At 53.6% G+C, this 55287-nt stretch carries 46 protein-coding genes (1 of these 46 cut by a window edge); 20 read left to right on the top strand and 26 right to left on the bottom strand.

Features of this window, described 5'->3' with window-relative positions:
• Positions 1-202: 202 nt before the first annotated feature.
• The 17 genes from AAH450_RS19390 to acuI form a co-directional block, all read right to left on the bottom strand.
• Positions 203-964 (bottom strand): amino acid ABC transporter ATP-binding protein, encoded by a 762-nt coding sequence (locus tag AAH450_RS19390; protein ID WP_342911676.1) that lies wholly within the window; start codon positions 962-964, stop codon positions 203-205.
• Positions 965-972: 8 nt separating this feature from the next.
• Positions 973-2073 carry an amino acid ABC transporter permease gene (locus AAH450_RS19385; protein WP_342911675.1) on the bottom strand — a complete coding sequence of 367 codons (1101 nt, stop codon included), beginning with the start codon at positions 2071-2073 and terminating at the stop codon, positions 973-975.
• A 15-nt stretch (positions 2074-2088) separates the two neighbouring features.
• Complete coding sequence (locus AAH450_RS19380) at positions 2089-3267, bottom strand: amino acid ABC transporter permease (RefSeq protein WP_342911674.1); 1179 nt, start codon at positions 3265-3267, stop codon at positions 2089-2091.
• A 68-nt stretch (positions 3268-3335) separates the two neighbouring features.
• Positions 3336-4361 (bottom strand): amino acid ABC transporter substrate-binding protein, encoded by a 1026-nt coding sequence (locus tag AAH450_RS19375; RefSeq protein WP_342911673.1) that lies wholly within the window; start codon positions 4359-4361, stop codon positions 3336-3338.
• 346 nt (positions 4362-4707) lie between these two features.
• On the bottom strand, positions 4708-5628 hold the full coding sequence (gene lpxP / locus AAH450_RS19370; protein ID WP_342911672.1) for a kdo(2)-lipid IV(A) palmitoleoyltransferase: 921 nt from the start codon (positions 5626-5628) through the stop codon (positions 4708-4710).
• A 188-nt stretch (positions 5629-5816) separates the two neighbouring features.
• Entirely contained in the window at positions 5817-6113 is a 297-nt protein-coding gene (gene fis, locus AAH450_RS19365) for a DNA-binding transcriptional regulator Fis (RefSeq protein ID WP_000462905.1), read from the bottom strand.
• Positions 6114-6137: 24 nt separating this feature from the next.
• Positions 6138-7103, bottom strand: a complete 966-nt coding sequence (gene dusB / locus AAH450_RS19360; protein ID WP_412916697.1) for a tRNA dihydrouridine synthase DusB — start codon at positions 7101-7103, stop codon at positions 6138-6140.
• A gap of 382 nt (positions 7104-7485) precedes the next feature.
• On the bottom strand, positions 7486-7638 hold the full coding sequence (locus AAH450_RS19355; RefSeq protein ID WP_342911671.1) for a hypothetical protein: 153 nt from the start codon (positions 7636-7638) through the stop codon (positions 7486-7488).
• 122 nt (positions 7639-7760) lie between these two features.
• The gene (gene prmA / locus AAH450_RS19350; protein WP_342911670.1) at positions 7761-8642 is read right to left on the bottom strand and encodes a 50S ribosomal protein L11 methyltransferase; all 882 of its coding nucleotides are present in this window, start codon (positions 8640-8642) and stop codon (positions 7761-7763) included.
• Positions 8643-8653: 11 nt separating this feature from the next.
• Positions 8654-10108, bottom strand: coding sequence for a sodium/pantothenate symporter (panF, locus tag AAH450_RS19345; protein WP_342911669.1), 1455 nt, complete (start codon positions 10106-10108; stop codon positions 8654-8656).
• Entirely contained in the window at positions 10105-10341 is a 237-nt protein-coding gene (locus AAH450_RS19340) for a YhdT family protein (RefSeq protein WP_342911668.1), read from the bottom strand. The genes panF and AAH450_RS19340 overlap by 4 nt, the downstream gene beginning before the upstream one ends.
• A gap of 71 nt (positions 10342-10412) precedes the next feature.
• Positions 10413-11762: an acetyl-CoA carboxylase biotin carboxylase subunit gene (gene accC, locus AAH450_RS19335; protein ID WP_342911667.1), complete on the bottom strand. Its 1350-nt coding sequence runs from the start codon at positions 11760-11762 to the stop codon at positions 10413-10415.
• A gap of 11 nt (positions 11763-11773) precedes the next feature.
• Positions 11774-12241 (bottom strand): acetyl-CoA carboxylase biotin carboxyl carrier protein, encoded by a 468-nt coding sequence (accB, locus tag AAH450_RS19330; RefSeq protein WP_318791512.1) that lies wholly within the window; start codon positions 12239-12241, stop codon positions 11774-11776.
• A gap of 21 nt (positions 12242-12262) precedes the next feature.
• Positions 12263-12715: a type II 3-dehydroquinate dehydratase gene (gene aroQ, locus AAH450_RS19325; RefSeq protein WP_318791513.1), complete on the bottom strand. Its 453-nt coding sequence runs from the start codon at positions 12713-12715 to the stop codon at positions 12263-12265.
• Positions 12716-12954: 239 nt separating this feature from the next.
• On the bottom strand, positions 12955-13557 hold the full coding sequence (gene msrQ / locus AAH450_RS19320; protein ID WP_342911666.1) for a protein-methionine-sulfoxide reductase heme-binding subunit MsrQ: 603 nt from the start codon (positions 13555-13557) through the stop codon (positions 12955-12957).
• The gene (gene msrP, locus AAH450_RS19315) at positions 13557-14561 is read right to left on the bottom strand and encodes a protein-methionine-sulfoxide reductase catalytic subunit MsrP (protein ID WP_342911665.1); all 1005 of its coding nucleotides are present in this window, start codon (positions 14559-14561) and stop codon (positions 13557-13559) included. The genes msrQ and msrP overlap by 1 nt, the downstream gene beginning before the upstream one ends.
• Before the next feature lie 139 nt (positions 14562-14700).
• Complete coding sequence (acuI, locus tag AAH450_RS19310; protein WP_342911664.1) at positions 14701-15678, bottom strand: acrylyl-CoA reductase (NADPH); 978 nt, start codon at positions 15676-15678, stop codon at positions 14701-14703.
• A gap of 212 nt (positions 15679-15890) precedes the next feature.
• On the opposite strand from acuI, the gene csrD reads away from it, so the two are divergent.
• From csrD to tldD, 8 genes are all read left to right on the top strand, one after another.
• Entirely contained in the window at positions 15891-17840 is a 1950-nt protein-coding gene (csrD, locus tag AAH450_RS19305; RefSeq protein ID WP_342911678.1) for an RNase E specificity factor CsrD, read from the top strand.
• A gap of 311 nt (positions 17841-18151) precedes the next feature.
• Positions 18152-19195 (top strand): rod shape-determining protein MreB, encoded by a 1044-nt coding sequence (gene mreB, locus AAH450_RS19300; protein ID WP_004385136.1) that lies wholly within the window; start codon positions 18152-18154, stop codon positions 19193-19195.
• 72 nt (positions 19196-19267) lie between these two features.
• Positions 19268-20311, top strand: coding sequence for a rod shape-determining protein MreC (gene mreC / locus AAH450_RS19295; RefSeq protein WP_342911663.1), 1044 nt, complete (start codon positions 19268-19270; stop codon positions 20309-20311).
• Entirely contained in the window at positions 20308-20796 is a 489-nt protein-coding gene (gene mreD / locus AAH450_RS19290) for a rod shape-determining protein MreD (RefSeq protein WP_342911662.1), read from the top strand. The genes mreC and mreD overlap by 4 nt, the downstream gene beginning before the upstream one ends.
• 8 nt (positions 20797-20804) lie before the next feature.
• Positions 20805-21398 carry a Maf family protein gene (locus AAH450_RS19285; RefSeq protein ID WP_342911661.1) on the top strand — a complete coding sequence of 198 codons (594 nt, stop codon included), beginning with the start codon at positions 20805-20807 and terminating at the stop codon, positions 21396-21398.
• The gene (gene rng / locus AAH450_RS19280) at positions 21388-22857 is read left to right on the top strand and encodes a ribonuclease G (protein WP_342911660.1); all 1470 of its coding nucleotides are present in this window, start codon (positions 21388-21390) and stop codon (positions 22855-22857) included. The genes AAH450_RS19285 and rng overlap by 11 nt, the downstream gene beginning before the upstream one ends.
• A 19-nt stretch (positions 22858-22876) precedes the next feature.
• On the top strand, positions 22877-26698 hold the full coding sequence (gene yhdP / locus AAH450_RS19275) for an AsmA2 domain-containing protein YhdP (protein ID WP_342911659.1): 3822 nt from the start codon (positions 22877-22879) through the stop codon (positions 26696-26698).
• 83 nt (positions 26699-26781) lie between these two features.
• Positions 26782-28227, top strand: coding sequence for a metalloprotease TldD (tldD, locus tag AAH450_RS19270; RefSeq protein ID WP_318791523.1), 1446 nt, complete (start codon positions 26782-26784; stop codon positions 28225-28227).
• Positions 28228-28346: 119 nt separating this feature from the next.
• Here tldD and aaeR read toward each other — a convergent pair whose 3' ends face one another.
• On the bottom strand, positions 28347-29264 hold the full coding sequence (aaeR, locus tag AAH450_RS19265) for an HTH-type transcriptional activator AaeR (protein WP_342911658.1): 918 nt from the start codon (positions 29262-29264) through the stop codon (positions 28347-28349).
• A gap of 272 nt (positions 29265-29536) precedes the next feature.
• Between aaeR and aaeX the strand changes: the two genes are divergently transcribed.
• The 5 genes from aaeX (at position 29537) to AAH450_RS19240 (ending at position 34541) form a co-directional block, all read left to right on the top strand.
• Positions 29537-29740: a p-hydroxybenzoic acid efflux pump operon protein AaeX gene (gene aaeX, locus AAH450_RS19260; protein WP_034890367.1), complete on the top strand. Its 204-nt coding sequence runs from the start codon at positions 29537-29539 to the stop codon at positions 29738-29740.
• Between the two features lie 7 nt (positions 29741-29747).
• Entirely contained in the window at positions 29748-30680 is a 933-nt protein-coding gene (gene aaeA / locus AAH450_RS19255; RefSeq protein WP_342911657.1) for a p-hydroxybenzoic acid efflux pump subunit AaeA, read from the top strand.
• Positions 30681-30693: 13 nt separating this feature from the next.
• Entirely contained in the window at positions 30694-32652 is a 1959-nt protein-coding gene (gene aaeB, locus AAH450_RS19250; RefSeq protein WP_342911656.1) for a p-hydroxybenzoic acid efflux pump subunit AaeB, read from the top strand.
• Positions 32653-32765: 113 nt separating this feature from the next.
• Positions 32766-34220 carry an NAD-dependent succinate-semialdehyde dehydrogenase gene (locus AAH450_RS19245; RefSeq protein WP_342911655.1) on the top strand — a complete coding sequence of 485 codons (1455 nt, stop codon included), beginning with the start codon at positions 32766-32768 and terminating at the stop codon, positions 34218-34220.
• Between the two features lie 51 nt (positions 34221-34271).
• A complete protein-coding gene (locus AAH450_RS19240; protein ID WP_342911654.1) occupies positions 34272-34541 on the top strand; it encodes a barstar family protein in 270 nt (89 codons plus the stop codon).
• A 133-nt stretch (positions 34542-34674) separates the two neighbouring features.
• Here the strand turns inward: AAH450_RS19240 and yhcN (AAH450_RS19235) are convergent, their stop codons facing one another.
• The 3 genes from yhcN (AAH450_RS19235) to argR form a co-directional block, all read right to left on the bottom strand.
• A complete protein-coding gene (gene yhcN / locus AAH450_RS19235) occupies positions 34675-34944 on the bottom strand; it encodes a peroxide/acid stress response protein YhcN (RefSeq protein WP_342911653.1) in 270 nt (89 codons plus the stop codon).
• Positions 34945-35050: 106 nt separating this feature from the next.
• Positions 35051-35314, bottom strand: a complete 264-nt coding sequence (yhcN, locus tag AAH450_RS19230) for a peroxide/acid stress response protein YhcN (protein WP_342911652.1) — start codon at positions 35312-35314, stop codon at positions 35051-35053.
• A gap of 418 nt (positions 35315-35732) precedes the next feature.
• The gene (gene argR, locus AAH450_RS19225) at positions 35733-36203 is read right to left on the bottom strand and encodes a transcriptional regulator ArgR (RefSeq protein ID WP_342911651.1); all 471 of its coding nucleotides are present in this window, start codon (positions 36201-36203) and stop codon (positions 35733-35735) included.
• A gap of 435 nt (positions 36204-36638) precedes the next feature.
• Here argR and mdh point away from each other — a divergent pair, with 435 nt between their 5' ends.
• On the top strand, positions 36639-37574 hold the full coding sequence (gene mdh / locus AAH450_RS19220; RefSeq protein WP_342911650.1) for a malate dehydrogenase: 936 nt from the start codon (positions 36639-36641) through the stop codon (positions 37572-37574).
• 53 nt (positions 37575-37627) lie between these two features.
• On the opposite strand, the gene degS is transcribed toward mdh, so the two are convergent.
• From degS to zapG, 3 genes are all read right to left on the bottom strand, one after another.
• Positions 37628-38686: an outer membrane-stress sensor serine endopeptidase DegS gene (degS, locus tag AAH450_RS19215; RefSeq protein ID WP_342911649.1), complete on the bottom strand. Its 1059-nt coding sequence runs from the start codon at positions 38684-38686 to the stop codon at positions 37628-37630.
• Between the two features lie 76 nt (positions 38687-38762).
• Positions 38763-40133, bottom strand: a complete 1371-nt coding sequence (degQ, locus tag AAH450_RS19210) for a serine endoprotease DegQ (protein ID WP_342911648.1) — start codon at positions 40131-40133, stop codon at positions 38763-38765.
• A gap of 98 nt (positions 40134-40231) precedes the next feature.
• On the bottom strand, positions 40232-40633 hold the full coding sequence (gene zapG / locus AAH450_RS19205; protein WP_306210136.1) for a Z-ring associated protein ZapG: 402 nt from the start codon (positions 40631-40633) through the stop codon (positions 40232-40234).
• A 187-nt stretch (positions 40634-40820) separates the two neighbouring features.
• Here zapG and zapE point away from each other — a divergent pair, with 187 nt between their 5' ends.
• The 5 genes from zapE to sspB all read left to right on the top strand — a co-directional run bounded on the left by zapE (position 40821) and on the right by sspB (position 44496).
• Complete coding sequence (gene zapE / locus AAH450_RS19200; RefSeq protein WP_342911647.1) at positions 40821-41948, top strand: cell division protein ZapE; 1128 nt, start codon at positions 40821-40823, stop codon at positions 41946-41948.
• Between the two features lie 244 nt (positions 41949-42192).
• On the top strand, positions 42193-42621 hold the full coding sequence (rplM, locus tag AAH450_RS19195; protein ID WP_306210140.1) for a 50S ribosomal protein L13: 429 nt from the start codon (positions 42193-42195) through the stop codon (positions 42619-42621).
• Positions 42622-42636: 15 nt separating this feature from the next.
• Positions 42637-43029, top strand: coding sequence for a 30S ribosomal protein S9 (gene rpsI, locus AAH450_RS19190; protein WP_306210142.1), 393 nt, complete (start codon positions 42637-42639; stop codon positions 43027-43029).
• 319 nt (positions 43030-43348) lie between these two features.
• On the top strand, positions 43349-43990 hold the full coding sequence (sspA, locus tag AAH450_RS19185; RefSeq protein ID WP_342911646.1) for a stringent starvation protein SspA: 642 nt from the start codon (positions 43349-43351) through the stop codon (positions 43988-43990).
• Between the two features lie 5 nt (positions 43991-43995).
• Positions 43996-44496, top strand: a complete 501-nt coding sequence (gene sspB, locus AAH450_RS19180; RefSeq protein WP_318791536.1) for a ClpXP protease specificity-enhancing factor — start codon at positions 43996-43998, stop codon at positions 44494-44496.
• 72 nt (positions 44497-44568) lie between these two features.
• Here sspB and AAH450_RS19175 read toward each other — a convergent pair whose 3' ends face one another.
• Both AAH450_RS19175 and AAH450_RS19170 read right to left on the bottom strand, forming a co-directional pair.
• Complete coding sequence (locus tag AAH450_RS19175; protein WP_342911645.1) at positions 44569-46323, bottom strand: sulfite reductase subunit alpha; 1755 nt, start codon at positions 46321-46323, stop codon at positions 44569-44571.
• A 54-nt stretch (positions 46324-46377) separates the two neighbouring features.
• Positions 46378-51909, bottom strand: a complete 5532-nt coding sequence (locus AAH450_RS19170) for a glutamate synthase-related protein (protein ID WP_342911644.1) — start codon at positions 51907-51909, stop codon at positions 46378-46380.
• A gap of 1140 nt (positions 51910-53049) precedes the next feature.
• Here AAH450_RS19170 and arcB point away from each other — a divergent pair.
• Positions 53050-55287, top strand: partial view of an aerobic respiration two-component sensor histidine kinase ArcB gene (arcB, locus tag AAH450_RS19165; RefSeq protein WP_342911643.1) — the 5' portion only. It continues 93 nt past the right edge of the window; the window shows 2238 of its 2331 coding nt (coding positions 1-2238); the start codon lies at positions 53050-53052; the stop codon falls past the right edge of the window.

The following is a 55287-nucleotide window of genomic DNA, read 5'->3' as shown; positions in this document are numbered from 1 at the left end:
GCGGGTACGGGACGGCGGCGTGGCCGCCAGTCGGGCCGGAGAGCCTCCGGCAGGCGCGGCGTGATGCCCCGCCGGTGCAGAAGAATAAACAAAAAGGCCCCGCGCTGACGCACGGAGCCTTTTTTATTACATCTTGTATGTAAAAAAGCCCCGGCAATATCTCGGGGCTGGTTTTACGAGGCGCTTTGGTAAGGTATCTCCCTTAATGAATAACCTGGGAGAGGAAAGCGCGGGTACGTTCAGATTTCGGATTGGAGAAGAACTCCTGCGGCGGAGCTTGCTCGACGATCTCGCCCCGATCCATAAAGATCACCCGATCTGCAACAGTACGGGCAAAGCCCATCTCATGCGTTACGCAAAGCATGGTCATACCGTCTTCTGCCAGGCCAATCATGGTATCAAGCACCTCTTTCACCATTTCAGGATCCAGAGCTGATGTCGGCTCATCAAACAGCATGATTTTTGGTTTCATACACAGAGAGCGGGCAATCGCCACACGCTGCTGCTGACCACCCGACAATTGACCGGGGAATTTGTGCGCATGCTCAGCGATACGCACACGCTCCAGGTAATGCATGGCCAGAGCCTCAGCTTCTTTCTTCGGCGTTTTGCGTACCCATATAGGTGCCAGCGTGCAGTTTTGCAGCACGCTTAAGTGAGGGAACAGGTTAAAGTGCTGAAATACCATGCCAACTTCAGTACGCACCCGCTCAATATTTCGCAAATCGTCGTTCAGATGAATGCCGTCTACCACAATACGGCCTTGTTGATGCTCTTCCAGATGATTGATGCAGCGAATGGTCGTGGACTTTCCTGAGCCGGAAGGGCCACAGAGGACGATGCGCTCACGCGGTTTAACATGTAAATTGATATCTTTCAGCACGTGAAACTGTCCGTACCACTTGTTAACGTTCTCGAGTGTAATCATCATCGCGTCGTCAGATTGGGTCATAATTTTTGTCATTTTAAGCCTCAGTGCGGTGCACGTCCGGTGTGGAAACGCTTCTCCAGATACTGGCTATAGCGCGACATGCTAAAACAGAAAATCCAGTAAACCAGTGCGGCAAATACGTAGCCTTCTGTAGACATTCCCAGCCATGCAGGGTCCACGGTGGCTTGCTGCACACTGCTGAACAGGTCAAACAGGCCGATGATGATCACCAGGCTGGTATCTTTAAACAGCGCAATAATGGTGTTAACTAAACCAGGGATAACCATTTTCAGCGCCTGTGGCAGGATAACCAGTCCCTGGGTCTTCCAGTACCCCAGCGCCAGTGACTCCGCCGCCTCATACTGGCCTTTCGGCAAAGCTTGCAGGCCACCACGTACCACTTCCGCCACATAGGCAGACTGGAACAGGATGACGCCAACCAGCGCGCGGATCAGTTTGTCGATACTGCTTCCTTCAGACATAAACAGCGGCAGCATCACCGAGGACATAAAGAGCACGGTAATCAGCGGCACGCCACGCCAGAATTCAATAAAGATGATGCAGAGAGAGCGAACCACCGGCATTGTCGAACGTCGGCCTAAAGCCAGTAAAATCCCAAGCGGCAGCGCGCCTGCAATACCTACCGAAGCAATAATCAGCGTCAGCGTTAATCCGCCCCACTGGCGCGTCTCAACGCGTTCCAGACCGAAGAAACCCCCGTACAGCAAAAACCAGACTATTATCGGGTAGGCCACAACCCAGACGGCAATATAGAGCCCCCGGCGGGGCAGGCTTTTCAGGAACATGGGAACAATCGAAGCGAGGCCAATAATCAATGCCAGATTGATGCGCCAGCGCAGCTCATGTGGATAAAGCCCGTACATAAACTGGCCAAAGCGTGCATGGATAAACACCCAACATGCACCCTCCTTTGTACAGTCTGCACGCGTGGTACCGAACCAGTTAGCCTGGAAAATCAGCCAGTTGAGGGCCGGTGGGATCACCGTCCAGATCACCCACAGACAGAACAGTGTTAGCAGGGTATTACCCCAGCTTGAGAACAGATTTTTTCTTGCCCAGCGGACGGTGCGGGAAACCGCGTTGGTCGGCACCGGCGGGGTTTCATGCGTAGCTAAAGTCATAATGATCCCCTTCCCTTAACGCTCAATCAGACGGATTTTGCGGTTATAAATATTCATTAACAGCGAAATCAACAGGCTGATGATCAGATAGACACCCATGGTAATAGCGATAGTCTCGATTGCCTGACCGGTCTGGTTCAGTACCGTTCCCGCAAACAGCGAGACCATATCGGGATAGCCAATTGCTGCGGCTAGCGAGGAGTTCTTCACAATGTTCAGGTACTGGCTGGTCAGCGGCGGAATAATCACCCGCATAGCCTGCGGAATGATCACCTGGCGCAGCGTAACGGGATTAGGCAAGCCTAACGAACGCGCGGCTTCATGCTGACCATAGGGCACTGACTGGATACCGGAGCGGATCACTTCAGCAATAAATGACGAGGTATAGATTGAGAGCGCCAGCGTCAGAGCCGCCAGCTCAGGGATCAGGGCAAACCCTCCGCGGAAGTTAAAGCCGCGCAGCTGTGGCACATCCCAATGCATGGCTGCGCCAAAGGTAAAGTGCGCAATCAGCGGGAAGAGGATCAGCATCATAACGGTCGCTGGCCAGGTACGGCGCAGTTGTCCCGTTTTCAACTGATATGCCCGGTTATACCGAAACAGGGCCAGGGTTCCTGCTATCGCTAACAGCAAGGCAATCACAAATGGCCAGGTGCCTGGAGCATACTCAGGCCATGGAATATAGAGTCCCCGGTTACTGACGAAAGCTAAATCAAAGGCATTTACGGCCTGACGCGGCCCCGGCAAATTGCGCAATACCGCAAAGTACCAGAAGAAAATCTGTAGCAATGGCGGGATGTTGCGGAAGGTTTCAATGTAGATATTAGAGATTTTGCGCAGCAGCCAGTTGTCTGACAAACGTGCAAGACCAATAAAGAAGCCCAGAAAGGAGGCAAAAACGATACAAAGTGCAGAAACCAGCAGCGTATTAGTTAAACCGACGAGGAATACCCGGGCGTAAGTGTCACCCTCTGTATACTCGATTAAGTGCTGAACAATACCAAAGCCAGCGCTACGTTCAAGGAAGCCAAAACCGGAAGTTATGCCGCGGTTTGCCAGGTTGAGCACGGTATTATGAACCAGATACCCCGCCACACCTAAAACAACGACAATCGCAATGATCTGGTACAGCCAGGCGCGCACCGCAGGATTGCTGAATGAAAAATCCCTTTTTACGGTTGGGCGTTGAGACATGTTAAAACCTCAGTGACGACAATTCTGACGAAGGCGCCAGCGAACCGGCGCCCTGTTAACGGAAGGAATTAACGCACTGGCGGAGCGTACTGAATGCCGCCTTTGTTCCAGAGGGCGTTCTGGCCACGGGCAATTTTCAGCTGGCTGTCTTTGCCGACGTTACGGTCAAAGACTTCCTGATAGTTACCCACCTGTTTAACGATGTTATAGGCCCATTTGTTGTCCAGCTTCAGATCTTTACCGAAGTCCCCTTCAGAACCTAACAGGTGAGCCATATCAGGCGTGGTAGGTTTAGCTGCCATCTGATCAACATTTTTTGAGGTAATCCCCATCTCTTCTGCGTTCAGCATAGCGAACAGAGACCATTTCACGATGGTGAACCAGTCATCATCACCACGACGCACCACAGGCCCCAGCGGTTCTTTAGAAATCACTTCTGGCAGAACGATAAATTCGTTTGGCTTGCCGAGTTTGATACGCAGTGCGTAGAGCTGCGACTGGTCAGAGGCCAGCGTATCGCAGCGGCCGGTATCCAGCGCTTTAGCGGATTCGTCAGAGCGATCGAAGGTGACCGGGGTGTACTGCATATTATTGGCTTTAAAGTAGTCCGCCACGTTCAGCTCTGTATCCGTACCGGCCTGAATGCAAACGGTTGCGCCATCAAGCTCTTTGGCGCTTTTAAGGCCTGCTTTCTGGTGAGTCAGGAAACCGATGCCGTCATAGTAATTTACGCCAGCAAAAATGAAGCCCATGCCGCCATCGCGGGCAGAAGTCCAGGTGGTGTTACGGGAAAGAATGTCCACTTCGCCAGACTGTAGGGCGGTGAAACGCTCTTTTGCCGTCAGAGGGGTATATTTCACTTTATTCGCATCACCAAACACGGCTGCTGCTGCCGCCCGACAAACATCCACGTCGATGCCGCTGAATTTGCCGCTGGCGTCCGCAAAGGAGAAGCCAGGAAGACCATCACTGATACCGCACTGAACAAAGCCTTTCTTTTTAATGGCATCCAGGGTGGTGCCGGCGTGAGCCTGATTCGCAACTGCAAACAGCGAGGCAGCGGCAACCAAAGTGGAGAGCATCATTTTTTTCATAAAGCATCCTGTGTGGCGAAATCGTTTTTATGTTTTACGCACGTTGTGGTGCACTTTTCCTGTCTGTGGCAAGAAGCCATCCACGACACTGCAAAGGTAATGCCAAAATTGCAGAGCCCTGAATTTATTGGAAAGGTTTGCTAATAATTCGAAGCTTCTGGAAAGTTTGCTTAATATCGCGCACTACAGGGGGGCAAAAACAGGTGGGACGGTCACAAATGGTGCAACTTGTTTCACTATATGAAAGCAATGTGAGCGAGAGCGTGGTTTATGTTTCATAATTGTTAAAATTGACCGGGAGGTCCCGCTCAGTAGCGAGCAGGACCACAACGATAACCAGCAGGGATCAATAAAGAGAATTTGCCCCATCCGGGCGGGTTTTAAAGCGGCGATGGAGCCACATGTATTGATTGGGTGCACGCATGATTTCGCGCTCAATGACCTTATTCATATAGGCCGCTGCCTGCTGCTCATCCCCAATAGGGTAATCCTTAAGCTCGGGTTGGATAACCAACTCGTAACCGCTGCCATCCTCATTACGGATCAGGACTACGGTAATCATTGCCGGTTTGGCCATACGGGCAATCATCCACGTTCCGCTGGTGGTAGCGGCTTGTGGAACAGCAAACAGGGGAGCGAAAACGCTGCCCTTAGGGCCATAGTCCTGGTCCGGAGCAAACCAGACGGCTTCGCCCTGTTTCAGCGCCTGAACCATTCCACGCAGATCGCGACGGTTGATCATCGCTTTGTTAGAACGCATACGGCCTTTAGTCTGCACCCACTCCATCAATTTATTATTGTGCGGGCGGTACATCGCCATCATTGGCTGGCAAAGCCCCATCACCCGTCCACCCAGTTCGAGGGACATAAAATGGACGCCAATGATCAGGGCGCCACGGCCTTCTTTCTGCGCCTCTGTAAGGTTATGCAGACCATTGACCGTAAACCAGCGTTTAACCCGGCTGTCCGACCAGAACCAGGCCATGCCTGTTTCTAACAGTCCCATACCCAGAGATTCGAAATTTTTCACAATCCGGGCTTCAAGCTGATCGGCAGGCATATCAGGGAAGCAGAGTTCAAGATTACGGCGAGTAATGCGGATCCGGCGTTTCAGAAAACGCATTGAAGTGCGGCCCATCCAGGTTCCGAGCTTTTGCAGCAGCGGAAAAGGCAGTTGAACCAGCAGATAAAGAAATCCCACTCCTGCCCAGGTTACCCAGTAACGTGGATGCAGTAAGCTGCGGGTGAAACTCGGGGAAGACTTCATAGTTCTCTCTTTTGGCATACTTAGGATATGTAGCGCTGCAAGACGCAGTACATAACTCTGACAACTTTATTGGCAGGAAGTTGAACCTGATGCTTCTGATTTACACATTCAAGACAATTCTGATCGTGCAGAGGATATAAAAAAGGCGCTAACAGTATGGTAGCGCCTCCATCACAATGAACCGAAACTTAGTTCATGCCGTATTTTTTCAGTTTCTTACGCAGTGTACCACGGTTGATGCCCATCATCAGGGCCGCACGGGTCTGGTTGCCACGGGTGTATTGCATCACCATGTCCAACAAAGGCTGTTCTACTTCAGCCAGTACCAGCTCATACAGGTCATTCACATCCTGACCATTCAGTTGAGCAAAATAGTTCTTCAGTGCCTGTTTGACCGAATCACGCAATGGCTTTTGAGTCACCTGATCCTGTGAGTTTACGGTAGATACGGTCAGTACGTCAGAATTTACGCGTTGTTCGAACATAGTTCTGTCAGCTCTTTATTTCTATTAGGCAAGTTTTTCGAAGTATGCTTCCAACGCCTCCAGCTGTTCGCTGGCATCCTCTATGGCGTTGAATGTGCGCCGAAACTGGTCGTTTGGGGCGTGCTCCTGTAGATACCAGGAGACGTGCTTCCGGGCAATACGGTATCCCTTGCGATGACCATAAAAGTCGTGCAGTTCCCGTAGGTGCCCGATGAGCAAGTGCTTAACCTCAGCCAGTGGCATCGGCGCCAGCAGCTCCCCAGTGTCCAGATAATACTGGATTTCCCGGAAGATCCACGGTCTTCCCTGAGCCGCACGTCCTATCATCAGGGCATCTGCCCCCGTATAGTCGAGTACGGCTCTGGCTTTATGCGGGTCAGTGATGTCACCATTCGCGATAACGGGAATAGAGACATTCTGCTTAACTGTCCGAATGCTGTCATATTCAGCTTCACCGTTGAACAAACACGCGCGAGTGCGTCCGTGAATGGTCAGGGCCTGAATACCACAGCGTTCAGCCAATTGGGCAATCTCAACACAATTACGGTTTTCCGGATCCCAGCCGGTACGAATCTTCAGCGTAACGGGGACGTCAACTGCATTCACTACCGCAGAGAGGATAGATTTCACCAACTCTGGGTGTTGCAACAGGGCAGACCCCGCCAGTTTGCGATTCACCTTTTTCGCCGGGCATCCCATATTGATGTCAATAACCTGCGCGCCAGATGCAGCATTAATGCGCGCGGCTTCCGCCATCTCATGAGGGTCACAGCCGGCAATTTGCACGGTACGAATACCGGGCTCATCACTGTGAACCATACGCAACCGGGATTTGTCCGTGGCCCAAACTTCAGGGTTTGATGACAACATCTCAGATACGGTCATACCAGCGCCCATTGCATAACAAAGCGTCCGGAAAGGCCTGTCGGTGATCCCGGCCATTGGTGCTGCAATCAGACGATTACGAAGCTGGTGGTTTCCTATGCGCATGAAAAAAAAGTGACCATAGTGTGTCCGCAAGGCGGCGTATATTACGCATTTTTTAGCGAAGATGAAAGGCCAAACTTTGAACAATCGGGAAGAAAAAGGATGAGAAGAGTATCGTTAAAGAGGGGACAGGATGAAAAGTTATAATTATCATAACTTTAGCGTAAAACGATAAATCTGTGAGCAAGTTTTTCTTTTTTTTGTGACTCACTTAACAACATAAATACCATCACTTAACCCCTTAAACGGAACAACTTATCGCCGGTTGATCAACAAAAGAGAGGGCAGCAGAGCACGTTCTGTCTTGTCGGCGTGAGATTCCGACGACGAAAGGACTATGTAAAGGTGCAGCAGAGGATGAGTGCCTGCTTTTAAACTGCTGGAACTACTCCTGAGCAGGAGCAGCTGATTCTTTCATTACCTGCCAGCGAATACCTTCCGTGCAAGGCGGCATAATCAACGAACCGCTGAAAAGGTCGGAATGCTTGTCTGATGGGGTGAATTCCAGCGGAGCGTCTGGCTGCGATAAGATTTTCATTCTTCCTTGAAATGGCCAGCCCTGTGAGGCTGGCACGGAGATAACTGGCTGAGCAGCAAAGCTATGCTGAATTGAACAGAGACTACTTTTCAGTGGTACTAAAGCAAAAGTGAAATCAGCTCTTAATTTCTGATCCCGGTAATGCGGCACCACTCCTCTTTTTCGGCTACGGCGTCTAAAGTAAAAAGCTCCTGATAGGCTTCACAAACGCTTTCAGCCTGACTGGCCAGTACACCGGAAAGCCCTAAATGGCCCCCTTTCACAGGCAGCACGCTAATCAGCGGAGCCAGTTCACGCAGTGGGCCAGCCAGAATGTTTGCCACTACCACGTCGGCAGTGAGATTTTCAGGCTGCTCATGGGGCAGATAGAGAGAAAGGCGCTCCGAAACGCCGTTGCGCTGGGCGTTATCCCTGCTCGCCTGGATCGCTTGCGGATCGATATCGATCCCGATAGCGCTGGCGGCACCAAGCTTAAGGGCGGCAATGGCAAGGATGCCTGAACCACAACCAAAATCGATCACGGTCTTTCCAGCCAGATCCAGGCCATCAAGCCAGGTGAGGCAGAGTGAAGTTGTGGGATGTGTCCCGGTACCAAAAGCCAGGCCCGGATCCAGCATCACGTTGACCGCATCGGGGTCCGGCACATCACGCCAGCTTGGACAGATCCATAAACGCTGCCCGAAACGCATGGGGTGGAAGTTATCCATCCACTCGCGCTCCCAGTCCTTATCCTCTATCTGCTCAATTTTATGAGCAAAGCCGCTACCCAGCAGCGGGCAAGCCTCAAGGCCAGCGATGACCATTTCCATATCCGTTTCGGCATCAAACAAGCCTATCGCGTCGGTATCGCCCCACAGCAGCGTTTCGCCAGGAAGAGGCTCGAATACCGGGTTATCGTGCGTGTCCTGAAACGTGACCGAGACAGCCCCGTTCTCGATTAGCGCATCGCCCAGCTCTTCTGCCTGGGCGCCGGTGGTGTTAATTTTCATTTGTATCCAGGGCATGGCAATTCTCTTTATCTGACAAAGGTGGAAGTCTGCGCTGAAGGGAGAGACGCAGGACCAAAACGGTTTCCGATGAGGAAGGCGATCAGGCTGATGACCAACGACGGAACGATAGGGTGGAAGCCCCAAAGCTGCAACGAGAAGCTGGCCAGCAGGGTATAGCAGCCGGCGCCAAAGAGCATGCTGCTTAGCGCACCGGATGCATTGGCTTTTTCCCAGTATAACCCCAGCACCAGCGGCCAGAGGAACACGGCTTCAAGGCCGCCGAACGCCAGCAGGTTTAGCCAGATAAGCATCTGCGGCGGATTCCAGGCGGCCAGCAGCAGCAGCAGGCCCAGCACAAGGGTGACAATACCGGACAGGCGTTTCAGCAGAGGCTCGTTATCCATCTGCTGTGGCCGCACCCGCAAATAGAGATCCTTTACGATCGTGGCGGAGGATTGCAGCAGCTGAGCATTGATGGTCGACATAATGGCGGCCATCGGTGCCGCAAGAAAGATCCCGGCAGCTATCGGCGGCAGCACGCGGATCATCAGCGTGGGGATGACCTGGTCAGGGATCGCCAGATCGGGCATCACCGCACGGCCAAGCGCACCAGCGAGATGCATACCAAACATCAGCAGCGTGACGACAATCGTACCGATGATAATTCCGCGATGGACCGCTTTGCTGTCTTTATAGGAGATGCAGCGCACGGCGGTGTGTGGCAGGCCAATCACACCGAAACAGACCAGTACGGAAAAAGAGGCCAGGAAAGTGGGGCTGAGGATATTATCAACGCCGCTGGAAGAGACCAGTTGAGGATCGATCTGCTGGAGTTTTTCTACCGCGCTGTGTACGCCACCGGCGGCATGAATAACGGCAAACAGCAGCAGAAACGTGCCTGCCAGCATTACCATTCCCTGCATGGCATCATTCAGCACGCTGGCTCTGAAGCCGCCAAAGGCGGTATAGAGCGCAATGCTGCCGCCAAAAATAAGCAGGCCCTGATTGTAAGGGATCCCTGCGGCGGTTTCTAACAAACGCGCGCCACCGATAAACTGCACGGTCATTGCGCCAATAAAGGCAATCAGCAGGCTGAGACTGGCAATCCATACCAGCAACGGGCTGTGATAACGCGCGTAAAGCATGTCGTTAAGCGTAACGGCGTTATAACGCCTTGCCAGGATGGCGAACTTCTTCCCCAGGATCCCTAAGGAGAGCCAGACCGCGGGCACCTGCACCATCGAAAGCAGCACCCAGCCAAGACCATATTTGTAAGCCGCACCAGGCCCGCCGATAAAGGAGCTGGCGCTGATATAGGTCGTGGCCAGCGTCATCGCCAGCACAAAGCCCCCCATTGACCGGCTCCCCAGGAAATATTCATTCAGGAAGTTGCCTTCGCGGCGTTTGCGCATGGCAAAAACAGAGAGGCCGGCAACCAGCAGCAGATAAGCAATCAGAGGCAGGATGATTTCAAGTTTCACTTTTCATCTTCCAGAGGAATGTCACGAAATACCAGCCTGATCATCAGCCAGCAGAGCAGAATAAACAGTATGGGAACCAGCAGGCAGGCCATTTCAAACCAGTGCGGTAAGCCGGTAATGCCGGGAAGATCGTCCGACAGCCAGCTCGACGCGGCCCAGGCCGCAAGATAAGCCACGGCGAGCCAGAATGACCAGCGAGCCTCACGATGAGCCTGAACGAAACGCTTGTCCATGTTTCACCTCACCTTACAAACGCAAAGAAAAAGGCCGGTCAGACCGGCCTTTATTCAGAACATCAGGCTAATCAGGTTTCCTGAAGGCCGAGTTTTTTCTCCAGATAGTGGATGTTGGTGCCACCCTGCTGGAAATTCTCGTCATTCATGATCTTCATCTGCAGCTCAACGTTCACTTTGATGCCATCAATGATCAGCTCCGCCAGCGCATTTTTCATGCGGGCGATAGCCACATCACGGTTTTCACCGTAAGTGATCAGTTTACCAATCATGGAGTCATAATACGGCGGCACGGTATAACCAGCGTAGATATGAGACTCCCAGCGCACGCCAAAACCACCTGGCGCATGGAAGCGCGTGATTTTGCCAGGGCTTGGCAGGAAAGTGTTTGGATCTTCGGCATTGATACGGCATTCCACCGCATGGCCGCGGATCACCACATCTTCCTGCTTGATGGAGAGAGGCTGACCGGCAGCAATACGCAGCTGCTCTTTGATCAGATCAACGCCGGTGATCATCTCGGTAACCGGATGCTCAACCTGAATACGGGTGTTCATCTCAATAAAGTAGAACTCGCCGTTTTCGTACAGGAACTCAAAAGTCCCTGCACCGCGGTAGCCGATCTCGATACAGGCTTTAGAGCAGCGTTCGCCAATAAAGCGGCGCATCTCTTCAGTGATGCCTGGCGCAGGCGCTTCTTCCACAACCTTCTGGTGGCGGCGCTGCATAGAGCAGTCACGTTCAGCCAGATAGATGGCGTTGCCCTGACCGTCAGCCAGTACCTGAATCTCAATGTGGCGCGGATTCTCCAGGTACTTCTCCATATAGACCATATCGTTGTTGAAAGCCGCTTTGGCTTCCGCACGGGTCATATTGATGGATTGTTCCAGGTCTTTATCGTTGCGCACAACGCGCATACCACGACCGCCGCCGCCGCCCGACGCCTTAATGATTACCGGATAGCCGATACGCTTGGCGAAGGCACGGTTTTTTTCCATGTCATCCGTCAGCGAACCATCAGAGCCGGGTACGGTTGGTACGCCCGCTTTTTTCATGGCGTTGATGGCAGAGACTTTGTCTCCCATCAGGCGAATGGTTTCCGCTTTAGGGCCAATGAAAATAAAACCAGAACGCTCAACCTGCTCGGCAAAGTCCGCATTTTCGGACAGGAAGCCATAACCCGGGTGGATAGCCACCGCACCAGTTATCTCGGCTGCGGAGATAAGAGCAGGGATGTTAAGATAGCTTTTCACTGACTGGGCAGGACCAATACAAACGGTTTCATCTGCCAGCAGCACATGTTTCAGATCGCGGTCCGCGCTTGAATGCACGGCAACAGTTTTAATGCCCAGCTCTTTGCAGGCACGCAAAATGCGCAGCGCGATTTCACCGCGGTTAGCTATTACAATTTTATCCAGCATGGTTCGCCTCGTTATTCGATGACTACCAGCGGCTCGTCAAATTCAACGGGTTGGCCGCTTTCAACCAGGATCGCTTTCACAACGCCGGATTTATCGGCTTCGATCTGGTTCATCATTTTCATCGCTTCTACGATGCACAGAGTGTCACCAGCGTTGACTTTCTGACCCACTTCCACAAACGCTTTAGCGTCCGGGCTGGGGGTGCGGTAGAAAGTGCCAACCATTGGGGAACGTACGATGTGGCCACTGATCTCTGCAGCTGCCGGAGCTTCCATAACAGGTGCAGTTGCCGGTGCAACGGCGTTAGCCAGCGCAGGCTGCTGCATCATTGGCGCAGCATAGTGCTGCATCATTGGGTAGCCAGGATTTGCCGGTGAACGACTGATACGAACAGACTCTTCGCCTTCAGAAATTTCCAGTTCAGAGATGCCTGATTCTTCAACCAGTTCAATCAGTTTTTTTATCTTACGAATATCCATGAGTGTGGTTCCGTACTCTGTTTAATTAGATTGTGACAGACGTTTTACCGCCGTCTGTAAAGCCCAGGAATAACCGTCGACACCAAGTCCACAGATTACACCGGCAGCAATATCAGAAAGATAAGAATGATGGCGAAACGGCTCGCGAGCATGCACATTCGACAGGTGAACTTCAATGAATGGAATGCTAACGGCCAGCAGGGCATCCCGCAGCGCTACGCTGGTATGGGTAAATGCCGCCGGGTTAATGACGATATAATCGACATTGCCTTTTGCCTCATGAATGCGGTCAATTAACGCATATTCCGCATTGGACTGGAGATGACTCAGCTTCACGTTGAGCGCGTCAGCTTGCGATGACATATCACTGACGATCTCTGCCAGGGTCGTTTTCCCATACTTTTCTGGCTCACGCGTGCCGAGAAGGTTAAGGTTGGGACCGTTTAAGAGCAGTATGTGAAACTTATCAGCCATTGTGCTGCTATCTCCCGCGATAATTGAGGCATCGCACAAAATACATGGGGAAACGCCGTTTGTCACCTTTCATGGTGAAAATCGGGCCTCATGCAGGTGTAAAGTCGGGCATTATAACGATTTCGTGGCAATTCGCAGCTAAATACTGGTCGTATCAGCGAAGATTATCAACCGCCTGTCGCACAGGAGAGGCGGTTGACTACAGGATTTGCGGAGCGGCACACACTCTTACGGGAACCTTAACGCAGCCACTGGCGGAATTTTTTGTACCGACATGCCAGCAGGATGGCCGCAATAAGCGCATAAATCCACGGTTGCGGCGAGAATGTCTTAACCGACCAGAGATAGTGAATGGGCGCCAGGATCAGCACCAGATAGACGCCATTATGCAGAGTTTGCCAGCGTTTACCTAGCTTGCGCTGTGCTTTCTGGAAGGAGGTGAGCGCCAGAGCCAGCAGCACCAGCCAGCTGATAATGCCTAATGTCAGGTAAGGCCGGGAGATCAGCTCCGAACCTAACAGCCCTAAATTACTGATCCCCAACTCCAGTACCGAGTAGCTCACCAGATGCAGCGTGGCCCAGGCAAAGCACCACAACCCCAGCAGCCGACGCACACGAATCAGCAAAGGCTGCTTTCCATAGCGGGCCAGAGGCGCGATCAACAAGCTGCCGAGCAGAAATTTCAACGCCATCCGCCCGGTAAAATGCTGAATATCTTTTGCTGGATCGGCGCTGAACCACCCCTGGTCGATCGATAACAGTAACCACAGCAGCGGCAAAAAGCCGGCAAGATGCAGTGCCACCTTCAGGCCAGTAATCTGTTTAGCTGTCAGACGAACCACTAGAAATTCTCCCGCAGATCCAGCCCACGATATAACGAGGCTACCTGCTCGCCATAACCATTAAAGAGTAAGGTTTGCTGGCGTTGTACATCCAGAATGCCGCCAGATCCGATAAAGCGCTCGGTGGCCTGTGACCAGCGTGGGTGATCGACATGCGGGTTAACATTGCCGTAAAACCCATATTCATTTGAAGCGAGCTGATTCCAGGTCGTTGGCGGCATATCCCTGACCAGAGTAATTTTCACAATGGATTTGATGCCTTTAAAGCCATACTTCCAGGGCACAGTCAGGCGAATCGGTGCGCCGTTTTGCGGCGGTAACGCTTTACCATAGACGCCGGTAGAAAGCAGAGTCAGCGGATGCATAGCCTCATCCAGCCGCAGCCCTTCCACATAGGGATAATCGATCCCGCCGCCGATAAACCTGTCCTTCTGGCCTGGCATCTGATCGGGCGCATAAATGGTCTGGAAAGCCACATAGCGGGCATTACTGTTTGGTTCGGCTGCTTTCAGCAGTTTTCCCAGCTCGAAACCAACCCACGGGATAACCATTGACCAGGCTTCTACGCAGCGCATGCGGTAGATGCGCTGTTCAAGAGGGAAGCGCTTGTAGATATCCTCCATTGACAGGGTCATGGGTTTGGCCACTTCGCCACCAATTTCGATCTTCCAGTCATCGGTTTTCAACGTCCCGGCATTAGCTGCCGGATCGGCTTTATCCAAACCAAATTCATAGAAATTATTGTAACCCGAGACTTTATCTGCGGGCGTCAGCGCCAGGTCAGCCTGATACTGTGCAGGTTTGGTAAAATCAAGGGGCTTACCGGCTGGGGCAGCAGGACGGTCGTTACCTTTAAACCAGGAAAGGACGTCAGCGCGGGCAGTCGCAGGCAGGGACAACGCTGCGGCACTGATGCCCAACGTTTTCAGCAGCTCACGCCGGCGCGTGTTAAAAATGCCTTCCGGCGTGACATCGCTTTCAGTGAGTTTATCAACAGGTTTCATCGGGCGGCCTCCAAAGGCGCGGTCTTATCTTACCTTGAGCATGACGAAAGAGCCGGATTTGCGCGAATTCAGAACAAAAAATGTGAAATTTCCTGGAAGGCCCTCCTTCCCTTTCTTACTGCGGAAGGAGGAGAGGGGACTAACGGATTTTCACCAGCGTGCGGCCGGTAATCGCATTGTTTAACAGTTTAGCGGCGTATTCCGGCACTTCGGCAAGGGCGATTTCCCGCGAGGCCTGCTGATAGAAGGTGTCCGGCAGCGTTTTCACCAGACGTTTCCAGGCTTCTTTTCTGCGGGCCGCAGGCGTGCTGACGGAATCAACCCCCTGAAGGCGAACGTTACGCAGAATAAAAGGCATCACTGTGGTGGGTAAAGCAAAGCCACCAGCCAGTCCACAAGCCGCTACCACACCGGAATAGTGCATTTGTGCCAGCACGGTAGCCAGTATGCCGCCGCCGGCTGTATCTATCGCCCCTGCCCAGCGTTGCTTATCCAGCGGTCGGGCTTCTCCACTGAAGGCGCTACGCGGAAGTATTTCAGTGGCGCCCAGCGATTTCAGATACTCATGCGTTGTTTCGCGTCCGCTCACCGCGACCACGCGATAGCCCAGCGCGCTTAACAAGGCGACGGCGGTGCTGCCAACGCCTCCGCTTGCGCCGGTGACTAACACTTCACCACTTTCAGGCGTAATGCCACCCTCTTCGAGCGCCATTACGCAAAGCATAGCGGTGAAGCCGGCGGTGCCGACAATCATCGCTTTGCGGCCATCCAGCCCTTCCGGCAGGGGAACCAGCCAGTCAGCTTTAACCCGCGCCTGGTCGGCAAGCCCGCCCCAGTGATTTTCGCCCACGCCCCAACCCGTCAGTAAAACGGCCTGGCCTGAATGAAAACGCGGATCTTCGCTGTGGTGCACTTTTCCGGCAAAATCTATGCCGGGTACCATCGGAAACTCGCGGATAATTTTCCCTTTGCCGGTGATGGCCAGCGCATCTTTATAGTTCAGGCTTGACCAGTCGATATCCACCGTGACTTCGCCCGCGGGCAGCGCATCAGCGTCCAGCGTCTTAATGGCGGCGAGAGTCTTGCCTTGCGATTGTTCAAGGATCAATGCTTGCATGAGAATCTCCTGAAAAATGGGACCAGAAAATAGTATTAAATTCTTACATCACTATACTCCCGATAAGGGAGAGTAAACTGATTACCAGCAACTAATGACCTTACAGCACGTGATAATTTCTCGGGCGGCCCGCAGAGCGGGATGGAGATAACGCTATGCTGCTGCCTGAAAACGCTAATGCCGTTATTCAGCAGCAGTCAATGGACACAGGGATGCGATTAACCACCAAACTTTCGACGATGATTACCCTATTGAGCGCACTGGCGATGTTATTAATGCTGGTGGGCTGCGTTATCAGCTTTTTTTACCTGAGTACCCAGCGCGCGGAACACCGGCTGGAAGTGATGGCCGGAGATGTGGATACGGCGCTGGCGTCAGAGTCTCCCGAGCAGGTCGGGCAGTGGTTGAGCAGAGTGATGGGGCCGCTGCAAGTCGTCCGGCTGGAACTGAAAGAGGGGGAGAATACCCGACTCACTATCGCGCATCATCAGGAACCGGTTCTGGATGATGAGCCTAATCAGTATCGTTTCACCGTTCTGCCGCTGCAAAATAACTCCCGTTACTCCCTTAACATTCAGTGGGTTGATTCCACCAAAACCTGGCTGAAGTCATTTATTGGCGCCTCCATCCTCAGCGTGCTGGTGACCGTAGTGGCGATCATGACCGCCATCCTGTTTGTCACTCATCGCTGGTTAAACCGTCAGCTTGAGGGCATGGAGCGCCTTGAATTCAGGGCTGGAAATATTGTTAAGGGTGAAAGAGAGACGGTAAAGGCGGGATCTGTTCATGAGTGGCCACCGAAAGCCAGCAGCGCAATCGACCTGCTGCTGGCCGATCTTCAGGAAGCAGGAGAGCAGCGCTCGCGTCTTGATACCTTGATCCGGGCTTTTGCTGCACAGGATGCAAAGACGGGTCTTAGCAACCGCCTCTTTTTCGATAATCAGCTGGCTACCATGCTGGAAGATACCGAGACGGGCGGCGTCCACGGCATGGTGATGATGATCCGTCTGCCAGACTTCGATACCTTGCGGGATAACTGGGGACACAACCAGACCAAAGATTACCTTTATGCGTTGGTGAATCTGCTTTCAACCTTCGTATTACGCTACCCTGGCGCGCTGTTGGCCCGCTATTTCCGCAGTGATTTTGCCGTGCTGCTTCCACACCGTAGCCTGAAGGATGCTGACAGCATCGCTTCGCAGCTGATCAAAGCTGTTGACGCGCTTCCCCCCACCCGAATGTTGGATCGTGAAGATATGATCCATATCGGCATTAGCGCCTGGCACAGCGGGCAGGCTACGCAACAGGTAATGGAGAATGTGGAGCTGGCTACGCGTCATGCGGCTTTGCTGGGGGGCAATAACTGGTCACTGGGTGAAGCGCCGCAGCAGGAATTTGCCCGTGGCAGCGTCAAATGGCGCACGCTACTGGAAAATACGCTACAGCGGGGTGGGCCAAGACTCTATCAGAAGCCCGCCGTAAGACGGGATGGCTCGGTCCATCATCGGGAGTTAATGCCGAGGATCTTTGATGGCGAGAAAGAGCTGCTCTCAGCGGAATATTTGCCCTTTATCCAGCAGTTGGGTATGGCCGAAGGATATGACCGTCTGCTGGTGACGCGGATTATGGCGCTGCTGGCTCTCTGGCCGGAAGAGACGCTGACCATTCCGCTTACCGTTGACGCTCTGTTGCAGCGGCCTTTCCAGATATGGCTCCGGGATATGCTGCTGCAATGCACTAAATTACAAAGAAAACGCATTTTATTTGAACTTGCTGAAGCAGATGTGTGTCAACACATCAGCCGTTTGGGTTCTGCCTTTCGACTGCTGAAGGGTTTTGGCTGTCGGATTGCGGTTAATCAGGCCGGGTTAACGGTAGTGAGCACGGCCTATATCCGACAGTTCGAAGTGGAGCTGATCAAACTGCATCCGGCACTGGTCAGGAATATTGAGCGCCGCACCGAGAATCAGCTCTTTGTCAGGAGTTTGTTAGAGAGTTGTACCAGGACATCCACTCAGGTTTTTGCTGCGGGCGTCCGTACCCGAACCGAGTGGCAAGTCCTTATGGAACTAGGCGTGGCGGGTGGTCAGGGGGAATTTGTTGCGTCTTCACAACCGCTTGACAGCCGCGTGAAAAAATATTCGCAAAGATATCAAGTTTAATCTGCCGTTGTGCTGGAATTCACGTAGAATACCCGCGCGGCTGTGGTGCCGGCATGGGGCTTCTGGTCTGCCAGTAACCCGAAACATGGTAAATATTATGTACGTTATGTCCTTTTGTCAGCCCTGAATACTGCGTGCAAGGCCTGAGTCAGGCTGATTGATTCGCCCCTATTTAAACGACTGACGAAGAAGTGAGATAGCGTGATTTTTCACCGAAGTAGAACGTTTTTGCGCCTTGTCGCTGCTTCGTGTGGTTGGTAAAGTAAGCGGATTTTATTATCCGCCCCCAGCTTGCAGGATTATCCTTTAGTATGTTTAAAAAATTCCGTGGCATGTTTTCCAACGACTTGTCCATCGACCTGGGTACAGCCAATACCCTGATTTATGTGAAAGGGCAGGGCATCGTTCTGAATGAGCCTTCTGTCGTTGCTATCCGTCAGGATCGTGCCGGCTCCCCAAAGAGCGTTGCGGCAGTCGGTCATGAGGCCAAACAGATGCTGGGACGTACTCCCGGCAATATCGCTGCTATCCGGCCAATGAAAGATGGCGTGATCGCCGACTTCTTCGTTACCGAGAAGATGCTGCAACACTTCATCAAACAGGTTCACAGCAACAGCTTTATGCGCCCAAGTCCGCGCGTGCTGGTGTGCGTGCCTGTTGGCGCAACGCAGGTGGAACGTCGTGCTATCCGTGAATCCGCGCAGGGTGCGGGCGCTCGTGAAGTCTTCCTGATTGAAGAGCCAATGGCTGCGGCTATTGGTGCCGGTCTGCCGGTCTCTGAAGCAACCGGTTCAATGGTTGTCGACATCGGCGGCGGTACCACAGAAGTGGCAGTGATCTCCCTGAACGGCGTGGTTTACTCCTCCTCCGTTCGTATTGGTGGCGATCGCTTTGATGAAGCTATTATTAATTATGTGCGCCGTAACTACGGTTCATTGATTGGTGAAGCAACCGCTGAGCGCATCAAACATGAAATCGGCTCGGCCTATCCGGGCGATGAAGTGCGTGAGATTGAAGTCCGTGGGCGTAACCTGGCTGAAGGTGTGCCGCGCGGCTTTACGCTGAACTCCAACGAGATCCTGGAAGCGCTTCAGGAGCCGCTGACCGGTATCGTCAGCGCAGTGATGGTTGCGCTGGAACAGTGTCCGCCGGAACTGGCATCTGACATTTCCGAACGCGGTATGGTTCTGACCGGCGGGGGCGCGCTGCTGCGTAACCTCGATCGTCTGCTGATGGAAGAGACCGGTATCCCGGTTGTGGTGGCAGAAGATCCGCTGACCTGCGTTGCACGCGGTGGCGGTAAAGCGTTGGAAATGATCGACATGCACGGCGGCGATTTGTTCAGCGAAGAATAATTTGCCTCAGGGAGTGCGGACGCGCGCTGTTCCGTACTCCTTTTTTAAGATGTCGAGGAATACGCCGAGTTTATGAAGCCGATCTTCAGCAGGGGGCCTTCCCTGCAGTTACGCTTATTTTTAGCGGTTATTGTGGCTATAGGCGTGATCATCGCCGACAGTCGTATGGGCGCTTTCAGCCAGATACGCACCTATATGGATACGGCGGTCAGCCCATTCTATTTTTTGGCCAACGGGCCACGTCAAATTCTGGACAGTGTTTCTGAAACACTGGCCTCCCGCCAGCAGCTGGAGCTTGAAAATAAAGGGTTACAGCGCGAGCTGATGCTGAAAAACAGTGAACTGCAAATGTTGGGTCAGTTCAAGCAGGAAAATGCCCGCCTTCGTGAACTGCTGGGTTCGCCGCTGCGTCAGGATGAGCATAAGATGGTCACCCAGGTCATCTCTACCGGCACCGATCCTTACACCGACCAGGTTGTCATTGATAAAGGCAGCGTCAACGGTGTGTATGAAGGTCAGCCAGTTATCAGCGATAAAGGCGTAGTAGGGCAGGTGGTTGCCGTTGGCAAAATCACCAGCCGCGTGATGCTGATCTGTGACTCCTCCCATGCGCTACCGATTCAGGTACTGAGAAATGACATCCGGGTGATTGCCGCCGGTAACGGCTGCACTGAAGATTTGCAGCTTGAGCATCTGCCGGGTAACACCGATATCCGCGATGGTGACGTGCTGGTGACCTCAGGCCTGGGGGGTCGTTTCCCGGAAGGTTATCCTGTAGGGGTCGTCTCCTCGGTGAAGCTGGATACGCAGCGTGCTTATACCGTGATTCAGGCACGGCCAATGGCTGGCTTGCAGCGCCTTCGCTATCTGCTTCTGCTGTGGGGTGCCGATCGTAACGGCACCATGCCAATGGCGCCAAACGAAGTGCATCGGGTGGCTAACGAGCGGCTGATGCAGATGATGCCGCAGGTGCTGCCTGCTGCCAGCGAGATGGTAGGGCCGCCCGCGCCGGGACAAACGGTTGTCACGCCGCCTGCTGCGCAGGGGCAACCCGCCGCTCAGAGCGTTGCGCCCGCCTCCTCTGCGGAGCAACGGGCGCGCGGAGGCCAACCGTGAGCAGTTATCGCAGCCACGGACGTTGGGTTATCTGGCTGTCGTTCCTCGTCGCACTGGTTTTGCAAATAATGCCCTGGCCTGAGCAACTGTATATGTTCAGGCCCTCCTGGCTGCTTCTGATTTTGATTTACTGGACGCTGGCTCTGCCGCACCGCGTGAATGTCGGCACGGGCTTCGTGATGGGATCTATAATGGATCTTATCTCTGGCTCAACGCTGGGCGTGCGGGCGTTAGCGCTCAGTATTGTGGCTTACCTGGTAGCGTTCAAATTCCAACTATTCCGTAACCTTGCGCTCTGGCAGCAGGCACTGATGGTGATGGTGCTCTCCCTGGCAATGGACGTTATTGTATTCTGGGCTGAATTTTTAGTGATAAACGTCTCGTTCCGGCCGGAAATTTTCTGGAGCAGTGTGATAGACGGTATCCTCTGGCCCTGGCTCTTCTTGCTGATGAGAAAAATACGCCGCCAGTTTGCCGTTCAATAAGGAAGATTATGATATCCCTTTATCTGGCCTCTGGTTCTCCCCGTCGTCGCGAGCTGCTTACCCAGCTTGGCCTGCGCTTTGAACGCCTCTCCACTGAAGTTGAAGAACAAAAACGACCCGATGAACGGGCGGAAGCCTATGTGCGCCGCCTGGCGCGTGAAAAAGCTCAGGCGGGCGTCGTCGTTGCCAAACGGGATTTGCCGGTGCTGGGTGCAGACACCATTGTCGTGCTCAACGATGCCGTGCTGGAAAAGCCGGTAAATGAGGCAGCCGCTACAGAGATGCTGACGAAACTCTCTGGGCAGACGCATCTGGTGATGACAGCGGTAGCCCTGGCAGACAGTAAAGCCTGCCTTGACTGCCTTGTGGTGACCGAAGTTACTTTTCGCACCCTGACGACGGAAGATATTGCCGCCTATATCGCCAGCGGTGAACCGATGGATAAGGCTGGCGCGTACGGTATTCAGGGGTTAGGGGGCAATTTTGTCCGTAAAATTAATGGAAGCTATCACGCCGTCGTTGGTCTGCCGCTGGTTGAAACGGCCGAGCTGCTGAGCCACTTTCAGTCACTGCGTGAAGTAAGGGAGCAACATGACCGCTGAACTGCTGGTAAATATTACGCCTTCGGAAACGCGGGTTGCCTATATTGATGGCGGCATCCTGCAAGAGATCCACATTGAACGCGAAGCGCGCCGTGGCATTGTCGGCAATATCTACAAAGGGCGCGTAAGCCGCGTGCTGCCTGGTATGCAGGCGGCCTTTGTTGATATCGGGCTGGAAAAAGCCGCGTTTCTGCACGCCTCCGACATCATGCCGCACACTGAATGCGTGGCGGGTGATGAGAAAAAGAATTTCACAGTGCGTGATATTTCCGAACTTGTCCGCCAGGGGCAGGATCTGGTGGTGCAGGTGGTGAAAGATCCGCTGGGCACTAAAGGGGCGCGTCTGACTACCGATATCACGCTGCCGTCGCGCTATCTGGTATTTATGCCCGGTGCTTCACACGTCGGCGTGTCGCAACGGATAGAGAGTGAAGCCGAGCGCGACCGCCTGAAGAAAGTGGTCTCTTCCTACTGCGATGAGCTGGGCGGCTATATCATTCGCACCGCCGCCGAAGGCGTAGGGGAAGTTGAGCTGGCTTCCGATGCTGCTTTTCTCAAACGACTGTGGACAAAAGTTATTGAGCGACGGAAACGCAACCAGACCCGCTGCCGTCTGTATGGCGAGGTGGCGCTGTCGCAGCGAATTCTGCGTGATTTTGCTGGCGCAGCCCTCGACCGCATCCGTATTGACTCGCGCCTGACCTATGAACATCTCGTCGAGTTTACCAGCGAATATATCCCGGAAATGACCGACAAGCTGGAGCTTTATACCGGCAAGCAGCCGATCTTCGATCTGTTTGATGTGGAAAACGAAATTCAACGCTCGCTGGATCGTAAGGTGGAGCTGAAGTCTGGTGGTTACCTGATCATCGATCAAACGGAAGCGATGACCACTGTCGATATAAATACCGGCGCCTTTGTTGGTCACCGCAACCTCGACGAAACCATCTTTAATACCAATATTGAAGCCACCCAGGCGATAGCCCGTCAGCTGCGGCTGCGTAATCTGGGGGGCATTATCATCATCGACTTTATCGATATGACCAATGAGGATCACCGACGGCGGGTACTGCACTCCCTGGAGCAGGCGCTGAGCAAGGATCGGGTAAAAACCGGCATTAACGGTTTCTCGCAGCTTGGGCTGGTGGAGATGACACGCAAGCGGACGCGGGAAAGTATTGAACACGTACTGTGCCAGGACTGCCCGGTCTGCAAGGGACGCGGCACGTTAAAAACGGTTGAAACCGTTTGTTATGAAATCATGCGTGAAATTGTTCGTGTGCATCATGCCTATGATTCGGACCGCTTCCTGGTTTACGTATCACCAGCCGTGGGCGAAGCGTTGAAGGCTGACGAATCGCATGCGCTGGCCGAAGTGGAAATATTTGTCGGCAAGCAGGTCAAAGTTCAGGTCGAACCGCTCTATACTCAGGAGCAATTTGACGTGGTCATGATGTGACAACCACAGGGAGAAGTGCGTGAGGCGATTACCAGGAATTCTGCTGCTGACTGGCGCAACGGTTGTGGTGATCGTTGCGCTGATGGTCAGCGGGCTGCGTCTGGTTTTGCCGCATATCAACAGCTGGCGGGAGCCTTTGCTGGAGAAGATCTCTGTGGTTGCCGGAGTGCCGGTGCAGGCCAGCGCCCTGAACGGTCACTGGGAGAATTATGGCCCGGTGCTGGAGATCCGCGACCTGCATCTCAGCTTGAAGGAGGGGGACGATCTGCAAGCGGAGCGCATTACCCTGGCGCTGGATATCTGGCAGTCCATACTGCATCTGCGCTGGCAGTTTCGTAACCTCACTTTTTATCAGCTTAACCTGGCCACCAGCAAGCCGCTCACCTCGGGAGATGGCGCAAAACTAAAGCTGGAACCGGGTAAATTCATCGATCTCTTCCTGCGTCAGTTTGACCATTTCGATCTGCGCGACAGCCATATCAGCTTCCTCACGCTTTCCGGCCAGCGCGCCAGGCTCGATATCCCGCAGCTAACCTGGCTCAATGAGAAAACCCGTCACCGCGCAGAAGGTATCGTTAACCTCTCCAGTTTTACCGGGCAGCATGGCGAAGTGCAGGTTCGTCTGGACCTCAGCGACAGCAATGGCTATCTCGATACTGGCCGGGTCTGGATGCAGGCCGATGATGTGGATGTGAAACCCTGGCTGGGAGAGTGGATGCGTGATAACACCACGCTCGACAGCGCCCGCTTCAGCCTGGCAGCCTGGATGAGCCTTAGAGAAGGTGAAATTTATGACGGTGATATTCAGCTGAAAAAAGGCGGGGCGAGCTGGCAGGGCGATAAGCAGCGGCACAGGCTCACGGTGGATAACGTGACTGCTCACGTCTCCCGCTTTAACAGCGGCTGGCAGATTGAACTGCCGCAAACCAACCTGGTAACGGATGGTCAGCGCTGGCCTGACGGGCGGCTCTCCCTGCTGTGGCTGCCGGAAAACGGCCTGCTGCCGGGGCCTAATCATAATGAAGAGGTGCGGGTGCGCGCCACTCAACTGGATCTGGAACGTATTGATCCGCTTATCCCGCTTTTTTCCCGACTCTCTCCCACGCTGCTGGAAAACTGGCGTTCTTTACAGCCTAAAGGGCGGCTTGAGGCACTGGCTGTTGATCTTCCCGTTCAGCAACCCGAGCAGAGCCGCTTCCAGGCGCGCTGGCGTGATCTGAGCTGGAAGCACTGGGAATTGCTGCCCGGAATGGAGCATTTAAACGGAACCGCGTCTGGCGGCTTTGCCAATGGCAAGGTGACTTTCGACATCAACAAGGCAAGCCTGCCTTATGGCACCATGTTCCGTGCGCCGCTTGAAATTGAAGCGGCTAAAGGCTCGTTTAACTGGCAGTATGATAAAGACCACTTCTCCTTTGCCGGCCACCAGCTGGATATCAAAGCCCGTTCGCTGTGGGCTAAGGGTGACTTCACCTATGCCCAGCTTAAAGATCAGGCTCCGCGCCTGGATATCCTCGCCGGGATTAATCTCACAAATGCTGGCGATGCATGGCGTTACCTGCCGGAGCCACTGATGGGCACCTCGCTGGTGAACTATCTGAGCGGGGCGATCAAGGGGGGAGAGGTTCACAATGCTTCCCTGATCTTCGCCGGTAATCCACAGCTCTTCCCGTTTAAGCATAACGAAGGGATGTTTGAAGTGTGGGTGCCCCTCCGGAAAGCGACCTACCAGTTCCAGCCAGGCTGGCCCGATCTACAGGATCTGGATATCAATCTCGATTTCATCAATAACGGACTGTTTATGAAGGCTGAACAGGCGAAATTAGGAAAGGTTTACGGAAACAATGTCTCTGCGGTCATCCCCGATTATCTCAAAGATAAGCTGATCGTTGACAGCGAGATCGTCGGCGCAGGTAAAGAGATTGGTCACTATTTTAATCAGACGCCGTTAAAGTCTTCACTGGGCGCGGCGCTGGATGAACTCCAGATCGACGGGGATGTAAGTGGTCGCTTACATCTTGATATTCCGCTGGACGGCAAGCCGGTCAGAGCCACGGGCGAGGTAGATCTGCTCAACAATTCGCTGTTTATTAAGCCGCTCGACAGCACCATTAAACAGCTAACCGGCCACTTTACCTATGACAATGGCGACCTGAAAAGCGACCCAATGACCGCCAGCTGGTTCGGTCAGCCTCTGAATGTCAGCTTCAACACGCAGGAAGGCGACAAAAACTATCAGATTGGCGTCGATCTTCAGGGGGACTGGCAGCCGGGCAAGATAGATGCTGTCCCTGTGCAGCTGCGCGATAAGCTGGCGGGTGACGCCAACTGGAAAAGTAATGTCCTGATCAATCTGCCGCATGCGGGTGGAGCAAATTATCAGATTGCCCTGGAGGGTGACCTCAAAAATGTAAGTAGTCACTTACCCGAACCGCTGGATAAGAAGAAGGGCGAAGCCCTGCCGGTGAAGGTTTCCGCTAAAGGAGATCTACAGAGTTTCAACCTCAACGGTACGGTTGGCGAGGGAAGCCGCTTTAACAGTCAGTGGTTGCTGGGCAAACAGCTGAAAGTAAGCCGCGGCATCTGGGAAAATAATACAAAACATATTCCGGCCTTACCTGACTCGGATGGCATGGTACTGAATCTGCCGCCGCTGGATGGCGAAGCCTGGCTGGCGTTGTTCGACAACGGTGGCGGCAATAAAAACGGCCCGTCAGCTGTCGGGAAAAGTCAGTCAGGCCATGCCATGATCCCGGATAATATTACCCTGCGCACGCCCGCTCTGACGCTGGGCGGGCAGCAATGGCATGACCTGGAAGTTACGCTGGGCCAGACGGTATCGGGCGATCCTCAGGTGCAGGCAAAAGGGAAAGAGATTGCCGGAACGCTTAAAATGAACCAGCGAGCGCCGTGGGATGCGCATATCAATTACCTTTATTACAATCCGCAGTGGGGCGACGGGCAAAAGAGTTCGCCGCTGCCTGATGAAGCCACTGCAATCAATTTCAGCAGCTGGCCTGCACTGGGCCTCACCTGTGATGAGTGCTGGCTGCGTGGTCAGAATTTTGGGCGGATGAGGGCTAACCTCAGCCATACCAGCGATACGCTGACCCTGAAAAACGGCCTGATAGATACCGGAAACGCCCGTCTGAAAGTGGAAGGAGAATGGGTTAACCGTCCGGCTGGCCAGCGTACGGCGCTGAAAGGTGTGCTGAGCGGCAACAAAATTAATGATGCTGCCAACTGGTTTGGTGTGAATACGCCATTGCGGGACTCTCCCTTCAGGGTTGATTACGATCTGCACTGGCAATCCGCCCCCTGGGAGCCTTCAGAGGCGACGCTGAGCGGCTTATTGAAAACCCACTTTGGTGCAGGGCAGATAGCTGATGTGAATACCGGCAGAGCGGGACAACTGCTGAGGCTGATGAGTTTTGATGCTCTGCTGCGCAAGCTCCGGCTCGATTTCAGCGATACGTTCAGCCAGGGCTTCTATTTCGACTCCATTAACGGCACGGCCTGGATTGAAAAAGGGGTGATGCGCACCGACAATCTGCTGGTGGACGGTCTTGAAGCGGATATTGCCATGAAAGGAAAGATGGACCTGGTGCAGCGGAAGATCGATATGGAAGCGGTTGTCGCGCCTGAGATTTCGGCTACGGTAGGGGTCGCCGCCGCCTTTGCCGTCAATCCTGTGGTGGGCGCAGCAGTCTTTGCTGCCAGTAAAGTTCTTGGCCCGCTCTGGAACAAAATTTCCGTGCTTCGCTATCATATTTCCGGCCCCATTGATAAACCACAAATTGATGAAGTGCTGCGTAAGCCGCGCGAAAAGAGCGCGAAGTGAATTTGACGTGACCTGCGAATTGCCTCAGGCTATAGAGATGCGATGCCAGCGATTACTGGCTCATCCAAACAGAGCGAGAATACATGAGTCTGAATCTGGTAAGTGAGCAGTTACTAACTGCGAACAATATTAATCAACAGGATCTCTTTTCCCTTCTCGGTCAGCTGTCTGAACGTAAACTGGATTATGCCGACCTCTATTTTCAATCCAGCTATCATGAATCCTGGGTGCTGGAAGACCGCATCATTAAAGATGGCTCCTGGAATATCGACCAGGGCGTGGGCGTGCGCGCCGTCAGCGGTGAGAAAACCGGTTTTGCCTATGCCGACCAGATTACGCTGAATGCCCTGACGCAAAGTGCCACGGCGGCGCGCAGCATTGTACGTGAGCAGGGAAATGGAAAATCCCATACCCTGGGCGCAGTAATGCACCGGTCGCTTTATCCCACGGCTGATCCGTTGCAGAGCCTGACTCGCGAAGAGAAAATTGCGCTGTTGCATCGCGTTGACAGCGCTGCCCGTGCCGCAGATAAGCGTGTGCAGGAAGTGAGTGCCAGCCTGAGCGGCGTTTATGAACTGATTCTGGTGGCCGCTACCGATGGAACGCTGGCGACCGATGTACGCCCTCTGGTACGCCTCTCTGTCAGCGTGCAGGTTGAGGAAAACGGTAAGCGTGAACGCGGCTCCAGCGGCGGCGGCGGCCGTTTCGGCTATGAATTTTTCCTCGCCGATGAGTCTGGCGAAATGCGCGCAGAAGCCTGGGCGCGTGAGGCGGTGCGCATGGCACTGGTGAACCTGAATGCAGTAGCAGCGCCGGCCGGCACGATCCCGGTGGTGCTGGGCGCTGGCTGGCCTGGCGTACTGCTGCATGAAGCCGTTGGGCATGGCCTTGAAGGTGACTTCAATCGTCGTGGCACCTCGGTGTTCAGCGGGCAGATGGGGCAGCTGGTGGCTTCTGAAATCTGTACCGTGGTAGATGACGGTACTATTGAAGGGCTGCGCGGTTCCCTCGCGGTAGATGATGAAGGCGTGCCGGGTCAGTATAACGTGCTGATTGAAAACGGCATTCTGAAAGGCTATATGCAGGATAAGCTGAATGCGCGGCTGATGGGCGTAAGCCCAACCGGCAACGGTCGTCGTGAATCCTACGCCCATTTACCAATGCCACGCATGACCAATACCTATATGCTGGCAGGGAAATCAACGCCGCAGGATATTATTGAAAGCGTTGAGTATGGCCTCTATGCACCCAACTTTGGCGGCGGCCAGGTGGACATCACTTCCGGTAAGTTTGTCTTCTCAACCTCTGAGGCGTACCTGATTGAGAACGGTAAAGTTACCAAACCGGTCAAAGGCGCGACCCTGATCGGTTCCGGCATTGAAGCGATGCAGCAAATTTCTATGGTCGGAAACGATCTGGCGCTGGATAAAGGCGTGGGCGTTTGCGGTAAAGAGGGGCAGAGTCTGCCGGTCGGCGTAGGTCAGCCCACCCTGAAGTTAGATAAGCTGACGGTGGGCGGCACGGCCTGATCCCACAACTTCTACCGGGAGCACTTCCCCTTTCTGTAGTGGGGACGGTTAGAGCTTTAAGCAGAAGATGAGTAACCCCTGAATAGAGCGCTTTTAGCGCTCTATTTTTTTCGCTGGTACTACTCCTGCCGCGATCCCTGATAGATATCCGCCACTTTATCAAAATACTCCGTCAGATAATTTATGCAGACTTCCACCTTCAGCGGCAGTTTATCTTTCTGCGTATAGACGGCATAGACCGGTCTTGGCGCTGAATGATAGTGCGTAAACAGAATATCCACTTTCCCGGCATTGATCTCCTCTATCACCCACATCAGAGGGAGATAGGCAATCCCGGCACCAGACACCAGCCAGCGGATCAGCGTTTGTGAATCATTGGTAGCGAAACGGCCCTGGGGTGAAAGGCGAATAGAGACCCCTTCCGGCGAAATCAGGTCAAAGTCATTGTCGGGACGAATGCTGTACTCCAGCCAGGAAAACTTACCGATATCTGCGGGGTTATCCGGGGTGCCATGCAGCGTCAGATAGCTTTTCGCTGCGCAGACCACCATGGGCATCGATCCCAGGCGTCGTGAAAACAGGCTGGAGTCCTGAAGTGCGCCTACGCGAATAAGCAGATCCAGCCCGTCAGCAATCAGGTCAGGTGCGGGGTTACCGGTCACCAGGCTTACCGTCAGTCCTGGGTACTCTTTCAGCATTTCAGCCGTCATTGTCGCCAGCACATTTTGCGCCATTGTTGAGGAGCTGCCGATGCGTAGCGCGCCAACCGGAGTGTTATTGAACGCATAAAGCTGTTCATGTACCTGCTGTGCTTCCAGCATCATGCGGCGGCAACCCTGAAAATAGATTTTTCCCGCTTCCGTTAGCCCAAGACTGCGCGTACTCCGGTTCAGCAGCTTGACCTGAAGTTCATCTTCCAGCCTGGCCACACTCTGGCTGACGGCGGAGACGCTCATTTGCAGCCGCTGTGCCGCGGCCGTAAAAGAACCCAGCTCCACTACGCGGGCAAAAACCGACATGCCTTTTAATCTGTCCATTATTAACTCTGGCTTAAAAGTGATTTAGATCACATTAGGTAGAAAACGTATAGTCAGGCGCGTTACTATAGCACCGCCGGGTTACTCTCTTGTAACTCTACTCGTCACTATGCAGGCTCATGGATACGCTATGATTCATTGAGCGCCGGTTAGGATTATCTGACAGCTTACCGTCATGAATTACCTTCAACCTGTAGATCAGCAGACCCCCTTATCAGGGAGGGAGCCTGTTGCAAGGCGTGTGCCCGGCAAGGTACTGACAAGGAAAAAAGATGAGTGTGCTTCCGGTTATTGTGATATTTGGGCTTTCGTTTCCGCCCATCTTCTTTGAAATTATAGTGTCACTGATGCTGTTCTGGCTGGTGCGTCGGCTGCTGACGCCTACCGGGATCTATGACCTGGTCTGGCATCCTGCACTGTTTAATACGGCACTCTATTGCTGCCTGTTCTACCTGGTTTCCCGATTGTTTGTCTGAGGTCTTAGTGAAAGCGCTAACAACTAAAATTGCCCGATACGCCATTACCATTATTCTGGTGATTATCGCCGTCATCGTTATCTTCCGCGCATGGGTCTTCTATACCGAATCGCCCTGGACGCGTGATGCTAAATTTACCGCTAATGTCGTGGCTATTGCCCCCGACGTCAGCGGGCTGATTTCCGATGTGCGCGTCCGTGATAACCAACTGGTGAAAAAAGACCAGGTGCTTTTTGTGGTCGATCAGCCCCGTTATCAGCAGGCGTTAGATGAAGCGGAAGCGGACGTGGCTTACTATCAGGCGCTGGTGAATGAGAAGCGGCGTGAAGCCAGCCGTCGTAATCAGCTCGGCGTTTCCGCCATGTCCCGTGAAGCAATCGAGCAGTCTAATAACGATTACCAGACTTCGGAACATCAGCTGGCGAAAGCGGTTGCCACGCGTGATACCGCTAAGCTGGATCTGGCCCGTACCGTGGTTAAAGCGCCTTCCGATGGCTGGGTCACCAACCTGAATGTCTACCGGGGAGAGTTTATTACCCGCGGCTCCACGGCGGTGGCGCTGGTTCAGCAGCATACTTTCTATGTGCTGGCCTATATGGAAGAGACCAAGCTGGAGGGCGTCCGTCCGGGTTACCGGGTTGAAATCACCCCGCTGGGCAGTAACCGGGTTCTGCACGGCACGGTAGACAGCGTTGCCGCAGGCGTAACGAACAGCAGCAGCACCATCGACAGCAAAGGCATGGCTACCATCGACTCCAACCTTGAGTGGGTGCGGCTGGCGCAGCGCGTACCGGTACGCATTCATCTGGACGAGCAGCAGGGCAATCTCTACCCGTCGGGTACCACAGCCACTGTGGTGGTAACCGGCGCCAGCGACCGTAAACCCGAAGAGATGTCGCCGATGATGAAATTGATGCATCGCCTGCGTGAGTTCGGCTAACCAGGGGCGCATTATGCAGTGGCACCGTTTGCGGTTCCCGATCAAGCTGACCTTTGCTATTTTGCTGGCTCTGCTTATCGGCTTTCACTTTAATCTGGAAACGCCTCGCTGGGCGGTGATGACCGCCTGTATCGTTGCGGGCGGCACGGCTTTTGCCGCCGGAGGCGATCCCTTTTCTGGCGCTCTGCGTCACCGTGGCATGTTACGCATTATCGGCACTTTTCTGGGCTGTATTGCGGCACTGACCATCATGATAGCTACCATTCGCGCGCCCGCTCTGATGCTGCTGCTTTGCTGTCTCTGGGCGGGATTCTGCGTCTGGCTCTCTTCACTGATCAGAGTTGAAAACTCCTATGCGCTGGGGCTGGCGGGCTATACCGCGCTGATAATCGTGGTCAGCGTGGATGCAAACGGCTCTGTTCTTCTGGCTCCGCAGTTTGCGGTAGAGCGTTGTAGCGAGATCATTATCGGCATCGTTTGTGCCATTCTGGCCGATATGCTGTTTTCTCCCCGTTCCATTAAAAACGATATCGATCGTGAAATTGATGCGCTGCTGGTCGATCAGTACAAGCTGATGCAGCTCTGCATCGCCCACGGTGACCGGGAAGAGGTGGATAAACTCTGGACAGGGCTGGTGCGCCGCACCTCCGCGCTGAACGGCATGCGCAGCAACCTGATGATGGAGTCCAGCCGCTGGCAGAAGATTGACGAGCGGATGCGGGCCTTGAATACCCTCTCGCTTACGCTGATCACGCAGGCCGCAGAAACCTATCTTATTCAGAACTCCCGCAAGGAGTATGTTCCGCCACAGTTCCACATCTTTTTTGAAAAGCCGGTTGAGAACATTGGTGATATCCACAAACGCATGAAAATCATGCGTAGGGTCATTACCCGCAGCGGCAGCAAAAACACGCCGGTGACCATCCGTAACTGGGTAGTGGCCGCCACGCGTTACCTGCTGTTGCTGAAAGGGATCCATACCAACAGCAGCATCAGCCGTATTGAACAGGAAGTGCTGAACGATGAACCTGTGGTTAAAATGCGTTCTGCCGAAACCCGGCACGCGTTGATTAACGGCATTCGTACCTTTGTGGCGACATCGGTGGGATCGCTCTTCTGGCTATGGAGCGGCTGGACTTCAGGAAGCGGAGCAATGGTGATGCTGGCAGTTATTACCGCGCTGGCTATGCGCATGCCTAATCCGCTAATGATGGCGAAAGACTTCCTCTATGGCATGGTGGTGGCTATCCCGCTAGGCTCGCTCTATTACATGGTGATCATGCCCGCTACTCAGCAAAGTATGCTGTTACTGTGCATCGCCCTTGGCGTGATGGCTTTCATCGGTGGGATACTGATCCAGCGGCGACAAATTGGTACGTTGGGTGCGTTGGTGGGGACAATCAATATCATCACGCTTGATAACCCAATGACCTTTAATGTCAGTGCATTTCTGGATAATGCGCTTGGTCAGGCGATTGGCTGTTTCCTTGCGCTGCTGGTGATCCTGCTGATCCGCGACACCTCTAAAGCGCGCACGGGGCGCATTCTGCTTAACCGCTTTATGTATGCCGCCGTCTCTGCCATGACCACCAATCAGGCCCGCCGTCGTGAAAACCATCTTCCCGCGCTCTATCAACAGCTCTTTATGCTGCTGAATATGTTCCCCGGTGACATCGATAAATTCCGTATAGCCCTGACGTTGATCATCGGACATCAACGCCTGCGGGATGCGGATATCCCGGTGAACAGCGACTTGTCGGCTTACCACAAACAGCTGCGACATACCGCCGATCGCGTGATTGCCTCCGGAACCGACTCTAAACGCCAGCACTATTTTGAACGGTTGCTGGCTGAACTGGAGGTCTACCAGGAAAAATTGCGCCATTACGAGGCGCCGCTAAGCGTGACCGAGCCGGTGCAAAGGCTGGCCTTCATGCTGAAAAAATATCAAAACACCCTGATTAAAATTTGATTCAACGCTGATACCCTCTGGTATCAGCGCTTTCCCACTCCGCACTCTCCCGCCTCAACATCTGCCAACTATACTTATTTTTATTATGTTGGTTATTCAATGAGGAGAAGACCATGAGCACCTCCACGCTACAGGACAATGCGCTATTCCAGACCGGTTACTTTGTGGGTGGTCAGTGGCTGCGCGGCACTGCAACCTTCGATGTAGTTAATCCGGCAACCGGCGAGGTTATCGCTCAGGTGGCACGAGCAGGGAAAGCGGAAACGGAACAGGCTATTAATGCAGCGGAGAAAGCCTTCCCTGCCTGGCGCGCAAAAACGGCGAAAGAGCGCAGCGAGATCCTTTATCGCTGGTATCAGCTGATGATTGAAAATAAAACCTGGCTGGGCAAGCTGATGACCGCTGAGCAGGGCAAGCCGGTTAAAGAGGCTGAAGGCGAGGTTGAGTATGCAGCCAGCTTTATTCAGTGGTTTGCTGAACAGGCTAAACGCGCAAATGGTGAAATTATTCCGCCGGCAAAAGCAGGCTCACGCATTCTGGCAACGCGTGAACCTGTAGGCGTGGTGGCGGCCATCACGCCCTGGAATTTCCCGATGGCAATGCTGACCCGTAAGCTGGGGCCAGCGCTGGCCGCAGGCTGTACCGGCATTATTAAACCCGCCAATAACACGCCGCTCTCCGCCTTTGCGCTGCTGGCGCTGGCGCAGAAAGCGGGGGTGCCGGATGGCGTCCTGAACGCTGTCGCGGGGGACACGCACGCTATCAGCGATGCCATTATGGCCAGCAAAGTGGTAAGAAAAATCTCTTTCACCGGCTCTACCGCCGTTGGCAAACTGTTGATGCGTAACGCCGCAGAAACAATGAAAAAAGTGTCGATGGAACTGGGAGGCAATGCACCCTATATCGTTTTTGAGGACGCGGATATCGATGCGGCCGTTAAGGGCGCTATTGCCAATAAATTCCGTAACGCCGGGCAGGTATGCGTCAGCGTAAACCGGTTCTTTATCCACAACAGCGTTTACGACCGCTTTGTCAGCCAGCTGGCCGAGGAGGTAAGCAAGCTCAAAGTGGGTAATGGTATGGAAGAGGGCGTCATTGTCGGGCCGCTGATTGAAGCTTCCGCAGTGGAAAAAGTGGAAGAGCACGTCAAGGATGCTGTAGCCCATGGCGGCAGGATCGTGACCGGCGGGGCACGGCATACGCTGGGCGGTAATTTCTGGCAGCCGACGGTCATTGCTGAAGCCAATGAGACTATGAAGCTCTCACGGGAAGAAACCTTTGGCCCTGTAGCCGCCTGTTTCCGTTTTGATGATGAAGAGGAGGCGATCCGTCGCGCCAATGAGACGGAATTTGGTCTGGCAGCCTATTTCTATACTCAGGATCTACAACGCGTGTTTCGTGTTTCAGCAGCGCTGGAAAGCGGCATGATTGGCATTAACGAATGTGCCGTCTCCACGGAGCTGGCGCCTTTCGGGGGCGTCAAAGAGTCCGGGCTGGGACGTGAAGGTTCGGTTTCAGGCATGGAAGAGTATCTGGAAGTCAAAGCCCTGCATATAGGGGGACTGTAACTCAACGGGCGGGTAACACCGCCCAGATGTGTGCCTCGCGGAGCGGCTAACATGAGAACAGAGTCATTTGATTTTGATGAAATTGTCGATCAGGCGCATTTTTTTCGCCAGTTCAGCCATCGTTTGGCGCTTACCGATTTGACCGTAACGGATTTAGAGGGTTTACGTGAGGTCATGAAGGCAGGCGTGCTCTCTTTTCCGCTGGAGATAATCTTTATCCATCTGGGAAAAGGTCAGAAACCACGCTATGGGGCGTTGATCCAGTTATTTGAAGAAGCTGAAGAGGAGCTGGAGGGGCAGCTCCGCTTCAGCATTCGTTAAAGGCAGTGGCAGGGTAAAAAAGGCCCCGGCAAGCGGGGCCAAAGGGTCGTCATACTGACGAGGAATATCCTGGAGGGGGTTAAAGCGGTGTCGCTTACAGGCATGCTTCGACGACATGCCCGCAAAACCGCTCTTATTTATACAGCTCAGCCGTGGCGTGGTAGTTGCCGTTATTATAGGCCTCAATCACACGGTAATGGCTGGCGCCCTGCTGTTCGGCTTTCTGAGAGAGCGCCTCACGGATAACGGTTGGCGCTCCGTCAATCCCGCTTACGCTTACGGTGCCCATGGATTGCAGATTTTGCTCAGCAGCCTGTTGGTCAGTCACGAGGTTAGCGGCGCTGGCACCGAAAGAGAGGACAGAGGCCAGACTGAGTACAGCGATAGCGAATTTAGTTTTCATTTTTCATGCTCCACAAAGTGTTGAGCGGTAACCGAAAGGGCTGCAAAGCGATTATTATTCTTGGGGTTACCGTATTGTCAGGTTAAAACGGGTCGATCGGGTTCGTTTATTTGTACAGCTCAGCAGTCGCATGGTAATTACCGTTGTTATAAGCCTCTATAACATGGTAAGCGCTGGCGCCCTGGGCATCCGCTTTATCGCTCAGCTTCTGCTTGATGTCCATGGGGGCACCTGCGACGCCGCTGACGGAAATGGTACCTACAGATTGCAGATTTTGCGCCTGATCCGCGTTGACAGATTCAGCTGCAAAAGCACCAAACGACAGGGTGGAAAGCAGGCTTAATGTGGCAATAGTGGTTTTAATGTTCATGGTTTATTCCTCGTAGTCCGTTTTTATCTTTCTGTTTAATGTGATTCTCATCACGAAAAGAAGTATAGATCTAATCACCCGAAAAATTAATAGCATGCTAATAATCTTTTGTTGTGATCCTTTACCCCATTTTCGTCTTTTAATAACTACTGGTTATAAAAGCTGCTGATAATTTCGCCTTTTCTTGTTAAATACATGTAAAAACATAGATATAGGGCAATTTAGCCTTTTGTGCGCTACTTTTTGGTTGATCACACTGTGAGACGAGAGTATCCAGTTTTTATGGCTGCATCTGCGCGGCAGAGGCAGTTCATCATGCTGGAGAAAGCGGGGACAGTTGTCAGCAAAAAGCCAGCAGGTGCTGGCTTTCATGCGAGGATAAAAAGGGGAAGGGTCAGCCAGTAGGTCTGGCTACTGCTTAGAGCTCCTGTTCGAACAGGATCAGGATGGTGTCAATCAGCTTCCTGACCGTAAAGTTTCGCGCAGGGGTAATAAAAATGGTGTCATCTCCGGCGATGGTGCCAAGAATACCTTCAGCTTTACCCAAAGAGTCAAGCATGCGCGCGATGAGCTGAGCCGCCCCCGGACTGGTGTGAATAACTATTAGCGCATCGTTATAGTCGATATCCAGCACAAGATTTTTAAGTGGGCTGGTGGTTGTCGGCACGCCCAGTTCAGCAGGCAGACAATAAACCATCTCCATTTTGGCGTTACGCGTACGCACCGCGCCAAATTTGGTCAGCATACGTGACACTTTAGACTGGTTGATATTGTCAAAACCCTCTTCCTGTAGCGCGGCCACAATTTCGCCCTGAGAGCTGAATTTCTCTTCTTTTAACAAAGCCTTAAAGGCTTTAATCAGATCTTCTTGTTTTGATGGATTACGCATAGGTGTCCGCTAAAATTCGCTGTATATAAGGAAAAGCCCAGAGGCAATAATACATTATTATGCAATTATATGAATTTTTATGCAATGCATAAGCGGGTTAATTGACCGGAGTGCCAGGCGGAGCGGCAGTTTACCAAATATTACGGATGAAAAAAATGCGTTATTCACTGCCAGGCTTGATCGAAAAGTAAACGAATTGTTATTAAAATGATGTTGTTCTGATTAGCGCTAAGGGTGTAATGTAACGCCGAAACATGTTGTCTGCAGACGGCTACGAATAGCGTTTCCCGTAATGCGGTCAATCTCACTCGCTTCAGCGTTTTCAGGCATAACGCCCGAAACCACAGGAAAGCTTTTCACGTTTGACCTTACGGGTCGTCTGTTCTTAACCCGATGGATTCACGGCACATTTCGTACACTTATAAGGAGTTCAGGATGAAAGTTGCAGTTCTCGGCGCAGCCGGCGGTATTGGCCAGGCTCTCGCACTTCTGCTTAAAACCCAGCTTCCGGCGGGTTCAGACCTTTCTCTGTATGACATTGCTCCCGTTACGCCTGGCGTTGCGGTTGACTTAAGCCATATCCCTACAGCTGTTACAATCAAAGGATTCAGCGGCGAAGACGCCAGACCCGCCCTTCAGGGTGCCGATGTGGTACTGATCTCCGCTGGCGTTGCCCGTAAACCGGGTATGGATCGCTCCGACTTGTTCAACGTCAATGCTGGCATTGTGCGTAATCTGATCGAACAAGTCGCCAGCACCTGTCCTGAAGCCTTGATTGGCGTGATCACCAATCCGGTCAACACCACGGTGGCGATTGCCGCCGAAGTGCTGAAAAAAGCCGGCGTTTACGATAAGAACAAGCTGTTTGGTGTCACGACGCTGGACATCATCCGCTCTAACACTTTTGTGGCTGAGCTGAAAGGCAAAAATCCTGCTGAGCTGGATGTCCCTGTTGTCGGCGGGCACTCCGGTGTGACCATCCTTCCGCTGCTCTCTCAGATCCCTGGCGTCAGCTTTACCGAACAGGAAGTCGCTGACCTGACCAAACGCATTCAAAACGCGGGAACGGAAGTAGTGGAAGCGAAAGCTGGCGGGGGATCTGCCACTTTATCGATGGGGCAGGCGGCCGCGAAGTTTGGTCTTTCACTGGTGCGGGCGCTGAACGGTGAGAGCAACGTGGTTGAGTGTGCTTACGTGGAAGGGGATGGCGAACATGCCCGCTTCTTCTCACAGCCGCTGCTGCTGGGTAAAAATGGGGTGGCCGAACGCAAGCCAATCGGTACGCTGAGCGCATTCGAGCAGCAGGCGCTGTCCGGCATGCTTGATACGCTGAAAAAAGATATTACCCTGGGCGAAGAGTTCGTCAAATAAGTGAGCAGAGGGCCAGCCAGCCTGGCCCTCTGTTATTGCACCGCGCTTTCCTGCTAAGTCCCCGGATATTCAAGAACCGTTACAGGCAGCGTCATTTTCCGATCGTTGCGGATAATATCCATATTAATTACCGTACCAGGCCGGATTTCAGCGACCTGATCCATGGTTTCCAGTGCGGAAATTGCCGGTTTATGGTTCACGCTGGTAATCACGTCATTGACCTGCAAGCCCGCTTTAGCGGCTGGCCCACCCTGCGCTACGTTGGTCACTACAATCCCCTGAATATGATCAAGGCCGTTGTTCTGCCCATGCATCTGCGGCACTTCGCGACCACTGATACCTATGAAGCCGCGAATAACGCGTCCATCACGGATCAGTTTATCCATAATTTTTGCCGCCAGCGCAGTAGGGATGGCAAAGCCTATGCCCTCCGGCGTTTCGCCATCGTTGCTTTTATCAAACGACAGGGTATTGATCCCCATCAGTTCCCCCAGCGAGTTGATCAGTGCGCCGCCGGAGTTGCCTTTGTTGATAGAGGCATCGGTTTGCAGGAAGTTCTGGTAGCGCGAAGGGCTTAAGCCCACGCGGCCTGTCGCACTGATTATCCCCTGGGTGACAGTCTGCCCAATGTTGTAGGGGTTGCCGATAGCCATCACCAGATCGCCAATGTGGGCAGTGCGTTTAGGGTTGATAGGGATAACGGGCAGAGCAGAGGCGGTTATTTTCAGCACAGCCAGATCGGTCAGGCTGTCTGACCCCACCAGCATCGCTTCAAAAATACGGCCATCCTGTAACGCAACGATGATCTGATCGGCATCGTTGATCACATGTTTATTGGTGAGAATATATCCCCGGCCATCCATGATCACACCGGAGCCAAGAGTACGGATCTCCAGATTATCCGCAGAGGCATTGGCACTGCGGTTATAGACATTCACCACTGCTGGCGCAGCTCTTCTCACGGCGGAGTTATAGCTGACAGGCGTCTCATCGGCGCTTTCATTCTTATGAGAGAAAAAGTCACTGCCGATCCTCAGCGCTGGCAGGGCAGCCAGCAAGAGACCCGCCACCAGCAGGCCAATAAGCACTGAACGCAAAAGTTTAGGAAACATGGCTTTACAGGGTGAGTGAATCAACTTGGGGAGGATAACATGAGTTAAGCGGACACGCAGGTGTCCGCTTCATGATTTAACGTAAAAGCAGGTAGATGTTCTCATCGCCGCGGATCACATTCAGCGCCAGCAGAGGCGGTTTAGCCTCCAGCAATTTACGCAGTGCTGCCAGATTATCCACTTTCGTCCGGTTAAGACCGACAATGACATCGCCTTTCTGTAAGCCGAACTGCTCGGCCGGAGTGGATTTTTCGACAGCGTCGATAACCACACCTTTGGTGCCGTCCTTCGCAGCGCCGTCACTTAACGTCGCGCCCTGTAGGGCTGGTGTCATCTGCTCGGCGCTGATGGCACTCTGGCTACTGGTATCAAGCTTAACGGTCACCGTCATCGGTTTGCCATCGCGTAGCAGGCCAACCTTCACATCTTTACCTGGCGCGGTGGTTCCGATTTTTACGCGTAGCGCAGCAAAACTCTCCACAGCCTTGTCATCCAGCGTGGTAATGATATCGCCAGATTTAATGCCTGCTTTCGCTGCGGCAGAGCCTGGCAACACTTCGTTGACGAAGGCGCCGCGCTGCACGTCTACGTTGAAAGCTTTCGCCATCTCACCGGTCATCTCGGTGCCCTTGATGCCCAGCTGGCCGCGTTTGACCTCGCCAAATTCAATCAGCTGCTGCGCCAGGTTCATCGCCATATTGCTGGGGATGGCAAACCCAATGCCGATATTGCCGCCAGCAGAGGAGAGGATGGCGGTATTCAGGCCAATCAGCTCACCATTAAGGTTCACCAGCGCACCGCCGGAATTTCCCCGATTAATGGCTGCATCGGTCTGAATAAAGTTTTCCAGTCCTTCCAGATTCAACCCGCTGCGCCCTAATGCAGAAACAATCCCGGAAGTTGCCGTCTGGCCTAATCCAAACGGGTTGCCGATGGCAACGGCAAAATCGCCCACTTTCAGCTGATCAGAATCTGCAATTTTAATTTGCGTCAGCCCTTTTGCGCCGCTGACCTGCACCAGCGCAATATCGGTCTGCTCATCGTGGCCGATCAGTTTGGCATCAAATTCACGTCCGTCGCTTAGCTGTATGCTGATTTTATCTGCGCCATTCACCACATGATTGTTGGTCAGCACGTAGCCTTTTTCAGCATTGATCACCACGCCAGAGGCCAGCCCTTCAAACGGCTGAGGCTGAGCATCACCCTGGACGTTGCCCTGGCCGAAGAAGCGTTTTAACGGCTCCGGGATCTCCTGAGTTTGTGTCTGCGTCCCTTCCACATGCACGCTGACCACTGCCGGCAGCACTTTCTCCAGCATCGGCGCCAGGCTTGGCAACGGTTGCCCTTCCACCTGCGCAGGCAGGGTAGCAAAAGCCTGAGGAGCAAGGGCCAGATTCAAACCAACGCTCAATGCCACTGCGCTTAAAAGTAAGGATTTTTTCTTCATCGTTACGACGCTCTCGCTACCGGTTAATGGGGAAGTTGGAAACACAACTGCCTGGATACAAGCATAAGAAAAGGGCGCGGCGCGCCCTTATAACATGGTTATTTCTGTGCAGCGCGGTCGCCGCGAAGCAATCCTGATGCGCTGTCCGGATAGTCGCGCGGCATCTGGACAGGAACCTGATCGTTATCCGCTTCAGACTCCGTCAGCTGATAAGCAAACGGGTTCTTTTCACCCGGAAGGTTAGGCAGCAGATCGTTCGAACCTTTCGCCATATGCTGATAAAGCTGGCGGTAATCCCGCGCCATGTTATCCAGCAGCTCAGCGCTCTGTGCAAAGTGGCTGGTCAGCTCTTCGCGGTAATCGGAAAGCTCCGCTTTGGTTTTTTCCAGCTCATACTGCATGCTTCGCTGTTCACGAAGCTTCCTGTTACCGAAACGCATTGCCACCGCGCCGATGATTAATCCCACTACCAACCCAATAAGCGCGTATTCCCAGGTCATAATAACTCCCGTGTTGTCGTCGTTGTTCCGTAAGGGCTACTGGCCAACGCCAGTTCACTACCTGCCACTATAACCGCTAATCTGATGGAAGTGGAATCCTGAGGCTGCATCGCTTAGTGTAGAGCGGCCTTTTTTTCGACAATCAAATACCTGGCGCACCGAATTTTTCAGGAAATGTGACTAAATTATGCAAACGCTCTCCCCTTTGACGTTGTACCAGCAGGCACTGGATAAAGGTGAATTTCAGCCTGATGATGTTCAACGTGAAGCAATGACCCGTCTGGACGGGATTTTTCAGGCCCTGACTCAGGTTGAAGCGCCCTCTGCACCCTCCGGCAAGGGGTTATTTGGCAAGCTGAATAAGCTGTTGGGTAAGGGACAAACGGAGACTCAGACACCGGCGCGCGGGCTTTATATGTGGGGCGGCGTTGGGCGGGGAAAAACCTGGCTGATGGATCTATTTTTTCAGTCAATTCCTGGTGAGCGCAAGCAGCGGTTGCATTTCCACCGGTTTATGTTGCGCGTCCATCAGGAACTGACCGAATTACAGGGCCAGAGCGATCCGTTGCAGATCGTTGCCGATCGCTTTAAGAGCGAAACGGATCTGCTCTGCTTTGATGAATTTTTTGTCTCTGACATTACCGATGCGATGCTGTTGGGGACGTTGATGGAGGCGCTGTTTGCCAGAGGAATTACGCTGGTCGCCACCTCCAATATTCCGCCAGACAATCTTTACCGCAACGGTTTGCAGCGTGCCCGCTTCCTGCCCGCTATTGAGATGATCAAGCAACATTGCGACGTTATGAACGTTGACGCTGGTATTGATTACCGCCTGCGGTCGTTGACCTCTGCTCATCTGTGGATATCGCCATTAAACGATGCCACGGATAAAGAGATGGATCGCATGTTTATTGCGCTCTCCGGGCAAGCAAGAGAAGAGAAGCCGGTCCTTGAGATCAATCACCGTTCTCTCGCCACCCAGGGTGTGGCTGAGGGCGTTGTAGCGATAGATTTCCTGACGCTGTGCGGAGAGGGGCGCAGCCAGCACGACTATATTGAGCTTTCACGGCGTTTTCATACCGTATTGCTCTATAACGTACCGGTGATGATCTACAAAACAGAAGACCAGGCGAGAAGATTTCTGGCCCTGGTGGATGAGTTCTACGAACGGCATGTTAAGCTGGTGGTCTCCGCCGAAGCCTCGCTGTATGAGATTTATCAGGGCAGCAGGCTGAAGTTTGAATACCAACGCTGCGTCTCCCGTTTACAGGAGATGCAAAGCGAAGAGTACCTCCGTCTGGCACATTTGCCCTGAGGCAAGCCAGGGCGGGGGAGGGGACGCAATTATTATCAAAAAAGGGTCGCTCTTTACGGGCGACTTCTCTATAATCTTGCGACCCCACGTTACAACAAAGGTTTTTTTCCCAAAACTCTTTGTGTTCCAGTAACTCTATCCGAAGGGGTGGGCTTGCTGGTCAAGATGGTCGTGTGAGCCTCAACCGTTTATTCAAGCGTTTGGGATTTCACCAACGTGTAACTTAATTTGGGTAAGCTTTTAGATGAAAACTTTTACAGCTAAGCCAGAATCGGTCCAACGTGACTGGTTTGTTGTTGACGCAACAGGCAAAACCTTAGGTCGTTTAGCGACTGAACTGGCTCGTCGCCTGCGCGGTAAGCACAAAGCGGAATATACTCCGCACGTAGATACCGGTGATTACATTATCGTTCTTAACGCCGAAAAAGTTGCCGTAACCGGTAACAAGCGTACCGATAAGGTTTATTACCATCACACCGGCCACATCGGTGGTATCAAGCAAGCGACCTTCGAAGAGATGATTGCTCGCCGTCCTGAGCGTGTGATTGAAATCGCGGTTAAAGGCATGTTGCCAAAGGGCCCGCTGGGCCGTGCTATGTACCGTAAACTGAAAGTTTACGCGGGCAACGAGCACAACCATGCGGCGCAGCAACCGCAAGTTCTTGACATTTAATCGGGATTACAGGCAATGGCTGAGAATCAAAACTACGGCACTGGTCGCCGCAAAAGCTCTTCCGCACGCGTCTTTATTAAGCCGGGTAGCGGTAACATCGTTATCAACCAGCGTTCATTAGAACAGTACTTCGGTCGCGAAACTGCCCGCATGGTAGTTCGTCAGCCGCTGGAACTGCTGGACATGGTCGGTAAATTCGATCTGTACATCACCGTTAAAGGTGGTGGTATCTCTGGTCAGGCTGGTGCGATCCGTCACGGTATCACACGCGCTCTGATGGAGTATGACGAGTCACTGCGTTCCGAACTGCGTAAAGCAGGCTTCGTAACTCGTGATGCTCGTAAAGTTGAACGTAAGAAAGTCGGCCTGCGTAAAGCACGTCGTCGTCCTCAGTTCTCCAAACGTTAATTTGCTCTGCTTCGGCAGAAAAAATTATCGGAAAACCCGGTGCCTGCACCGGGTTTTTTCTTTTCCGCCATCGGCAAAAATGGTTGAAAACGCGACGGGCTTTACCCTTTTCCCGTCAAATCGACGTTCCCGCCCCACAAGCTGTCTAAAATCTGGTAAACTGTGTGTCACTTTGCGCCCATTAGCAGGGCATTGATGCATGAAATCCTGAGTGGATGCTGGTTCGGCTTCACATCATGCTAATGGCAATCTATTAAGCAGGTTAGTCGCCACCTGGCGGGCTTGCGCAGTAATTTTCTGGATAAACTTGGAGGTTTACATGGCTGTCGCTGCCAACAAACGTTCGGTAATGACGCTGTTTTCTGGTCCGACTGACATTTTTAGCCATCAGGTTCGTATTGTCCTGGCGGAAAAGGGTGTCAGCGTAGAGATCGAGCAGGTAGAAATGGATAGCCTGCCCCAGGATCTGATTGACCTCAACCCGTATCGCACCGTGCCCACTCTGGTGGACCGCGAGCTGACGCTGTACGAATCCCGCATCATCATGGAATACCTTGATGAGCGCTTCCCACACCCGCCACTGATGCCGGTTTACCCGGTCGCCCGTGGTGAAAGCCGTCTGATGATGCACCGTGTGGAGCAGGACTGGTACAGCCTGATGCGTAAGGTTGAAAACGGCACGGCGCAGGAAGCGGAAGCAGCGCGTAAGCAGCTGCGTGAAGAGCTGCTGGCAATCGCACCACTGTTTGCCCGCACGCCGTTTTTTATGAGCGAAGAGTTCAGCCTGGTAGACTGCTATCTGGCTCCGCTCCTGTGGCGTCTGCCGCAGATGGGTATTGACCTGATCGGAGCGGGTTCCAAAGAGTTGAAAGGCTATATGACACGTGTCTTTGAGCGTGATTCCTTCCTGGCTTCCCTGACGGAAGCGGAACGTGAAATGCGCCTGCAAACACGGGGCTGATTACGATGGAAATGTCGCAACTTACCGCTCGTCGTCCCTATCTGCTGCGGGCGTTCTATGACTGGCTGCTGGATAACCAGCTTACCCCGCATCTGGTTGTAGATATCAATCTGCCAGGCGTGATGGTACCCCTGGAATATGCCCGCGATGGTCAGATCGTACTGAACATCGCGCCGCGGGCCGTGGGCAACCTGGAACTGGGCAATGATGAGGTCACTTTCAACGCCCGTTTTGGCGGTGTTCCTCGTCAGGTAACGGTACCGCTGGCGGCAGTAATGGCGATATACGCGCGTGAAAACGGCGCAGGCACAATGTTTGAGCCTGAGCCAGTGTATGAAGAGGCCGGGGAGTATAACCCGGACGCTGAGCAGAACGGCACGCCAGAGACGGTTATGTCCGTAATTGATGGCGACCGCCCGGATGACAGCGTACATAACGATGAAGATAATCCGGACGACGAGCCGCCTCCGCGCGGTGGCCGACCGGCATTACGCGTTGTGAAATAAAAAACGGGCCTTTCGGCCCGTTTTTTTGTCTCTGACTGGCTGACCCGCAATTACCCGTCAGCCAGAGCGAGATTAATAGACGTCGCGCAGATAGCGCTTCTCTTTCTTCAGCTGGTCAACATAGTCAGCCGCACGCTCAGCAGACATCCCGCCAAACTGCATAATCACCTGATAGAGTGCTTTATCCACATCTTTTGCCATGCGCGAAGCATCGCCGCAAACGTAGAAATAGCCACCCTGTTCAAGCCAGGCAAACAGCTCTGCACCCTGTTCCATCATGCGATGCTGCACATAGATTTTACTGGACTGATCGCGGGAAAAGGCGAGATCCAGATGGGTCAACAGGCCGCTTTCCTTCCAGGCCAGCAGCTCATCCCGATAGATAAAGTCATGTTCCTGATGTTGATCGCCAAAGAACAGCCAGTTTTTACCGGTTGCCCCAACGCTCTGGCGCTCTTGCAGGAAGGCACGGAAGGGGGCTATCCCTGTACCAGGGCCAACCATGATCAGCGGCGCTTCACCGTTGGCAGGCACACGGAAGGATTTGTTCGGTGAAATAAAGATAGCAGGCTTTTCACCCCGTCCTACGCGCTCGGCCAGGTAGGCAGAGCAGACGCCGCTGCGTACACGGCCTGTGCTCTGATAACGCAGCGTAGCGATGGTCAGATGCACCTGATTCGGATGCGCTTTCGAACTGGAAGAGATGGAGTAAGCACGGTGCTGTAACGGACGCAGCAGGGCCACAAACTCAGGAATGCTCAGCGAACGCGTCAGCTCAAGTTGCAGCAGATCCAGCGTGTCTTTACCCCACAGCCAGACGCCCAGCGCCTCTTTATCATCATGCTGTAGTACGTGGCGCAGTTCCTGATTCGTGGTGTTCTGACCAACCCATTCAATCAGCTTGCGGGAAGGCTCAGAAATCTCGAACTGATAGGTCAGCAGGTCGCCCAGGCTTCTGTCGAAGCCAGAAACCGGCGTCTCATAGTCTGAGTTCAGCTGCTTCAGCAGTAAAGAGACCAGCGAGGGATCGTTAACCGGGATCACCCCCAGCGCATCGCCAGCTTCATACTTCAGGCCACTGTCCGTTAAATCGAATTCAAAGTGGCGAATATCTTTGCCGGAGTTAGCCCCCGACAGGCGCTTGTTGGTGATCAGCGCGGCCGCATAAGGATTCTGCTTGTTGCTGCCAGGGATAACCGGCGCTTCCGGCAAGTTTTCCAGCGCCGTACCGCTGCTGCCCGCGCTGGCGGCAAACTGCGGCATGGAGGTGGCAATCCACTGATTGGATGGCTCTTCGTAATCGATATCGCAGTCGATACGATCGCTGACGCGTTTTGCGCCCAGCTGCTCCAGCCGCATATCGATGAATTTGCCCGCCTGGCAGAAGCCATCATAGCCGGTATCACCAATGGCCAGCACGGCGAAGTGCATCTGCTCCAGACGTGGCGCGGTGCTGGCAGAAATGGCCTGCCAGAAGAGCTGCGCATTGTCAGGCATTTCGCCTTCACCGTAGGTGGAGGTAATAATCAGCACGTGACGCATGGTGGCAAAGACTTCAATATCCACTTCACCCAGGCCCTGAACCACAGGCACCAGACCCTGCGCGCGGGCAGCTTTGGCTGCACTCTGCGCCAGGGCTTCTGCATTGCCGGTCTGAGAACCAAACAGAATATGCAGCTGAGTCGTGGCCGCCGCCGTGGTTCCGGCAACCTGTTTATTGTCTTCCAGCACCAGCAGGCGCGAGTGCAGCCCGGCGAGAAACCCCGCCAGCCAGTATTTCTGGTCGCCATTAAAAGGCGCATCTTCAGGAATGTAAGGAATTTTCATCGGTTATCTGTACTCAATCCCGTTTCATCATAGTCAGTCAAAGGGGGCGAACCGTCAGGATAATTTCCCGACGGCAGCAGCGATCTCTGGCAGAGCGGCTCGCGCAAACAGCTCTTCAAAATCAGGCAGTCCACCCAGCACTTCTCTGTTCCGCGCATCCTGATACATGATCCAGCCGTAAGTTGCCAGGCTGTCCATAGAACGGATGTTTCGCTGCGTCAGGGCCGCCTTGTAATCGGCCATGCGTTTCGCTGCGATGAGGCAGGCCAGCTCATCATCACTGTAATTTTCAATCGCTGAGCGTGCATGACGCTGCAATTTAGCAATCAGCGAGAAGTCTTCTGTCATCAACAGATTACGTACCGCTTTTTCTACCGCTGCATCTTCTACCGGCGTTCCTTTCGGCAAGCGAGAGAGCGCCAGCTGCTGAGCGAAGCTGAGAACGGTGTAGTTGTTGAGCAACACAAACATCTCTTGCGTGTCCGTTGCGCCATAAGCCGGGACCGCACCGTTAGCGATAGATTTTTTCAACCGCCACGCCGTCTTGAATTTTGTTACCTGATGGCCTGCCAGCGCAGTGGAAAGCTCTTCCAGCAGATCCTTGCGGCTTTTCGCCTTCAGAATTTCGGCGCTCTCCTGATAGAGCAACAGTGAACGCGGCATGACATAGACAAAGTGTTGGCACTCGGTTTCCCAGTGCTCAAGCAGCCAGGCCGCACGAGGTGACTGGGTCGCTTCCAGATGCCAGTTCAGCATCGCCAGCACCGCCTCTTTGTGCACGCGCGCCATTTCGTTATCGTCACTAATGGAGCCGAACAGTACGGAATCCCCGGCGGCCGAAGCTGCCAGCGTGCCATACGGGTCGTACTGGTAGGCGAAGCCACCGCTCATGCCGTTGCCGAAACCAGTACCGTAAGTGCCCAGGTTAAGAATGGCGCCATTGGTCATGTATTCACAGCAGAAATCGCCGACGCCTTCCACAACTGCTGTGGCGCCAGAGTTACGTACCGCAAAACGGTCGCCCGCCTGGCCCTGCACAAACAGACGGCCACCGGTCGCGCCAAACAGAGCGAAGTTACCAATCAGCACGTTGCCTTCAGCATCCTGCGAGCCGCCGCCAGGTGAGGTCACTACAATTTCGCCACCACACTGCCCTTTGCCTACGCCGTCGTTGCAGGTACCGGTGTGCTTCATCTGCATTCCGTCGTTGCAGAACACGCCGTAGGACTGACCCGCAGAGCCAGAAGTGGTGATGTTTACCGTGGCAGGCGCGAGATAGTGGCGCCCACGATCGTCGCGCAGCACTGCCGGGATGTTCGCCAGCTGCTCTGTTTTTAACTCATGGTTCAGCAGACGTTCAATATCAATGGCCAGCTGACCGCCCACGCTCTTGTTACGGTTGTTCAGAACAATACCGTTGCCGAACTGAATAGCCGTTTTACCCTGATCGACCAGCTCCAGTTTCAGCTGTTCTAACCAGCAATTATCCAGTTCAAAATCTTTTTCCAGATAAACCGGATGGGCGATTTTCAACTCAGGTACCACGGTGAGCATGGCACGGAAATCGAGCTTGCCGACTTCCAGTGGATGATCCATCAGGTGCAGCAAATCGGAGCGACCGCGCGCTTCACGCAGCGAGCGTAAGCCCAGGCGAGCAAGGATCTCACGCACGTCGTGCGCCACGTTGATAAAGTACTGCGCCAGCTGACGCGGATCGCCATCAAAGGCTTCGGCGTTAGTGGTCAGGCCTGCCGGGCACTTCACGTTACAGTTTTTCGCCATCACGCATTTCAGCATCATCAGCGCAGTGGTGCCGAATTCAAAGCTGTCTCCGCCCAGCAGCGCTGATTTCACCACGTCGCTACCGGTTTGCTGAGCACCTGAACAGCGCAGAAGCACTTTTTCACGCAGTCCATTGGCACAGAGCGCCTGGTGAACTTCCGCAATACCGATTTCAGCAACACGCCCGGTGTATTTCAGGCTGGTGACGGAAGCCGCACCGGTGCCGCCGGTATTACCCGCGACGTTTATCACATCGGCGCCCGCTTTGGCTACGCCGACGGCGATGGTGCCTATCCCTTCTGAAGAGACCAGCTTCACGATAACGCGTACGCGGGCCGCTTTACAGTCGTGGATCAGCTGAGCCAAATCCTCGATGGAGTAGGTGTCGTGGTGCGGAGGAGGAGAAACCAGCTCCACGCCAGGCGTACCGCCACGAGCCGCGGCGATCTCAACCGTGACTTTCGCCGCAGGAAGCTGCCCGCCTTCACCCGGTTTCGCGCCCTGACCAATTTTAATCTCCAGCTCTTCCAGCATCGGGTCGGCCAGATAAGCAGCCCAGACGCCAAAACGACCGGATGCGAGCTGTTTGATGCGGGAGGCACGAATGGTGCCGTGGCGCGAGTAGTGCTCGCCGCCTTCGCCACAGTTACTCATGCCGCCAACCATATTCGTCCCGTGCGCTACCGCTTCGTGAGCCGGCGCTACCAGTGCGCCGTGGCTCATCGCGCCAGAGGCAAAGGTGCGGGTGATCTCGCTGGCCGGCTGGATCTCATTCAGCGGCAGAGAGGGGGCTGAGGTAAAGATGCGTGACAGATACTCCGCCGCTTTACCTGTTGCGGCCAGGTGCAGTGCACCGGTGACGATTTCACTGTCGCCGATTTCGTCGTTGAAGCGGGTTTTCAGCGCGCTGAACAGCGCCGCCAGACGCTCTTTTTCCGGCTTCAGGCCAACAATGGTGTCGGTCAGACGCAGGGTAAAGTAGCCTTCGCGGCCTTCCATTGCTTCACACACCAGTCCACGGGTAGCAAACCCATTGTTGGTGAGCGAATAGCGACCCAGCTTGCGGGCAAATTCGGCCTGGCTGTCCACATGGGTCAGGTCGGCAGGAAATGCCAGGATATCGCGCAACGCCGCCGGACGACGTTTACGCTCCTGATTCATCAGGCTGGAGAATTCACGGTAATCGGGCGTGATAGTAAAGTTATCGATCACGTCGTTCGGGATGCGCTCAAAGCTGCTGTCTGCAAAAGAGTCAGGCTTGATGTTAAATGCATTATCCAGCTTAGCCAGCGTCAGCAGACGAATGAACTGATCTTCATCGCGTGGCTTGTCTGCAAAGCGAACAGGCTGCTCGGTCATGTCGATAAAGGTTCTTACGGCAATGGTGCCGTAAGAGTGTCCCGCACCTTCAGCGCGCTCTTTAAACAGGCCCAGCAACGGCACTTCAGCTTCACCCTGAATCTTCAGCGAGCTTTGATGCCAGTCTACGGCCATCTGAGCGATGGTGGCAAAGCCTGCGCCGCCTACTGGCGTTTTGATATTCGGGAAATATTTCTTCAGTACGCGATCTTCAGTATTCAGGAAGTTCGGCTCGAAGAATTCGCCACAGCTGTAGCTTTCTACGGTACAGAGGCCCACTTTACCCATGGTTTTCATCAGCGCTTTTTCCGCTGCTTTGGCATAGCGTTTAAAGGCTTTGTTACCTTCCTCGCCCTCACCGAATTTCTCTTCGGCACGCATCTGCACACCCAGCGGGTAAATTGCCGAAGCACCAAAGCCCAGCGCTGCTGCAATATGGTGGGAAGAGATGCTCTGACCGCTTTCGACGACCAGAGAGACATCAAGGCGCAACCCTTCCTGCACCAGACGCTGGTTGATAGCAGAAACCACCAGCAGCATCGGAATAGCGGCGCGGGTAGAGGAGATATGGCGGTCAGTCAGAACGGCGATACCGCCCTGCTCACGGGCAAAGTCCACCACCTGCTGGGCAAGATCGTCAATCGCTTTTTCCAGCGCATCCGCGTTATCGAGGCGGTTTTGCGGTTCGGTTCCCGTCACCGGTGTATAGAGCATGTCAAAGCGAGCGTAAGGCGCCACGCTCTGTTCACGCAGTTGCAGCATATCCAGGTGGGTCAGGATTGGCGTAGGCACGATGATCTGACGGCCTTTGCTTCTGCCCAAATGCGGTTTAGCGCCCAGCGCTACCCGCAGCGTCATGCCGTCAACTTCACGGATAGAGTCTAATGGTGGGTTCGTTACCTGGGCGAAGCGCTGAGAGAAGTAGTGCGCCATGCCGCCTTCATGATCGGACAAGCCGTTAATGGCGTTGCCATAACCCATTGCCGAAATCTTCTCAGCGCCGGTATTCAGCATCGGGTCCATCATGAACTTGAAGCTTTCCTGGTTATAGTAGTACGCCACGAAACGCTGATACGTTTTCAGGTCGCCGCTGTAGCGCAGCGGTGATCCCTGCTGCTCTGCCGGGATCACCGGGAGATCCTGCAACGTTACGCGAGACTGCGCCAGCAGCGCCGGGTAATCTTTCTCTGCCGCCAGCTTCTCCAGCGCTTCAAGCGTGGTGTAGCTGCGTTTCTCACTGTGATCGTAATAGAGCATGCCGCCCGCTTCGATACGGCCACGGCGCAACACGCTTTCCGGTGGGAAGGCGATCTGGCCCGCTTCAGACATGGCACCAATATACTCAGCGGTTTCTACAGAGCGCAGAGGACGCAGGCCCAGACGGTCCAGGCGCGCGCCAATGATCTCACCATTGCCGAAAATCAGCGCGGCAGGGCCATCGTTCTTCTCTTCGTACAGGGAGAAGTACTCCAGCATGGCGCGAACTTCAGTGGACAAGGAGTGATCGTTTTCCCAGGCTGGCGGCATCATGGAGACAACGGCATTAATCAGATCGAGGTTGTCCTCCATCAGGCGGCTGTGAATGCTCTGATCCAGACGAGAGCTGTCGGACTGTCCTTTAGGGCGCACGATATTTTTACCGCGCGCCAGCGCCAGCGCAGATTCTGCAATGCGGTTTTTACGATCGGTATTCAGTTCACCGTTATGCGCCATCAGCCGGAAAGGCTGGGCCATGGTGGTGTGCGGATCGGTATTGGTAGAGAAACGGGTATGGAAGAACAGCCCGCGCACCTTGTGATCTCTGTCGGTCAGATCTTTGAAGTAAGGGATCACTTCATTGGAATTCAGGCGGGCTTTCAGAACCTGCGTGCGCGAAGAGAGCGAAAGCGGATAGAGGCCGCCAAACTGGCTTTCGGTAAAAGCACGCGCTTCAATGTCCAGCAGGGCGCGGTAGATGCGTTTTTCAAAGTCGTTCTGGTCCTGCACATCCTGCGGGGCAGCAAACACCCATTGCACGATTGGCAGCTGGAAGGAGAGGGCGGCAGGCCGCAGCACGCTGGCATCCAGCGGCAGATCGCGTTTCAGCAACAGCGCTAAATCGTAAGCAGCTAAGGTCTCTTCTACCAGACGCTCGGCGTTGGCGCGCAGCTCAACATCTTTAGGCACAAAGAAGTTGCCCACGCCAAACTGGCCTGACTCCAGCGGCTGGCCGGTAATTTTGCGGAAGAAGTGTAAAGAGAGGTCCACGTTGACGCCAGCGCCATCACCCACGCCTTCCGCCGACATACCCCCGCGATGAGGTACCGTGCACAGGGCACTGTGTGCCATCTGAAGTATCTCATGGGTCTGCTCGCCGTCCTTACGCGTGATAAAACCTACGCCACAGCTGTCGCTGCCTTTGGTCGGGTCGTACAAGCCATAGGGAAAAGGTTTTGTGTTGGACATTGGGGGCCTCCTCAACTTCTTTTTGACATTACCTATAGAGTTTCAATCACAGTAAGCTTCTGGTATGTGCCAGGCTCTGTATCATTTTCCTGACCGCTAAACGCGGACGCCGTTACCCCGAGCACTCCTCCAGACTTTTTTATCTTGTTCCTGAAGGGGGAGCTGCTCTTACATTTCCGGGTCTCTTGATATGGAGATAACTTGCATCACGAGGGAGTCTTCTTGCTGCATAGATATGCCGAGACACTGGCCCGTTAGGAAAGCTTCCAGCGGATTTCCAACTTATCGGGAAAGCGTACTAAGGTCAAATAGCGCTCTTAAGGGCGCTTTTAGGGTGTTAACCTGCACTATCTTACTGATATGTAAGGTTTTGTAAGGCTTTTTAATGGTGGGGATTTGATGGCAAAGTCCGCAATAAGTGTGAGCTGTCTCACTGTAGTGCAGCAGCCAAATCTCTGCACCATGCTGGTGCCAGGGATATTGGTAGCAGATTGTTCTGACAATCCTTGCTGATTTACTTAAATATACTGTTTTTAAACTTGTCACCTATTTGAATTAAACAACTGTGCGTCATTAGTAAAATTAATTACCGCAGGGGTGATTAAATTTCCGCTAAACATGAATTTTTATTCGTTAACGAGGCAGGGCTGGCCCGGGTAAAGCATGCTATCGCATTGAGCCGACGTGACCCGGCAGCAAAAAGGGTCAGATAAATGACTTACAGATTATGCAGTCAGAATAATGAGTCAGCCCTTTTACCACAGGAAAATGACAGCATTATTAAAGGAAATAAAAAGGTTGGTTTCTTCCGGGATCTAAGCGGTAAATCCAGACAGCGCACAGCCTGAACAGATATTACCCATCAAACGCAGAATCCGATCTCTGCGCCTGCCTGACGTAGCGCATTCTTCTCTGTTTATTAAAAGTCCGGATGAAACAGGAGGTCTGTGCCAGGCAAATGAGGGGGAGTCAGGCGCCGCCCACTTCCTCCCGATGCCCGCTCTTACAAAGCAGCGAGTGCTTAAGCAGGCAATTTCGGCTGCCGCTGCACCATGCTGGTGCGATTAAAGCGTGAACGGTTGCGTGGGTCGCGGAGGCTTTTACGGTATGATTGAACGATCGGGCTGGAAGGAACCTTTTATGAAACAAATTCGTCTGTTGGCACAATATTACGTCGATTTAATGGTGAAGTTAGGGCTGGTACGCTTCTCTCTGCTGCTGGCTTCTGCGCTTGTGGTTCTGGCGATGATCGTCCAGATGGCGGTGACGATGGTGCTGCGTGGCCATGTTGAAAGTATTGATATGGTCCGCTCGGTGTTCTTTGGCTTGCTGATCACCCCCTGGGCGGTCTACTTCCTCTCTGTGGTGGTTGAACAGCTTGAGGAGTCCCGGCAGCGCTTATCCCGGCTGGTGGATAAGCTTGAAGAGATGCGCCACCGCGATCTTGAGCTTAATCAGCAGATGAAGGAAAACATCACCCAGCTGAATCAGGAAATAGCCGACCGTATTAAAGCGGAAGAGGCGCGTTTGCAGGTTATGGCTAAGCTGAAGGAAGAGATGGCGAGGCGTGAAGAAGCGCAAATCGAACTTGAACAACAATCCTCCTTTCTGCGTTCGTTTCTTGATGCCTCTCCCGACCTGGTATTCTATCGCAACATCGATCAGCAATTTTCCGGCTGCAATCGCGCAATGGAACTGCTTACGGGCAAAAGTGAAAAGCAGCTGATTGGCCTGACGCCGCGAGATGTTTATGACAATGATGCCGCCTCTAAGGTTTTAGAAACCGATGACAAAGTGTTCCGCCATAACGTCTCGCTCACCTACGAGCAGTGGTTGCAGTATCCCGATGGGCGTAAAGCCTGCTTTGAGATCCGTAAAGTCCCCTATTACGACCGTATTGGTAAACGCAGCGGGCTGATGGGCTTTGGGCGCGATATAACGGAGCGTAAGCGCTACCAGGACGCTTTAGAGAACGCCAGCAGGGAGAAGACCACTTTTATCTCCACAATCAGCCACGAGCTTCGTACGCCGCTTAATGGCATCGTGGGATTAAGCCGCATTCTGCTGGATACTGCCCTGAACAAGGAGCAGCTTAATTATCTGAAAACGATCCACGTTTCCGCCATCACGCTGGGCAATATTTTCAATGACGTGATCGAAATGGACAAAATTGAACGGCGTAAAGTTCAGCTCGATATCCAGCCTGTCGACTTCACCGGTTTCATTACCGATCTGGAAAACCTCTCCGGCTTGCTGGTTCAACCTAAAGGGTTGAAGTTTGTGCTGGAACCCGAGCTTCCTCTTCCACACCAAATCATGACCGACGGTACCAGGCTGCGACAGATCCTGTGGAACCTTATTGGCAACGCGGTGAAGTTCACCCAGCAGGGCAGCATCATTGTCCGTGTGGCTTATCAGGGGGAAAGCTTCCTGCGGTTTGAAGTGGAAGACTCCGGCATGGGGATACCCCAGGATGAGCAGGATAAAATTTTCGCTATGTATTACCAGGTGAAGGACCAGCGGGGTGGAAAACCCGCAACAGGAACCGGAATTGGTCTGGCGGTCTCCCGTCGTCTTGCGCAGAGCATGGGAGGAGATATCAGCGTGCATAGCGCACCGGGTAAAGGCTCCTGCTTTACGCTGACGGTGAATGCGCCGCGTATTGAGGAAGCTCCTGAAGAAGCGCAGCCCGCCGAGGATCTTCCGCTTCCTGCGCTACACGTGCTGCTGGTGGAGGATATTGAGCTGAACGTCGTGGTCGCACGTTCGGTGCTTGAGAAGCTTGGCAACAGCGTGGAAGTGGCCATGACGGGTGAGGAAGCCCTTAAACTCTTTGACCCGGAAGAGTTTGACCTGGTGCTACTGGATATTCAGCTGCCCGATATGACAGGCCTGGATGTGGCGAGGGAGATCCACCAGCGTTATGCCGGTTGTCATCTGCCGCCGCTGGTAGCCCTGACCGCCAACGTGCTGAAGGATAAAAAAGAGTATCTGGATGCAGGAATGGATGATGTGTTGAGTAAACCGCTGGCGGTGCCCGCCCTGACGGCCATCATCAAAAAGTATTGGGATTTTCAGCAGGAAGATGACGAGGAGCGAAAAGTGGACGAGAAGAAACTGGGGCTGTTGGATGTGGCGATGCTGGAACAGTATATCGAACTGGTTGGCCCCCAGCTTATTCATCAAAGTCTGGAGATGTTTGAACAGATGATGCCCGGCTACCTTGAAGTGCTGGACTCTAATATGATGGCGCGCGACCAGAAAGGGATTGCGGAAGAGGGGCATAAAATCAAAGGGGCAGCAGGATCGGTCGGGCTGGTGCATTTGCAGCAGTTAGCCAAGCAGATCCAAAGCCCTGAACTGCCGGCCTGGTGGGAC

This window comes from Erwinia magellanica (assembly GCF_039023495.1).
GTDB lineage: Bacteria > Pseudomonadota > Gammaproteobacteria > Enterobacterales > Enterobacteriaceae > Erwinia.
Note: the sequence above shows the minus strand (reverse complement) of the source record. Positions and strands in the feature narration are given on the sequence as shown.

Excerpts from the sequence above, each read along its gene's own strand:
- AAH450_RS19390 (WP_342911676.1), bottom strand. The coding sequence starts at position 964 with ATGACAAAAATTATGACCCAATCTGACGACGCGATGATGATTACACTC.
- AAH450_RS19385 (WP_342911675.1), bottom strand. The coding sequence starts at position 2,073 with ATGACTTTAGCTACGCATGAAACCCCGCCGGTGCCGACCAACGCGGTT.
- AAH450_RS19380 (WP_342911674.1), bottom strand. The coding sequence starts at position 3,267 with ATGTCTCAACGCCCAACCGTAAAAAGGGATTTTTCATTCAGCAATCCT.
- AAH450_RS19375 (WP_342911673.1), bottom strand. The coding sequence starts at position 4,361 with ATGAAAAAAATGATGCTCTCCACTTTGGTTGCCGCTGCCTCGCTGTTT.
- lpxP (WP_342911672.1), bottom strand. The coding sequence starts at position 5,628 with ATGAAGTCTTCCCCGAGTTTCACCCGCAGCTTACTGCATCCACGTTAC.
- fis (WP_000462905.1), bottom strand. The coding sequence starts at position 6,113 with ATGTTCGAACAACGCGTAAATTCTGACGTACTGACCGTATCTACCGTA.
- dusB (WP_412916697.1), bottom strand. The coding sequence starts at position 7,103 with ATGCGCATAGGAAACCACCAGCTTCGTAATCGTCTGATTGCAGCACCA.
- AAH450_RS19355 (WP_342911671.1), bottom strand. The coding sequence starts at position 7,638 with ATGAAAATCTTATCGCAGCCAGACGCTCCGCTGGAATTCACCCCATCA.
- prmA (WP_342911670.1), bottom strand. The coding sequence starts at position 8,642 with ATGCCCTGGATACAAATGAAAATTAACACCACCGGCGCCCAGGCAGAA.
- AAH450_RS19340 (WP_342911668.1), bottom strand. The coding sequence starts at position 10,341 with ATGGACAAGCGTTTCGTTCAGGCTCATCGTGAGGCTCGCTGGTCATTC.
- accC (WP_342911667.1), bottom strand. The coding sequence starts at position 11,762 with ATGCTGGATAAAATTGTAATAGCTAACCGCGGTGAAATCGCGCTGCGC.
- accB (WP_318791512.1), bottom strand. The coding sequence starts at position 12,241 with ATGGATATTCGTAAGATAAAAAAACTGATTGAACTGGTTGAAGAATCA.
- aroQ (WP_318791513.1), bottom strand. The coding sequence starts at position 12,715 with ATGGCTGATAAGTTTCACATACTGCTCTTAAACGGTCCCAACCTTAAC.
- msrP (WP_342911665.1), bottom strand. The coding sequence starts at position 14,561 with ATGAAACCTGTTGATAAACTCACTGAAAGCGATGTCACGCCGGAAGGC.
- acuI (WP_342911664.1), bottom strand. The coding sequence starts at position 15,678 with ATGCAAGCATTGATCCTTGAACAATCGCAAGGCAAGACTCTCGCCGCC.
- csrD (WP_342911678.1), top strand. The coding sequence starts at position 15,891 with ATGCGATTAACCACCAAACTTTCGACGATGATTACCCTATTGAGCGCA.
- mreB (WP_004385136.1), top strand. The coding sequence starts at position 18,152 with ATGTTTAAAAAATTCCGTGGCATGTTTTCCAACGACTTGTCCATCGAC.
- mreC (WP_342911663.1), top strand. The coding sequence starts at position 19,268 with ATGAAGCCGATCTTCAGCAGGGGGCCTTCCCTGCAGTTACGCTTATTT.
- AAH450_RS19285 (WP_342911661.1), top strand. The coding sequence starts at position 20,805 with ATGATATCCCTTTATCTGGCCTCTGGTTCTCCCCGTCGTCGCGAGCTG.
- rng (WP_342911660.1), top strand. The coding sequence starts at position 21,388 with ATGACCGCTGAACTGCTGGTAAATATTACGCCTTCGGAAACGCGGGTT.
- tldD (WP_318791523.1), top strand. The coding sequence starts at position 26,782 with ATGAGTCTGAATCTGGTAAGTGAGCAGTTACTAACTGCGAACAATATT.
- aaeR (WP_342911658.1), bottom strand. The coding sequence starts at position 29,264 with ATGGACAGATTAAAAGGCATGTCGGTTTTTGCCCGCGTAGTGGAGCTG.
- aaeX (WP_034890367.1), top strand. The coding sequence starts at position 29,537 with ATGAGTGTGCTTCCGGTTATTGTGATATTTGGGCTTTCGTTTCCGCCC.
- aaeB (WP_342911656.1), top strand. The coding sequence starts at position 30,694 with ATGCAGTGGCACCGTTTGCGGTTCCCGATCAAGCTGACCTTTGCTATT.
- AAH450_RS19245 (WP_342911655.1), top strand. The coding sequence starts at position 32,766 with ATGAGCACCTCCACGCTACAGGACAATGCGCTATTCCAGACCGGTTAC.
- AAH450_RS19240 (WP_342911654.1), top strand. The coding sequence starts at position 34,272 with ATGAGAACAGAGTCATTTGATTTTGATGAAATTGTCGATCAGGCGCAT.
- yhcN (WP_342911653.1), bottom strand. The coding sequence starts at position 34,944 with ATGAAAACTAAATTCGCTATCGCTGTACTCAGTCTGGCCTCTGTCCTC.
- yhcN (WP_342911652.1), bottom strand. The coding sequence starts at position 35,314 with ATGAACATTAAAACCACTATTGCCACATTAAGCCTGCTTTCCACCCTG.
- argR (WP_342911651.1), bottom strand. The coding sequence starts at position 36,203 with ATGCGTAATCCATCAAAACAAGAAGATCTGATTAAAGCCTTTAAGGCT.
- mdh (WP_342911650.1), top strand. The coding sequence starts at position 36,639 with ATGAAAGTTGCAGTTCTCGGCGCAGCCGGCGGTATTGGCCAGGCTCTC.
- degS (WP_342911649.1), bottom strand. The coding sequence starts at position 38,686 with ATGTTTCCTAAACTTTTGCGTTCAGTGCTTATTGGCCTGCTGGTGGCG.
- degQ (WP_342911648.1), bottom strand. The coding sequence starts at position 40,133 with ATGAAGAAAAAATCCTTACTTTTAAGCGCAGTGGCATTGAGCGTTGGT.
- zapG (WP_306210136.1), bottom strand. The coding sequence starts at position 40,633 with ATGACCTGGGAATACGCGCTTATTGGGTTGGTAGTGGGATTAATCATC.
- zapE (WP_342911647.1), top strand. The coding sequence starts at position 40,821 with ATGCAAACGCTCTCCCCTTTGACGTTGTACCAGCAGGCACTGGATAAA.
- rplM (WP_306210140.1), top strand. The coding sequence starts at position 42,193 with ATGAAAACTTTTACAGCTAAGCCAGAATCGGTCCAACGTGACTGGTTT.
- rpsI (WP_306210142.1), top strand. The coding sequence starts at position 42,637 with ATGGCTGAGAATCAAAACTACGGCACTGGTCGCCGCAAAAGCTCTTCC.
- sspA (WP_342911646.1), top strand. The coding sequence starts at position 43,349 with ATGGCTGTCGCTGCCAACAAACGTTCGGTAATGACGCTGTTTTCTGGT.
- sspB (WP_318791536.1), top strand. The coding sequence starts at position 43,996 with ATGGAAATGTCGCAACTTACCGCTCGTCGTCCCTATCTGCTGCGGGCG.
- AAH450_RS19175 (WP_342911645.1), bottom strand. The coding sequence starts at position 46,323 with ATGAAAATTCCTTACATTCCTGAAGATGCGCCTTTTAATGGCGACCAG.
- AAH450_RS19170 (WP_342911644.1), bottom strand. The coding sequence starts at position 51,909 with ATGTCCAACACAAAACCTTTTCCCTATGGCTTGTACGACCCGACCAAA.